This window comes from Luteibacter mycovicinus, assembly GCF_000745235.1.
In the GTDB taxonomy this organism is placed as follows: Bacteria; Pseudomonadota; Gammaproteobacteria; order Xanthomonadales; family Rhodanobacteraceae; genus Luteibacter; species Luteibacter mycovicinus.
In genome coordinates this window covers 3,942,723-3,998,865 of record NZ_JQNL01000001.1, presented here as the reverse complement: position 1 = coordinate 3,998,865, position 56,143 = coordinate 3,942,723, and the positions used below count along the sequence as shown (strand labels likewise).

General features: G+C 64.8%; 57 protein-coding genes and 1 riboswitch (1 of these 58 running past the window's edge). Of the genes, 25 read left to right on the top strand and 32 right to left on the bottom strand.

The window, feature by feature from the left end; all coding sequences use genetic code 11:
- The 7 genes from FA85_RS17835 to FA85_RS17805 form a co-directional block, all read left to right on the top strand.
- Window positions 1-102: the 3' portion of an SMP-30/gluconolactonase/LRE family protein gene (locus FA85_RS17835; protein ID WP_036114277.1), read on the top strand. The gene continues 777 nt to the left of window position 1, outside the view; the window shows 102 of its 879 coding nt (coding positions 778-879); its start codon lies off the left edge, out of view; the stop codon is at window positions 100-102.
- Window positions 103-176: 74 nt separating this feature from the next.
- Window positions 177-1,505 (top strand): MFS transporter, encoded by a 1,329-nt coding sequence (locus tag FA85_RS17830; RefSeq protein WP_036114280.1) that lies wholly within the window; start codon window positions 177-179, stop codon window positions 1,503-1,505.
- Window positions 1,506-1,526: 21 nt separating this feature from the next.
- Window positions 1,527-2,849: an MFS transporter gene (locus FA85_RS17825; RefSeq protein WP_051943755.1), complete on the top strand. Its 1,323-nt coding sequence runs from the start codon at window positions 1,527-1,529 to the stop codon at window positions 2,847-2,849.
- A complete protein-coding gene (locus FA85_RS17820) occupies window positions 2,846-3,547 on the top strand; it encodes a CoA transferase subunit A (protein ID WP_036114284.1) in 702 nt (233 codons plus the stop codon). Before FA85_RS17825 ends, FA85_RS17820 begins: the two co-directional genes overlap by 4 nt.
- Window positions 3,547-4,191 (top strand): CoA transferase subunit B, encoded by a 645-nt coding sequence (locus FA85_RS17815; protein ID WP_036114287.1) that lies wholly within the window; start codon window positions 3,547-3,549, stop codon window positions 4,189-4,191. Before FA85_RS17820 ends, FA85_RS17815 begins: the two co-directional genes overlap by 1 nt.
- The gene (locus FA85_RS17810; protein ID WP_036114290.1) at window positions 4,188-4,715 is read left to right on the top strand and encodes a gamma carbonic anhydrase family protein; all 528 of its coding nucleotides are present in this window, start codon (window positions 4,188-4,190) and stop codon (window positions 4,713-4,715) included. Before FA85_RS17815 ends, FA85_RS17810 begins: the two co-directional genes overlap by 4 nt.
- Entirely contained in the window at window positions 4,712-5,854 is a 1,143-nt protein-coding gene (locus tag FA85_RS17805) for a glycerate kinase (protein WP_036114293.1), read from the top strand. Before FA85_RS17810 ends, FA85_RS17805 begins: the two co-directional genes overlap by 4 nt.
- Here the strand turns inward: FA85_RS17805 and map are convergent.
- The 9 genes from map to FA85_RS17760 form a co-directional block, all read right to left on the bottom strand.
- Window positions 5,851-6,633, bottom strand: a complete 783-nt coding sequence (map, locus tag FA85_RS17800; protein ID WP_036114295.1) for a type I methionyl aminopeptidase — start codon at window positions 6,631-6,633, stop codon at window positions 5,851-5,853. The two genes, FA85_RS17805 and map, sit on opposite strands and share 4 nt — an antisense overlap.
- Window positions 6,630-6,842: a ParD-like family protein gene (locus FA85_RS17795; RefSeq protein ID WP_036114297.1), complete on the bottom strand. Its 213-nt coding sequence runs from the start codon at window positions 6,840-6,842 to the stop codon at window positions 6,630-6,632. Before FA85_RS17795 ends, map begins: the two co-directional genes overlap by 4 nt.
- A 327-nt stretch (window positions 6,843-7,169) precedes the next feature.
- Window positions 7,170-8,357, bottom strand: a complete 1,188-nt coding sequence (locus FA85_RS17790; protein ID WP_051943756.1) for an MFS transporter — start codon at window positions 8,355-8,357, stop codon at window positions 7,170-7,172.
- A 50-nt stretch (window positions 8,358-8,407) separates the two neighbouring features.
- Window positions 8,408-8,737: a hypothetical protein gene (locus tag FA85_RS17785; RefSeq protein ID WP_036114301.1), complete on the bottom strand. Its 330-nt coding sequence runs from the start codon at window positions 8,735-8,737 to the stop codon at window positions 8,408-8,410.
- A gap of 1 nt (window position 8,738) precedes the next feature.
- Window positions 8,739-9,302 carry an isochorismatase family protein gene (locus tag FA85_RS17780; protein ID WP_036114304.1) on the bottom strand — a complete coding sequence of 188 codons (564 nt, stop codon included), beginning with the start codon at window positions 9,300-9,302 and terminating at the stop codon, window positions 8,739-8,741.
- Complete coding sequence (locus FA85_RS17775) at window positions 9,302-9,754, bottom strand: MarR family winged helix-turn-helix transcriptional regulator (protein WP_036114307.1); 453 nt, start codon at window positions 9,752-9,754, stop codon at window positions 9,302-9,304. Before FA85_RS17775 ends, FA85_RS17780 begins: the two co-directional genes overlap by 1 nt.
- Window positions 9,755-9,942: 188 nt before the next feature.
- Entirely contained in the window at window positions 9,943-11,172 is a 1,230-nt protein-coding gene (locus tag FA85_RS17770) for a glycoside hydrolase family 64 protein (protein ID WP_051943757.1), read from the bottom strand.
- 163 nt (window positions 11,173-11,335) lie between these two features.
- The gene (locus tag FA85_RS21200) at window positions 11,336-12,139 is read right to left on the bottom strand and encodes an alpha/beta fold hydrolase (RefSeq protein ID WP_051943758.1); all 804 of its coding nucleotides are present in this window, start codon (window positions 12,137-12,139) and stop codon (window positions 11,336-11,338) included.
- A gap of 150 nt (window positions 12,140-12,289) precedes the next feature.
- Window positions 12,290-12,994 carry an SDR family NAD(P)-dependent oxidoreductase gene (locus tag FA85_RS17760; protein ID WP_036114310.1) on the bottom strand — a complete coding sequence of 235 codons (705 nt, stop codon included), beginning with the start codon at window positions 12,992-12,994 and terminating at the stop codon, window positions 12,290-12,292.
- Between the two features lie 142 nt (window positions 12,995-13,136).
- On the opposite strand from FA85_RS17760, the gene FA85_RS17755 reads away from it, so the two are divergent.
- Window positions 13,137-14,054, top strand: a complete 918-nt coding sequence (locus tag FA85_RS17755) for a LysR family transcriptional regulator (RefSeq protein ID WP_036114312.1) — start codon at window positions 13,137-13,139, stop codon at window positions 14,052-14,054.
- On the opposite strand, the gene mmsB is transcribed toward FA85_RS17755, so the two are convergent.
- Genes mmsB through FA85_RS17730 form a run of 5 tightly spaced genes read right to left on the bottom strand, consistent with a single transcriptional unit; the run spans window position 13,996 to window position 19,553 of the window.
- Entirely contained in the window at window positions 13,996-14,919 is a 924-nt protein-coding gene (gene mmsB / locus FA85_RS17750) for a 3-hydroxyisobutyrate dehydrogenase (RefSeq protein ID WP_051943760.1), read from the bottom strand. The genes FA85_RS17755 and mmsB overlap by 59 nt on opposite strands.
- On the bottom strand, window positions 14,916-16,061 hold the full coding sequence (locus tag FA85_RS17745; protein ID WP_036114315.1) for an enoyl-CoA hydratase/isomerase family protein: 1,146 nt from the start codon (window positions 16,059-16,061) through the stop codon (window positions 14,916-14,918). The genes mmsB and FA85_RS17745 overlap by 4 nt, the downstream gene beginning before the upstream one ends.
- Window positions 16,058-16,855, bottom strand: coding sequence for an enoyl-CoA hydratase (locus FA85_RS17740; protein WP_036114317.1), 798 nt, complete (start codon window positions 16,853-16,855; stop codon window positions 16,058-16,060). Before FA85_RS17740 ends, FA85_RS17745 begins: the two co-directional genes overlap by 4 nt.
- Window positions 16,852-18,027 (bottom strand): acyl-CoA dehydrogenase family protein, encoded by a 1,176-nt coding sequence (locus tag FA85_RS17735; protein ID WP_051944264.1) that lies wholly within the window; start codon window positions 18,025-18,027, stop codon window positions 16,852-16,854. The genes FA85_RS17740 and FA85_RS17735 overlap by 4 nt, the downstream gene beginning before the upstream one ends.
- 11 nt (window positions 18,028-18,038) lie before the next feature.
- On the bottom strand, window positions 18,039-19,553 hold the full coding sequence (locus FA85_RS17730; RefSeq protein ID WP_036117893.1) for a CoA-acylating methylmalonate-semialdehyde dehydrogenase: 1,515 nt from the start codon (window positions 19,551-19,553) through the stop codon (window positions 18,039-18,041).
- A 140-nt stretch (window positions 19,554-19,693) separates the two neighbouring features.
- Window positions 19,694-19,898: riboswitch (cobalamin riboswitch) on the bottom strand.
- A 111-nt stretch (window positions 19,899-20,009) separates the two neighbouring features.
- Between FA85_RS17730 and FA85_RS17725 the strand changes: the two genes are divergently transcribed.
- From FA85_RS17725 to FA85_RS17715, 3 genes are all read left to right on the top strand, one after another.
- Entirely contained in the window at window positions 20,010-20,393 is a 384-nt protein-coding gene (locus FA85_RS17725) for a VOC family protein (RefSeq protein ID WP_036114322.1), read from the top strand.
- Window positions 20,394-20,501: 108 nt separating this feature from the next.
- A complete protein-coding gene (locus FA85_RS17720) occupies window positions 20,502-20,954 on the top strand; it encodes an aldo/keto reductase (protein WP_081907521.1) in 453 nt (150 codons plus the stop codon).
- A 111-nt stretch (window positions 20,955-21,065) separates the two neighbouring features.
- The gene (locus FA85_RS17715) at window positions 21,066-21,254 is read left to right on the top strand and encodes a hypothetical protein (RefSeq protein WP_036114325.1); all 189 of its coding nucleotides are present in this window, start codon (window positions 21,066-21,068) and stop codon (window positions 21,252-21,254) included.
- A 45-nt stretch (window positions 21,255-21,299) separates the two neighbouring features.
- Here the strand turns inward: FA85_RS17715 and FA85_RS17710 are convergent, their stop codons facing one another.
- Window positions 21,300-21,809: an Lrp/AsnC family transcriptional regulator gene (locus FA85_RS17710; RefSeq protein WP_036114328.1), complete on the bottom strand. Its 510-nt coding sequence runs from the start codon at window positions 21,807-21,809 to the stop codon at window positions 21,300-21,302.
- A gap of 78 nt (window positions 21,810-21,887) precedes the next feature.
- Here FA85_RS17710 and FA85_RS17705 point away from each other — a divergent pair, with 78 nt between their 5' ends.
- Together FA85_RS17705 and FA85_RS17700 are read left to right on the top strand one after the other, a co-directional pair.
- Window positions 21,888-22,301: a DUF2000 family protein gene (locus FA85_RS17705; protein WP_036114331.1), complete on the top strand. Its 414-nt coding sequence runs from the start codon at window positions 21,888-21,890 to the stop codon at window positions 22,299-22,301.
- A gap of 40 nt (window positions 22,302-22,341) precedes the next feature.
- Complete coding sequence (locus FA85_RS17700; protein WP_036114333.1) at window positions 22,342-24,975, top strand: excinuclease ABC subunit UvrA; 2,634 nt, start codon at window positions 22,342-22,344, stop codon at window positions 24,973-24,975.
- Window positions 24,976-25,038: 63 nt separating this feature from the next.
- Here the strand turns inward: FA85_RS17700 and FA85_RS17695 are convergent, their stop codons facing one another.
- The 4 genes from FA85_RS17695 to FA85_RS17680 form a co-directional block, all read right to left on the bottom strand.
- Entirely contained in the window at window positions 25,039-25,464 is a 426-nt protein-coding gene (locus tag FA85_RS17695; RefSeq protein ID WP_036114334.1) for a hypothetical protein, read from the bottom strand.
- Between the two features lie 129 nt (window positions 25,465-25,593).
- Window positions 25,594-26,235, bottom strand: a complete 642-nt coding sequence (locus tag FA85_RS17690) for a DUF1345 domain-containing protein (RefSeq protein ID WP_239739830.1) — start codon at window positions 26,233-26,235, stop codon at window positions 25,594-25,596.
- Between the two features lie 85 nt (window positions 26,236-26,320).
- Window positions 26,321-28,549, bottom strand: coding sequence for a transferrin receptor-like dimerization domain-containing protein (locus FA85_RS17685; protein WP_036117898.1), 2,229 nt, complete (start codon window positions 28,547-28,549; stop codon window positions 26,321-26,323).
- Window positions 28,550-28,554: 5 nt separating this feature from the next.
- Window positions 28,555-30,963, bottom strand: a complete 2,409-nt coding sequence (locus FA85_RS17680; protein WP_036114337.1) for a TonB-dependent receptor plug domain-containing protein — start codon at window positions 30,961-30,963, stop codon at window positions 28,555-28,557.
- Between the two features lie 460 nt (window positions 30,964-31,423).
- On the opposite strand from FA85_RS17680, the gene FA85_RS17675 reads away from it, so the two are divergent.
- From FA85_RS17675 to FA85_RS17665, 3 genes are all read left to right on the top strand, one after another.
- Window positions 31,424-31,957, top strand: coding sequence for a DUF6630 family protein (locus tag FA85_RS17675; protein WP_036114338.1), 534 nt, complete (start codon window positions 31,424-31,426; stop codon window positions 31,955-31,957).
- 138 nt (window positions 31,958-32,095) lie between these two features.
- Entirely contained in the window at window positions 32,096-32,806 is a 711-nt protein-coding gene (locus FA85_RS21195; RefSeq protein WP_197056585.1) for an AraC family transcriptional regulator, read from the top strand.
- 62 nt (window positions 32,807-32,868) lie between these two features.
- On the top strand, window positions 32,869-34,698 hold the full coding sequence (locus FA85_RS17665) for a M3 family metallopeptidase (protein ID WP_036114341.1): 1,830 nt from the start codon (window positions 32,869-32,871) through the stop codon (window positions 34,696-34,698).
- Between the two features lie 5 nt (window positions 34,699-34,703).
- Here the strand turns inward: FA85_RS17665 and FA85_RS17660 are convergent, their stop codons facing one another.
- Window positions 34,704-35,618 carry a LysR family transcriptional regulator gene (locus FA85_RS17660; RefSeq protein ID WP_036114344.1) on the bottom strand — a complete coding sequence of 305 codons (915 nt, stop codon included), beginning with the start codon at window positions 35,616-35,618 and terminating at the stop codon, window positions 34,704-34,706.
- A gap of 115 nt (window positions 35,619-35,733) precedes the next feature.
- On the opposite strand from FA85_RS17660, the gene FA85_RS17655 reads away from it, so the two are divergent.
- Window positions 35,734-36,369 (top strand): NAD(P)-dependent oxidoreductase, encoded by a 636-nt coding sequence (locus FA85_RS17655; RefSeq protein WP_036114347.1) that lies wholly within the window; start codon window positions 35,734-35,736, stop codon window positions 36,367-36,369.
- Between the two features lie 89 nt (window positions 36,370-36,458).
- Here the strand turns inward: FA85_RS17655 and FA85_RS17650 are convergent, their stop codons facing one another.
- Complete coding sequence (locus tag FA85_RS17650) at window positions 36,459-37,262, bottom strand: IS3 family transposase (RefSeq protein WP_239739771.1); 804 nt, start codon at window positions 37,260-37,262, stop codon at window positions 36,459-36,461.
- An 8-nt stretch (window positions 37,263-37,270) separates the two neighbouring features.
- On the bottom strand, window positions 37,271-37,597 hold the full coding sequence (locus FA85_RS17645) for a transposase (RefSeq protein ID WP_036109331.1): 327 nt from the start codon (window positions 37,595-37,597) through the stop codon (window positions 37,271-37,273).
- A gap of 110 nt (window positions 37,598-37,707) precedes the next feature.
- Between FA85_RS17645 and FA85_RS17640 the strand changes: the two genes are divergently transcribed.
- The 4 genes from FA85_RS17640 to mfd all read left to right on the top strand — a co-directional run bounded on the left by FA85_RS17640 (window position 37,708) and on the right by mfd (window position 43,611).
- Window positions 37,708-38,610 carry a 23S rRNA (adenine(2030)-N(6))-methyltransferase RlmJ gene (locus FA85_RS17640; RefSeq protein ID WP_036114350.1) on the top strand — a complete coding sequence of 301 codons (903 nt, stop codon included), beginning with the start codon at window positions 37,708-37,710 and terminating at the stop codon, window positions 38,608-38,610.
- A 28-nt stretch (window positions 38,611-38,638) separates the two neighbouring features.
- A complete protein-coding gene (locus FA85_RS17635; protein ID WP_036114354.1) occupies window positions 38,639-39,145 on the top strand; it encodes a Slp family lipoprotein in 507 nt (168 codons plus the stop codon).
- Window positions 39,146-39,178: 33 nt separating this feature from the next.
- Window positions 39,179-40,087, top strand: coding sequence for a cation diffusion facilitator family transporter (locus tag FA85_RS17630; RefSeq protein ID WP_036114357.1), 909 nt, complete (start codon window positions 39,179-39,181; stop codon window positions 40,085-40,087).
- 74 nt (window positions 40,088-40,161) lie between these two features.
- Window positions 40,162-43,611, top strand: coding sequence for a transcription-repair coupling factor (gene mfd, locus FA85_RS17625; RefSeq protein WP_036114360.1), 3,450 nt, complete (start codon window positions 40,162-40,164; stop codon window positions 43,609-43,611).
- A 127-nt stretch (window positions 43,612-43,738) separates the two neighbouring features.
- On the opposite strand, the gene egtD is transcribed toward mfd, so the two are convergent.
- Window positions 43,739-44,725 (bottom strand): L-histidine N(alpha)-methyltransferase, encoded by a 987-nt coding sequence (gene egtD / locus FA85_RS17620; protein ID WP_036114363.1) that lies wholly within the window; start codon window positions 44,723-44,725, stop codon window positions 43,739-43,741.
- On the bottom strand, window positions 44,722-45,987 hold the full coding sequence (gene egtB / locus FA85_RS17615; RefSeq protein ID WP_036117903.1) for an ergothioneine biosynthesis protein EgtB: 1,266 nt from the start codon (window positions 45,985-45,987) through the stop codon (window positions 44,722-44,724). Before egtB ends, egtD begins: the two co-directional genes overlap by 4 nt.
- Window positions 45,988-46,172: 185 nt before the next feature.
- On the opposite strand from egtB, the gene FA85_RS17610 reads away from it, so the two are divergent.
- Window positions 46,173-46,613 carry a DUF6491 family protein gene (locus FA85_RS17610; RefSeq protein WP_036114366.1) on the top strand — a complete coding sequence of 147 codons (441 nt, stop codon included), beginning with the start codon at window positions 46,173-46,175 and terminating at the stop codon, window positions 46,611-46,613.
- 137 nt (window positions 46,614-46,750) lie between these two features.
- Here the strand turns inward: FA85_RS17610 and FA85_RS17605 are convergent, their stop codons facing one another.
- From FA85_RS17605 to FA85_RS17595, 3 genes are all read right to left on the bottom strand, one after another.
- Window positions 46,751-47,167, bottom strand: a complete 417-nt coding sequence (locus FA85_RS17605) for a hypothetical protein (RefSeq protein WP_036114369.1) — start codon at window positions 47,165-47,167, stop codon at window positions 46,751-46,753.
- Between the two features lie 77 nt (window positions 47,168-47,244).
- Window positions 47,245-49,389, bottom strand: coding sequence for a bifunctional 23S rRNA (guanine(2069)-N(7))-methyltransferase RlmK/23S rRNA (guanine(2445)-N(2))-methyltransferase RlmL (rlmKL, locus tag FA85_RS17600; RefSeq protein ID WP_036114372.1), 2,145 nt, complete (start codon window positions 49,387-49,389; stop codon window positions 47,245-47,247).
- Window positions 49,386-49,904, bottom strand: coding sequence for an alpha/beta hydrolase (locus FA85_RS17595; RefSeq protein ID WP_036114375.1), 519 nt, complete (start codon window positions 49,902-49,904; stop codon window positions 49,386-49,388). Before FA85_RS17595 ends, rlmKL begins: the two co-directional genes overlap by 4 nt.
- Window positions 49,905-49,949: 45 nt before the next feature.
- On the opposite strand from FA85_RS17595, the gene FA85_RS17590 reads away from it, so the two are divergent.
- From FA85_RS17590 to FA85_RS17580, 3 genes are read left to right on the top strand one after another with little or no spacing between them, the layout of a single operon-like run.
- A complete protein-coding gene (locus tag FA85_RS17590) occupies window positions 49,950-50,507 on the top strand; it encodes an N-acetylmuramoyl-L-alanine amidase (protein WP_036114378.1) in 558 nt (185 codons plus the stop codon).
- 51 nt (window positions 50,508-50,558) lie between these two features.
- Complete coding sequence (locus FA85_RS17585) at window positions 50,559-51,425, top strand: acyl-CoA thioesterase (protein WP_036114381.1); 867 nt, start codon at window positions 50,559-50,561, stop codon at window positions 51,423-51,425.
- Between the two features lie 4 nt (window positions 51,426-51,429).
- Window positions 51,430-52,320 (top strand): LysR family transcriptional regulator, encoded by an 891-nt coding sequence (locus tag FA85_RS17580; RefSeq protein ID WP_081907523.1) that lies wholly within the window; start codon window positions 51,430-51,432, stop codon window positions 52,318-52,320.
- Here the strand turns inward: FA85_RS17580 and FA85_RS17575 are convergent.
- The 5 genes from FA85_RS17575 to FA85_RS17555 all read right to left on the bottom strand — a co-directional run bounded on the left by FA85_RS17575 (window position 52,295) and on the right by FA85_RS17555 (window position 56,006).
- On the bottom strand, window positions 52,295-53,554 hold the full coding sequence (locus FA85_RS17575) for an MFS transporter (protein ID WP_081907524.1): 1,260 nt from the start codon (window positions 53,552-53,554) through the stop codon (window positions 52,295-52,297). The two genes, FA85_RS17580 and FA85_RS17575, sit on opposite strands and share 26 nt — an antisense overlap.
- Before the next feature lie 154 nt (window positions 53,555-53,708).
- Complete coding sequence (locus FA85_RS17570) at window positions 53,709-54,170, bottom strand: hypothetical protein (RefSeq protein WP_036114384.1); 462 nt, start codon at window positions 54,168-54,170, stop codon at window positions 53,709-53,711.
- A gap of 52 nt (window positions 54,171-54,222) precedes the next feature.
- The gene (locus FA85_RS17565) at window positions 54,223-55,200 is read right to left on the bottom strand and encodes a multidrug resistance efflux transporter family protein (RefSeq protein ID WP_036114386.1); all 978 of its coding nucleotides are present in this window, start codon (window positions 55,198-55,200) and stop codon (window positions 54,223-54,225) included.
- Window positions 55,201-55,252: 52 nt separating this feature from the next.
- Window positions 55,253-55,594 (bottom strand): hypothetical protein, encoded by a 342-nt coding sequence (locus FA85_RS17560; protein WP_051943766.1) that lies wholly within the window; start codon window positions 55,592-55,594, stop codon window positions 55,253-55,255.
- 64 nt (window positions 55,595-55,658) lie between these two features.
- Window positions 55,659-56,006 (bottom strand): hypothetical protein, encoded by a 348-nt coding sequence (locus FA85_RS17555; protein ID WP_043693146.1) that lies wholly within the window; start codon window positions 56,004-56,006, stop codon window positions 55,659-55,661.
- Window positions 56,007-56,143: the final 137 nt, after the last annotated feature.

Below are 56,143 nucleotides of genomic sequence, written 5' to 3'. Positions count from 1 at the left end.
CCCTTGCCGAGGTTCCCCGGCGACGGCCAGCAGCGCGGTTCGCTGTTCGCCATCACCGGTCTGGGTATACGAGGCGTGCCGGAGCGCCGCTTCGCCTCCTGAGCCTCGCGCACGGGATTTCCACAGGATCCGATCCATCTCACTAACGGTGCCGTGACGCGCCGGGGGGGAGTGTCATGTTCAAAAAAACCGAAGCACCGTTGAAGAATATCCATCGCTTCTCGTGGGTCTCCCTGCTGGTCTGTTGGTTGATCTGGGTCCTGAATGCCTATGACCGGGAAATCATCCTTCGACTCGGCCCTACCATCTCCAAGGAATTCAACCTCAGCCCCGATCAGTGGGGCACCGTGGTCACGGTGGTCATGCTGGCTCTGGCGCTGCTGGATATCCCCGGCTCGATCATGAGCGACCGCTATGGCGCCGGCTGGAAGCGTGCACGCTTTCAGGTGCCGCTGGTCCTCGGTTACACCTTCATCTCGTTCCTTTCGGGTTTCCAGGCACTGACCGGCAAGCTCTGGTCGTTCGTCGCGCTGCGCGTCGGTGTGAACCTCGGCGCGGGCTGGGGTGAACCGGTCGGCGTCAGCAACACCGCCGAATGGTGGCCGGTGCAGCGCCGTGGCTTCGCGCTGGGTGCGCATCACACGGGCTACCCCGTCGGGGCGATGCTCAGCGGCCTGATCGCCAGCTTCGTCATCAGCACCTTCGGCGAGGGTCACTGGCGCTATGTGTTCTTCCTCGCCCTGATCGTCGCCATTCCGCTGATGATCTTCTGGGCTCGCTATTCGACCGCCGCACGCGTCGACACGCTGTACGCCGATATCGCCGAGAAGGGTATGACGCCCCCGGATCTGGGTGATGGCGTGAAGGTCGCCAAGGGCGAAACCTGGAAGACCTTTGTCGCCACGCTGACCAACCGCAACATCGCGCTCACCGCGGGCAACACGATGCTCACGCAGGTGGTCTACATGGGCGTGAACGTGGTGCTGCCGGCGTACCTGTACAACATCTCCGGCCTGTCGCTGGCGGAGTCCGCGGGCATGAGCGTGGTCTTCACCATCACCGGCATTCTCGGTCAGCTGATCTGGCCCAGCCTGTCGGACATCATCGGCCGGAAAATCACGCTGGTGATCTGCGGCGCGTGGATGGCCGCGTCGGTAGCGGCGTTCTACTTCGCCCAGAACATGGCGATGCTGATCACGACGCAGTTGCTGTTCGGCCTTGTGGCCAACGCGGTATGGCCGATCTACTACGCGGTGGCTTCCGACTCCGCCGAGCCGCGTGCCACGTCGACGGCCAACGGCATCATCACCACGGCAATGTTCATCGGTGGCGGTATCGCACCGGTACTGATGGGCGGACTCATCTCCATGGGCGGCGGCTGGAAGAACCTCAGCGGGTACATCGTCTGCTTCTTCGTGATGGCCGGATGCGCGCTCGCCGGTGTGCTGCTGCAGCTGTTTACGCGATACGGCAGCCAGCACCACAACCCACAGGCGGCCGCCTGACCGGATCCCCGGAGAACAGCCATGAGCATCCTCAGCCCGTCACAAGACACCGAACGCCTGGTCATGCGCAAGTTGATGCCGGTACTGGTGGTGGCTTACATCATCAGTTTCCTGGATCGCAGCAACATCGCGCTGGCCAAGACGCATCTTCAGGTCGACCTTGGCCTGTCGACCGTGGCCTACGGAGTAGGTGCAGGTCTGTTCTTCCTCACCTACGCGCTGGCGGAGATACCCAGCAACCTGATCCTGCACCGCGTGGGCGCGCGTTTCTGGATCACGCGGATCATGGCGACGTGGGGACTGGTCTCCGCCGCCATGGCGCTCGTCCAGGGCGAGACCTCGTTCTACGTGCTGCGGCTGTTGCTCGGCGCCACGGAGGCCGGATTATTCCCGGGCGTGATGCTCTACCTGACCTACTGGTTCGGCGAAGCATCGCGCGCCCGGGCCACGGGTTACTTCCTGGTCGGCGTGAGTCTGGCCAATGTCATCGGCGGCCCGTTGGGCGGTGCCTTGCTGGGGCTGGAAGGCAAGCTCGGGCTTCATGGCTGGCAGTGGATGTTCGCGGTGGAGGGCCTCCTGGCGACGGCTTTCGCGGCCGTGGTCTTCATTACCCTGCCGGACCGCCCCGCCCGTGCAAGCTGGCTGACACCTGCGCAACGCGATGCGCTGGAACGGCGGGTCGCCGATGAAGCCGCTGCGGTCGAAGCCACGCGCGGCAAGGGCGCGGGTGGGCTGGCCCGGTGCTTCACCGACCCACAGATCCTGCTGGCGATCCTGGTCTACTTCTGCCATCAGATAGCCATCTACACCGTGATCTTCTTCCTGCCCGGCATCATCGCCGGCTACGGCAAACTGAGCGACCTGCAGGTAGGCTGCCTCAGCGCCCTGCCCTGGCTCGCCTCGGCGATCGGTACGATGACCATACCCCGGCTGGCGAACACGCCCGCACGCAGTGCGTGGCTGTTGCGCGGCGGACTCGTGCTGATGGCCGCCGGGCTTCTGATCGCCGCATGGACCGGTCCGCTCGTGGCGATGCTCGGCTTCTGTCTGGCGGCCTTCCTGTTCTTCGTCGTGCAGTCGCTGATCTTCACCTACGCCACGTCGCGACTGACCGGCCGCGGACTCGCGGGCGGTCTGGCGTTTATCAACACCTGCGGCTTGCTGGGTGGCTTCCTCGGCCCCTCCCTGATGGGCGCTGTGGAAGCGCATACAGGCAGCACGCATGACGGACTGATCGTCATCGCCGGACTGCTCCTGCTTTCCGCTATCGCCGCGACGCGACTGCGCCATGGCAGCGAGGAACGCGCGATTCCTTCCCCCGATCTTCTCAAGGTGAACCGATGAACAAGCTCTACCCCAGCGCCAAGGCGGCACTGGCCGATCTGCTCTCCGACGGACAGACCCTGGCCGTCGGTGGCTTCGGCCTGTGCGGCATTCCCGAAGCGTTGATCGACGCCGTGCGCGAGCATGGCGCAACCAACCTCACCGTCGTCTCCAACAATGCCGGTGTCGACGGCTTCGGCCTGGGTGTCCTGCTCGAGTCGCGGCAGGTGCGCAAGATGGTGTCCAGCTACGTGGGCGAGAACAAGGAGTTCGAGCGTCAGTACCTTGCCGGCGAACTCGAGCTCGAGTTCACGCCGCAGGGTACGCTTGCCGAGAAGCTTCGCGCGGGCGGTTGCGGCATCCCCGCCTTCTTTACCCGCACCGGCGTTGGCACCGAAGTGGCGAGAGGCAAGGATACCCGCGACTTCGCGGGCGAAACGTATCTGATGGAAGAGTCGATCCGCGCCGACGTCGCGCTGGTGAAAGCCGCCGTCGCCGATCGCTCGGGCAACCTGCGCTTCGCCAGCACCGCGCGCAACTTCAACCCGTTGTGCGCGATGGCCGGCAAGCGATGCGTAGCCGAGGTGGAGCGCATCGTGGAAAACGGCGAATTGCATCCCGACGATATCCATCTGCCGGGCATCTTCGTCCAGCGCCTGGTGCTGAACGCGACGCCTGAAAAGCGTATCGAGAAGCTCACCGTGACGGAGGCAAACTGATGGCTTGGGATCGCGACGATATGGCGCGCCGCGCCGCCGCCGAACTGGCCGACGGTTTCTACGTCAATCTGGGCATCGGCTTGCCGACGCTGGTGGCCAACTACATTCCCGAGGGCATGGACGTGTGGCTTCAGTCGGAGAACGGCCTGCTGGGCATCGGCCCGTTCCCCACGAGGAGCACCGTCGATCCCGATCTCATCAACGCAGGCAAGCAGACCGTAACCGCCCTGCCCGGCTCGAGCTTCTTCGACAGCGCACTCAGCTTCGGCATGATCCGCGGTGGCCACGTGAACCTCGCCATCCTCGGCGCGATGCAGGTGTCCGAACGGGGCGACCTCGCCAACTGGATGATCCCGGGGAAGATGGTCAAAGGGATGGGAGGCGCCATGGACCTCGTCGCGGGCGTCGAGCGTGTCGTGGTATTGATGGAACACACGGCGAAGGGGGCGCATAAAATTCTCCACGAGTGCAGCCTGCCCTTGACCGGCGTCGCGGTCGTCGACCGGATCATCACCGATCTGGGCGTACTCGATGTCACGGCCGATGGCCTGCGACTGGTCGAGCTCGCGCCCGATGTCACCCTCGATGAATTCCGTGAAGCCACCGGCTGTACCGTGCACGCCCCAGATGGAAATACACGATGAAATACCAGCTCGGCGACACTCGAGTAAACGCACATCCGGACAGCTGGATCGCACCTCAGGCTGTGGTTGTCGGCAACGTTCACCTGCACGCGGGCGCCAGCGTGTGGTTCAACGCGGTGGTACGCGGCGACAACGAGCCCATCGTCATCGGCGAAGGCAGCAACGTACAGGATGCCGCCGTCCTGCATAGCGATCCCGGATCACCGCTGACCATCGGCAAGGGCGTCACCATCGGTCATCACGCCATGCTCCACGGCTGCACCGTGGGCGATCACACGCTGATCGGGATCAACGCCGTGGTGCTCAACGGCGCCGTCATAGGCAAGCACTGCATCATCGGTGCGAATGCACTGGTGACCGAGGGCAAGCAGATTCCCGATGGCTCGCTGGTCGTGGGCTCCCCGGCAAAGGTTTTACGCGAACTCAGCGACGAGCAACGCCAGGGTCTCGAAGAGAATGCGGCCCACTACGTCGCCAATGCCGCGCGCTTCGCCGCCGAACTGACGCCACAGGACGATGCGTGAAGATCGTCATCGCCCCGGACTCCTTCAAGGAAAGCCTCGACGCCTTATCGGTCGCGCGGGCCATTCGTGATGGCCTCGCCGATGTGTGGCCCGGTGCCGACTACGTGCTGAAGCCGATGGCCGATGGTGGCGAAGGAACCGTCGACGCCGTGATCGCATCGACGGGTACGCAACGTCTTTCCCGGAAAGTGCGCGGGCCGCTGGGGGATCTCGTGGACGCTACATGGGCCTGGCACGCCGACACGAGGACGGCGACCCTTGAGATCGCCGAAGCCAGCGGCTTGATGCGTGTGCCGCCGGATCGCCGCGATGCCGCGCGGGCCGACAGCTACGGCACCGGCGAACTCATGCGTGCCGCACTCGATCACGGTGCACGGCGCATCGTCGTCGGACTGGGCGGTAGCGCGACCAACGACGGTGGCGCCGGTTTGCTTCGTGCGCTTGGCGTGCGCTTTCTCGATGACACGGGGAGTGCCCTGCCGCCCGGCGGCCTCGCGCTGGGCGCACTGCACCGGCTCATCCTCGATGACCTCGACCCACGTCTGTGTGACGTTGAGCTGATCATCGCGAGCGACGTCGACAACCCGCTGTGCGGCGCGTCGGGTGCGTCGGCGGTGTTCGGGCCGCAGAAAGGCGCCCATGCCGCATTGGTACCGCAGCTCAACGCCGCGTTGGCTCGACTGGCTTCCGTGCACGCAGTGCAAACCGGCAAGGACTGGAGCGGCACGCCCGGTGCAGGTGCCGCTGGCGGAGCCGGCTGGGCGATGCTCGCCGTGCTTCGGGCGACGCTGCGCACCGGCGTGGCGCTGATTGCGGAGATGAACGGCCTGGAAGACGCCATCGATGGCGCTGACCTCGTCATCACCGGCGAAGGCCGTATGGACGCCCAGACGGTGAGGGGCAAGGTGCCGTTCGGTGTCGCGCGTCTGGCGAAGGGCCGGAACGTGCCGGTGGTGGCCCTGGTCGGCAGTCTCGGCGAAGGCTATCGGGACCTCTACAAACACGGCCTCACTGCCGCGTTCTCGCTGGTCGCGCGGCCGATGTCGCTGGCGGAGGCCGTCACCGACACCTCCGCGTTGCTTACGAGTCTGGCCCGGGACGTGGCGCGGCTGATGGATGCCTCTCACCCTGCGCGTTAGGCCTCGTCCAACAGGCACAGAGGTACTTCACCCGGGCGAAGTGTCAGCACCCGCACGCCCTTTCGCGTGACCGCTACCGTATGTTCGAACTGGGCGGAAAGACTGCCATCGCGCGTATACACGGGCCATTCGCCGTCGCGCGAGAGAATGGCGGAGCGGCCCTGATTCAACATCGGCTCGATCGTGAACACCATGCCCTCGCGTAGCTCCAGGCCGGTACCGCGACGGCCGTAATGGAGGATCTGGGGATCCTCGTGCATCTCCCGGCCGATGCCATGCCCGCAGTATTCCTTCACCACGCTGTAACCATGGTCCCGCGCGTGGCGGGAGATGGCATGACCGATGTCCCCCAGATGCGCCCCCGGGCGGACTTCCGCGATGCCCTTCCACATGGCCTCATAGGTCGCCCGGACAAGGCGTCGTGCCGCGTAGGACGCTTCGCCCACGAGATAGGTGGTGCTGGAATCAGCGATGTAACCGTTCTTCTCGAGCGTGATATCGAGATTGACGATCTGTCCGTCGCGAAGCACATCGTCCGCGGCCGGCACGCCATGGCACACCACGTTGTCGATCGAAGCATTGAGTACGTAAGCGAAGCCGTACTGGCCCTTGCTGGCGGGACGGGATTGCAGGTCGTCGACGATCATCCGCTCGACGAGGTCGTTGATCTCGAGGGTACTTTTGCCTGCCAGCGGAAGCTGGTCCAGATGGTGGAACACGGACGCAAGCAGACGCCCCGCTTCCGCCATCACGGCGACTTCTTCGCTCGTCTTGATCACGCTCGCGCTGACCTCACCGGCAAGGCGTGGACCCCGGCCCCGCGTAGCTCGTTCGCCACCAGCTCCTGGAAGCTGAGGGACGGGTTGAGCTCACAGAGCGCACCGATCCGGATCCAGAAACTGGCCTGGGCATTGATCGACCGGCCGGAAACCGTGCAGGCGCGGCGAAGCTGATCGTGTGTGTCGTCGTCGATGTTGACGATTCCCATGGAGCCTCCTGAGGTTCTGCAGAGCATACGTAACGTATATGGATCATATACGAAGCATTTATGCCGTGCAAAAGCCACGCGGGGCCGACGATCAACCCCCGGAAAAGTGAAAGGCGCCAGCGCATCGTGCGCCGGCGCCTCTCGGTCCACACAGGGGGAAGTGGACGCCTCCAGCATGCTGCGACGGATGTGGGCCAACTGTGACGCAGCGCACCAACGTGGCCTGCTGCCGGAAATGCGTGGGTAGAAATGAGAAAAGGCGACCGGGATCACGCCGTATGGAGGACGTGTGACGCAGTAAGGCGCTGACCGATTGAGTTGAGATATTTAACCAGACCTGCGAAAGCTGGCTTCATGGTGCGCGTCAGACAGCATCGTATAAATCCCGACGCCAGCGGCCATCAGCCCCGAAGCCGCCCCCACGCCCAGCGCCCAGCGCGGCCCCATATGATTGGCCACCCATCCGACCATAGGTGCCCCGATCGGTGTCCCGCCCAGCGCGATACCCAGACGCAGCGCCATGACCCTGCCCCGCATCGCGGCGGCGGTAGTCAGTTGCATGAGGCTGTTGGTCGTATTGGTGAAAGTCAGGGCGGCCACACCGATGACGACAAGGGCCGCGGCGAAAAACCAGTAGCCCGGCGCCACTGCGGCCAGTGCGCAGCCCAGACCGAAGACCGCCGAACCGACCAGCAACGACGCAAAGCGCGGCTTGTCGCGCCCGGCCGCCAGCAAGGCGCCGGCCAGCGTGCCGACAGCCATGATCGACGACAGAAGCCCATAACCCCGCGCGTCGGTATGGAACACTCCGACGGCCATCGTCGAAATAAAGATCGGGAAGTTCATACCGAACGTTCCAATGAGGAACAGCATGACCAGAATCGCCTTGAGATCGGGTCTGCCCCACACGTAACGCAGCCCATCGGTAAGACTGCCCTTGGTGCGTACGGCACGCGTCCTCGCGTGCAAGCCATCCACGTGAAGGAAAAACAACGACCCCAGCACCGCGAAGAAGCTGATGCCATTGAGCAGGAACGCCCAGCCGCTACCGACCCATGCAATCACCAGACCCGCGACGGCGGGCCCGATCACGCGCGCCGCATTGAATGAGGTCGAGTTCAGCGCCACAGCATTCGGCAAGTCGTCATCACCCACGAGGTCGGCCACGAAGGTCTGGCGTACCGGGGCATCGAAAGCCGAGGCACAGCCGGAGGCGAAAGCGAACAAATACACGTGCCACAGTTGCACGACGCCGAGCACGGTCATCAGCCCGAGTGCCAGGGCGAGCAGACCCATCGTCGCCTGTGTCGCCATCAACAGGGTACGGCGGTCGTAGTGATCGGCGGCGAAACCCGTCCACGGCAACAGGAGCAACTGCGGTCCGAACTGCAGCGCCATGACGGTACCGACCGCTGCGGCGTCATGGTGAGTGAGTTGCGCGAGAACCAGCCAGTCCTGGGCGGTGCGCTGCATCCACGTTCCAATGTTCGACACCAGCGCACCGGCCGCCCACATGCGGTAGTTAGGGCTTTTCAGTGAACGAAAAACACGTGTTATCGCGGCACTCACGAGCGCTCAGGCACACGGCCACCGTGAAACTGCCCGAAGTGCCGGGCCGAGTGCAGGCTCATGACGAGCACGCCAAGACCGAGAACCACGACATCTACCGTCTTCTTCATGTCGATGTCGCCGGTACGGCAGACCAGCACGTAGCCGATCACCAGATTGGCAATACCCCACACCACGTTCACCGTCGAAGAAGACAGCCCCTTGCCCGGCGGCTTGGCGAACGGACTCTGGAACGACTCACCCATCACGCCGCCGACAAAATGCGGCACGGCATTGGACAGAAATGCACCCCCGAAAAACAACGAAACCAGATGCTGCCAGGGCATGTCAGACACTCCTCGTATCGAGTAGATCGATGATTTCCTTCGTCGCTCCCGTCTCGCCCAGCCGTGGGAAAACGTGATTGATGCTGTATTCGTGTGCTTCGGCCCGTGCATCCGTCATCGCGTCGATCGCCAGGGTGACGTTGAAGCCTTGCTCGTAGGCCTGCCGCGCCGTGGATTCGACCCCGGTCCCCGTCGCCACGCCGGCCACGACTATCTGGGTCACACCGCGCACTCGTAATGTGCTTTCGAGGTGAGTGCTGGCGAAAGCACCCCAGGTTCGCTTCGTCACGACGATATCGCCGGGTTGCTGATCCAGCTCCGGAATGAGATCGGTCCAGCCAGGCGGCCTCGTCGTCATGCGAGGTGGGCGTTCCGTACGCCCGGGCGCGGCACCTGCCACGTTCACCAGCACCACAGGCAAGGCTCGCTGGCGGAATGCCGCGAGCAGCGCGCGTGCGCGTTCAATGACATCCTCGATGGGATGGGCCAGCACGGAGCCGACAATGCCCTTTTGCAGGTCGACGACGATCAGCGCCGTCTGCGGATCAAGCTTCGTAAGCGCCATCAGAAGTCCGCCAGCCGCTGCAACAGTGTCACGGCGGCCGCCAATTCGCGACGTTCCTGTGGCGACAGCTGCGCCTCAAGCGCGCGAAACAGCCAGTCTTCCTTGGCGGCTCTGACCTCGGTGACTTTCTTGCGAAACCCCGCCGTCAGCTCGATAAGCGTTTGCCGCCCATCGGTCGGATCCGGCGTGCCCGTCACGGCTTTCATCGTTTCCAGCGTGCCCACGGTCACCCGCATGGACTGCGGGCGCACGCTTTCGGCCCGGGCCAGAGCGGACACCGTGGCCGGGCCGTCGCGCTCAAGGCGGAGCAGCACCGATTTCTGGGCGGCCGTCAGGTCGTGTGCCTGGGTTTGCTCACGTACCCGGCGGATGAGCTTGCCAAGCGTGATGCGCAGGTCACCGGCGAGGGCCACGGAGGGGGCGGTATCGGGAGTGGACGAGGGTTTGGCCATGCACCCACGGTAGCATGCGTACAGGTTATATGTACAGTCTAACTGTATATAAGCCAACAACTCAGGTAGTGGCTTGGCTCGGGTAGGAGCCAAACCTGTTGGCGATGGCAGGTCGCGGCAAGCACCCTGTCGCCAGCAGGGCTGGCTCCTACCCGAGCCAGGCCGCGATCAGCGTGTTAGCAAACTGCTTACCAGCCCACGCCCAACGTAATCTGCGTCGGCGCAGCGGTATTCACCGTCGAGCTCTGCTCCTGCGCGTCGTCATAAGCGAACCCGTACGCCAGCCGATCAATGGAATGGTCGTGCCAGAACCTGGCGTAATAGTTGGCCGGCGCCGCCTGATACCATGCAGTCGGGTCGCTCCACTTGCTTACGTCGGAAATGACGTGCCGATTGAACGCGGCGGAGATCTGCGTTTCCAGCGCTTTCTCGGCGTCGTTGCCCTGCGCAAGGCTACCCTTGGCCTCCAGGACATCCTGCGTCGTCGGCTTCTGGACCAGATACTGACCACCGACATACGCACCGTTGCCAAGGTCGACCTCGTTGAAAACCAGCGTGGTTCCCTGCACTTGCCCGCTGAAGCGACGCGCGCCGCCCCACAGATCGATCACGAGCGGCCGCGTGCTGTAGTCCGCCCACGCCTGGTCGATGTAGCTGTCGAAGTAATGCTCGTTGGGCTGCCCCGTGTCGAATGTCGACTTTCCGGGCGCCAGGATGCGCGTGCCGCTGTCCGCCTCGGAGACGAACTCCGGCGGGACTTCGGCCTTGAAAGCCGCGTAAATCGAAGCACGCGACTGCTCGATGCCGACGCGCTTCTGAAATCCACCTTCACCGGTGACGTTCAGCGTGAGCGGAAAACCGAACTGGTCGACCTGCGTGGTGTTGATCCAGAGACCGCTGTCGTTATAGGTGAACTCGTACCAGTCCAGTTTGACGTCGTTGTTCGCGTCGGTCGGGTTCTGTGGATTGGGACCGGCGAAACCCGTCAGGCCATCCGCCGCGACAAGAATCTTCAGATAGACCGGCTCACCGACCGACACGTAGATGCGGCCTGACGACATTTTTGGCAGCTTCAGGTTCTGCGCCTGAGCCAGGGTGAAGCCATGATTCGGATAGTTCTGTCCATTCTTGCTCAAATGGCCGTCCGCATCGTTGTCGCCCACCGAGGCCGCCACAAGCTGGCCGTCGGCGGATACCCAGGAAAGATTTCCCGTGACGGGATCCTTGCCCAGGATCGTCACGTAGACCTGATCATCGGCAAAGGCACCGGCCGTGTTGTTCTGCACGATTGTCGGCACGTCGGCGTAAGCCGGAAGCGCTGCACATACACCCGCCGCCAGCGTGGCCAGTGGAAGGACCAAAGCCAGCATACGGCGGCGGCCGGCGGAACGAGCGGTTTGAATATTCGTTGTCACCATGAAGCATCTCCTTGCGTTAACGAAACGAGAGCATGCGCATGGCAGGCAGGAATGTCTGCCTTATTTCGGATAAGCGGACCGCATGACCGGCGCAATGGCCCGTACTGTGACGGGACTTCACTCCCATTCGTGCGACCGCCGTTAACGTGGCGTCGGCGACATGTTAGTCGCGCAGAAACTCACGCAAAAAGGCATTGAAGCGCTCGGGATATTCGACAGGCGGAAAATGTCCGCACTTCGGAACGACATGCAGAACGGCATCGCATGCCTGATCGCACATGAGCTGACCCGCGGCAAACGGTGCACTCGCGTCGTCTTCTCCCACGATCACCATCAATGGGATAGCCGTCTCGGCGAATCGTGCCGCCAGCCGGTCTTTGAGGTCGAGCGTCGCAACGAGATCCCATAGCGAAGCGTGAAAGCTCGGGTCTTGTCTATGCAGCAGCTTCCGGAACCGGTCGGACACTTCGGGATGTTGTGCACGAAACGCTTCGGGGAACCATCGCGCCAGATGCGCCTCTGCCATGATCGCCATGCCGCCGTCACGCGTAGCGCGCGCACGATCACGCAGCATCTGCCTGACCGTCTCGGGGAACGTGCAGGATGTGGCAACGAGTGTCAGGCTCCGGACCATCGATGGCTGCTCGATCGCCAGGGCCTGAGCGACCATGCCACCGAACGAGATGCCGACGACATGGGCGGATGCGATATCCAGCGAGGCTAACGTCTCCGCCACCTGCGTCGCGATGGCCTCGAATGTCGGCGCGCTGTCGGGAGCGCCGGACAGACCGTGACCCGGAAGGTCGAGCGCTACGACATCTCGATCGCCCGCGAACTCCGCGAACTGCGCATCCCAGATACCGAGATCGAGCCCCAGTGCGTGAAGAAACACGATCGGCGACGCACCCGGTGGCCCTGAGCGCACGACGTGGATGGCATCTGGAGCGCGTGCGGACAAATCATTCACGAATGAATACCCTTCAGTCGATATCAGCTCCCGCCCCCGCAGGAGAACGCCGAGCATACGGATGCAAATGCTCGCGCGAAAGGAGGTTCGCAAGGGCATCTAACGCTAGAGCGGGATACCTTGACCGGAGCGTCGCGCTGCTTCGCCCGCTCACCAGGGCACGACACGCCCCAGATAGTCGAGGTAATGCAGCCCCTGGCGCCCCGCATACGTCGTCATGGTGTCGACCAGGTTCGGAATGCTCTCCTGAATGGTCAGACGCGCCTCAGGGCCGCCCATGTCGGTGCGAACCCAGCCCGGCGCCATGAGCAAGAGCGTGCGCGGGTCGTCCTTGTGACGTGCGGCGAAGCTGCGCATGAACATGTTGAGTGCGGCCTTGCTGCCTCGGTAAACCTCGTGATTGCCGTTGGTGTTGTTGGTGAGGCTGCCCTGCCCTGACGACATGACGCCGATCGTCCCGTCGACCGTCACAAGATCCTGCAGGGACTCGATCACGCGCATGGGACTGAGCGCATTGGTGACCATCACGCGGATGAACTCGTCGGTGGACACGTCGGCTATCGTCTCCGCGTCATCGTTGGTCACCCCCGCGTTGACGAAAAGCACGTCCACCGTCCGCGATGACAGTCGGGCCTTGAGGGCGGCGACATCCTCGACCACGGTCATATCGAGGACCTCGACTTCAAGTGCGCCGTCGGACGACGCTGCCAGTTCACGCAGCTTTCCGGTTGAGCTGGCCCGCCCCGTAGCGATGACGTGCCAGCCACGCCCAAGGTATTCCTCGACCATCGCGAATCCGAGGCCGCGCGACGCGCCAATCAGGAGAATGGTTTTCTGTGAGGACGGTGCTTGCATGAGCTACTCCGGTTACGAGGGGCCCGCACTCCGGGCCGGTCCTCCCAACGTAGCGACGACGCAACCGGGGCGGAAGACGCGCGACCGTCAGTCCATACCTGCACCAAACGCCTTATCTGATCCGATCGCGATACGATGGGTCATGGACGAACCCGACCTCAACCTCCTCGTTGCCCTTGACGCCCTGCTGGCCGAAGCGAGCGTCGCGGGCGCGTCACGGCGCCTGGGGCTCAGCGCGTCGGCCATGAGTCGCACGCTGACGCGCTTGCGCGCCGCCACACAGGACGAACTGCTGGTCCGGGCCGGGAGGCGTATGGTGCTGACGCCGCACGCCGAAGCTCTGCGCGAACGCGCCCACGGCCTGCTCCAGGACACGCGAAGCGTTCTCCGCCCGGCGGTCACCGAAGACGGGATCGCCTCCCTCCGGCGCACGTTTACGATCCGCGCCAACGATGGATTTGTCGAGGTGTTTGCGGCCGAACTCATCGGCGCGGCCAGCCGCGCAGCGCCTGGCGTCCGCTTGCGTTTCGCCCCGAAAGCGGAGAAGTCCGCGGTGCCGCTCCGCGAAGGACTGGCCGATCTCGAGATCGGCGTCCTCGGCGGCATGGGACCCGAAGTCCGCGTGCAGGCGTTGTTTCGCGACCGTTTCGTCGGTGTGATCCGGCGCGGCCATCCGCTGGCCGATGTCGATCCGATGACGCCCGAGTCGTACGTGGCGTACGGCCACGTTGTCGCCTCACGTGCAGGCCGCAGCGAGGGTCCGGTCGATGCCGCCCTGACCGCAAAGGGTCTTCAGCGCGACGTCGTTTCGGTCGTGCCGAGCTTTCAGGCGGCTCTGGCGGTGACGCTGGCATCCGACCTGATCGGGCTGGTTCCGGCCTCGTTTCTTGCCAGCCCGCCCGATACCGTGCGCGTCTTCGACCTGCCGGTCGAAACGCCGGCCATCACGGTGTCGCAGATGTGGCATCCAAGGCTGGAGAACGAGGCTGGACATCGCTGGCTCAGACAACTGGTGCGCGAGGCTTGCCAGGATCGTCTTGCGCAGCTGACATCAGCCTGATCACGCTGGAGAAATCCAGCTCCCCATTCCCCGCCTTACTATTCAACGCATAAAGATTGCGCGCCAGCTCCCCGAGTGGAATCGAGGCCCCCACACCGACCGCCGCCTCGGTGACCAGCCCGAGATCCTTCAACATCAGATCGTTGCCGAAGCCACCGGTGTAGCCACGCGATGCCGGCGCGTTCGGCAGCACACCCGGCCACGGATTGCACACCTCCGTAGCCCAGCTGCGCCCCGTGCTCACCGCCATCATCTGCGACAGCACGCCCGCGTCGAGACCGTGCGCGACGCCCAGGGCCAGCGCTTCGCCGGTGACGGCCATGATGACGCCGAGCGCCATGTTGTTGCACAGCTTGGCCACCTGTCCCGCACCGCTAGCGCCGACATGAAAAATATTCTTCCCCATCGCTTCCAATACGGGCCGTGCAATATCCAGCACCGCCGCGTCGCCTCCCACGATGAACGTCAACGTTCCCGCCGCTGCACCCGCGGTGCCGCCAGAAACAGGCGCGTCAAGCATCGCGAGGCCGCGACCAGTGGCGGCTTGTGCAACTTTTTTCGCCGATGCCGGTGCGATCGTGCTGCAATCGACGACGAGTGCACCATCGGGAATGGCGGCCAGCAGCCCCGCGTCACCCAGGTAAAGCGCTTCCACATGTCGGCTGGCGGGAAGCATCGAGATGACGATCTCAGCGTCGCTCACCGCATCGGCAGCGCTCGCCGACGCGGAGGCTCCTGCGGCAACCGCCGTATCGACCGCCGACTGAACGAGGTCGAAGACCCGCAGGGCATGCCCTGCCTTGAGCAGATTCGCGGCCATCGGGCCACCCATGTTGCCCAGCCCGATAAAAGCGATGCGACTCATGCGTACGACTCCGGTTGACTGCCCAGATCGGCAAGCGGATGCGCTTCCGCGCTGAACGGTGCATTGAAGAAAGATTCGGCCCAGCTCGATGTCGCCTCGGCCAGCGTTGCCGGGTTCCAGCGCGGTTGGCGGTCCTTGTCGATCAGCAGCGCACGGATGCCCTCCGCAAAATCGCCGTGTGCGGCGCAATGCAGCGACACGATGTATTCGAGGCGAAAGGTATCGGCGAGAGAAAGCGTCGACGCGCGGCGCTGCAGCTCGAAGCCGAGCCGCGCGGAGCCAGGCGCACCGCCAAGCGGCGCCGTCCTTGCGTTCTGCAGCCAGGTATCGTCATCCTGGATCGCATCGATGGCGCCAACGATATCGTCGAGCCGCTCGTTGCCGCAGACCTCGCGGATCAGACCCGCGTGCCCTTGCAGCGGACCGGGTGACACCGGCTGCTCGATGGAGCGTAGAAGCGCGGTCAGCGTGTCGTGGTTGGCGCTCGCCGAGCTCGACCAGTTCGCGTTGGACAGCGCGTTCATGACCTCCGGATGCGCATTCTCGGGAATGAAGTGGTCGGCGAGACCCGCATGGATGGCATCGCCCGCGCCGAGCGGCGCGCCGGTGAGGGCCAGGAACATGCCGCCGCGATCGGGCACACGCGACAACAGCCAGCTGCCTCCCACGTCCGGATAGAGTCCCACGGTAATTTCCGGGAAGGCGAGCTTCGACCGCTCGGTGACCACACGGTGGCTTGCTCCCGCCATCAGTCCGATGCCGCCACCCATGACGATGCCGTGCCCCCAGCAGAGGATCGGTTTGGCATAGGTGTGGATGCGATAGTCCAGCCGGTACTCGGTCGAAAAGAACTCACTGGCATACGCGTTGCGCGTGATCTCACCGCCGCCTGCTTCCCGGTAGTCGACCATGCTTCGATACAAGCCATGCAAGTCGCCGCCCGCGCAAAGGGCCTTCTCGCCGGCTCCCTGCAGGACGACCACCGCGATCGCGTCGTCGTCGGCCCATGCGCGAAGCTGGGCATCCAGCAGGCTCGCCATCGTCAGTGAGAGCCCGTTGAGGGTCTTCGGCGCATGGAGTGTCGCGATGCCGATACGTCGGCCATCCCGCCCGTCGCGCTCTTCGAACAGCACGTCGCTCATGCGTTCTTCCACTCGGCCGGGCGCTTCTCGAGAAAGGCGTGTACGCCCTCCGTCTGATCGGCGCTGTCGAACAGGTCGACGAAGGCTTCGCGCTCGGCGACGAGCGCGGCGGCGTGCGTCTGAGTGCGCGTCGCCTGCACCAGGCGCTTGCAGGCCGTCACGCTGGTGGGGCTCTGCTTCGCGGCACGCGCTGCCCATGCGAGCGCGGTATTCAACCCTTCGCCTCGGGGAACCACGTCTTCCACCAGCCCGATGCGCAAGGCCGTCGCGGCGTCGACTCGCTCGCCGAGCAGGATCATCCGCTTCGCCCAGCCCTCGCCGACCAGGCGCGGCAGGTTCTGCGTACCGCCGGCACACGGCAGCAGTCCCACACCCGCTTCCGGCAAGGCCATCTGCGCGTGTTCCTCGGCGATGCGAAGGTCGCATGCGAGTGCACATTCGAGGCCGCCACCCATCGCATAGCCGTTGATGGCCGCGATGCTCACGCCACGGAACGCCGACAACGCCTCGAAGGCCTCACCGAACCGACGGGCGGCTTCACGCGCCAGCGCGCGGTCGCCATCCGCGAACTGCTTGAGATCGGCGCCGGCCGAGAAGAATTTCTCCCCCTCGCCCGTCACCACCAGGGCGTAGACATCACGATCCGCATTCAGCGCCGCGACGAGATCGCGAAGCGCGGAAAGGCTACGTACCGTCCAGGTGTTGGCTGGCGGGTTGATCAGCGTCACGATGGCCGTGTGGCCTTCGAACGCCAGCCTGAGCCCCGTCCAGTCGGTGTCCTTGTAACCGGTCATCGCAACTCCTCTTCAGTGTTGAGCAAGTGGCGCGCCACGATCACGCGCATGATTTCGTTGGTGCCTTCCAGTATCTGATGCACACGGCTGTCGCGCAGCAACCGTTCGATCGGGTACTCGCGAATATAGCCATAGCCGCCATGGAGCTGCAGGGCGTCGTTGCAGATGTTGAATCCCGCATCGGTGGCGAAGCGCTTGGCCATGGCGCACCACACCGTGGCGTCGTGACTGCGTGCGTCGAGCTTGCGCGCCGCCGTGTGCACCATCTGTCGAGCGGCGACCAGCTGGGTCGCCATATCGGCCAGCTTGAACTGCAAGGCCTGGAACTCGCCCAGCTTGCGCCCGAACTGCCGCCGCTCACCGAGATAACGCCGCGCGGCGTCCAGGGCGCCCTGTGCGGCACCGAGTGAACAGGCGCTGATGTTGATCCGCCCACCGTCCAGACCCTTCATGGCAATCCGAAACCCTTCACCCTCTTCGCCCAGAAGGTTCGACGCCGGCACACGAACGCCGTCGAACGTGATGCCCCGCGTGGGCTGACTGTTCCAGCCGAGCTTGTCCTCCTTACGCCCATACGTAATGCCTTCGGCGTCGGCGGGTACGGCGAATGGACTGATACCACGCGCACCCTCGCCCCCCGTGCGGGCCATGACCACGAGCATGTCGGTGGCACCGGCTCCCGAGATGAAGGCCTTGCTGCCGTGGAGCACGTATGCGTCACCATCACGCACGGCGCGCGTCTGCAGAGACGCCGCATCGGAACCGGCGCCCGGCTCGGTCAGGCAGTACGACGCAAGCTTCGCCCCGCTGCACAGCGTCGGACCCCATTCGGCACGCAACGAAGAACGTGCATGCGTCGCCAGCATCCACGTCGCCATGTTGTGGATACTGATGAACGCCGCGGTGGATGGATCGGCGGCGGCGAGTTCTTCAAACACAATCGCCGCATCCAGCCGGGTCAGCCCGCTGCCGCCGGCCGCTTCGTCGACATACAGGCCGCAGAAACCCAGTTCGCCCGCCTTGCCGATGGCCTCACGCGGAAAGATGCTCTCGGCGTCCCAGTGCGCCGCACGCGGCGCCAGTTCGGATGCCGCGAAATCGCGCGCCGCCTCGCGAAATGCCATCTGCTCGTCGCTGAAGCCGAAACCTTGCCCCATCACAGGAATATCCATGACGGCCGCCATCACTTGAGGCTGATCGTCGTATTGACGCCGTGGCCACGCGTGTCATCGTCGAACCAGCGCGACGTGATCGTCTTGGTCTGCGTGTAGAACATGACCGCCTGCTTGCCGTAAGGGCCCAGGTCGCCGAGTTTGGACGCACGCGATCCCGTGAACGAGAACAGCGGCACCGGCACCGGGATCGGTACGTTGATACCGACCTGCCCCACATCGATGTCTTCCTGAAAGCGACGGGCAGCCGCACCGCTCTGCGTAAACACGGCCGTACCGTTTCCGTTGGGATTGGCGTTGACCAGGTCGATCGCTTCGTCCAGCGTGTCGACCGTGAGGACGACCAGCACGGGCCCGAAGATCTCTTCGTCGTAGATACGCATGCCAGGCTTCACGCCCGAGAAAATCGTCGGCCCGACGAAGTTGCCTTCGTCGTAACCCGGCACGCGAAAGCCGCGACCGTCGAGCTCCAGTGTCGCCCCCTGCGCTACCCCGGCGTCGATCAGGCTCTCCACGCGCTCACGCGCTGCGGATGAGATCAGTGGACCGACATCGGTGCCCGCTTCGATGCCTGCGTTCACCCTCAGCGCCTGCGCTCTGGCGACGATGTCGGGAATCCACTCCCGCGCGTTACCGACCAGCACCGCCGTCGATGCCGCCATGCAACGCTGCCCGGCCGCACCGAAGGCGGCACCGACCATGGCATTGAGCGTCTGCTCCTTGTTGGCGTCGGGCAGAACGACAGCGTGATTTTTCGCTCCCATCATGCACTGCACGCGCTTACCGGCTTGCGATGCACGGTGATAAACGTGCGTACCGACCTTCGTCGATCCGACGAAAGACACCGCCTTGATGTCGACGTGATCGCAGATGGCGTTGACCACCTCCTCGCCCCCGTGCACGACGTTGAGCACGCCTCTGGGAATGCCCGCCTCCTGCGCCAGCTCGACCAGCCGCATGGTGACCATCGGGTCCTGCTCCGACGGCTTCAGCACGAAGGTGTTTCCCGTGGCGATGGCCATCGGAAACATCCAAAGGGGGATCATCGCCGGAAAGTTAAACGGCGTGATGCCGGCGCAGACACCCAGCGGCTGCAGCAGTGTGTACGTGTCCACGCCACCGGCCACGTTGTTGGCCAGCTCGCCGAGTTGCAGATTGCCGATGGCCGCCGCGTGCTCCACCACCTCGAGGCCACGGAACACGTCGCCTTCCGCGTCCGGCAGTGTCTTGCCCTGTTCCGCCGTGAGGATCGCCGCCAGCTCCGCCATGTGTTCGCGGATCAGCTGCTGGTATCTGAGGAAGATGCGGGCCCGCGTCCCGATGGGCGTCTTGCGCCAGGTGGCGAACGCGCGCCGGGCGGCGGCGACGGCCGCATCCACCTCCCGGGACGTGGCGAAGGGCACACGTGCCAGCACGACCTGCGTCGCCGGGTTGATCACATCGCGCCATTGTGTGGTCGCGGACTCGACGAACTCGCCGTCGATCAGCAGTTTGACGGTCGCGACGTCGGTCGCGGCACGATTCATCTCGTTCATGATGCCTGTCTCCATATCGCTCACCCGCGAAACCGGGCGTGCGTGAGCGAGACAAGTCGGTTCGAGGCCGCGGACGCCGCATCGAGCCAGCTCGTCCGGTTGCCCACCGCAACACCCGAGGAAGACACCGCAAGCGGTGCCCACCACGGGCCGGTCTCCGGGCTTGCGAGCGATGCGATCCGCATCACCCCGACACCTTCCCGCGTTGCCGCAGTGGTTCTGAGTCGGGTTTTCTCGCCTACCGTTGCGGGGGCAGCGCCGGCATCGGACCGGCTTCCCGTTTCACCCTGCGCACCGGAATGGCGGCGGCAGGACACCTGTGGCCAGCGGAAGTGTAGGCGGCGACGCGGCGAGCGACACGCTGCGATGCAGTAAAGGCGCCTTGGATGCCGCCACGGATTCCGACTAAGCTGCGCGGACCAGCCGTTCCACGCCCAGGAGATCCCGATGATCGACCACACCGGCGCCACCGTCAGCGACTTCGAGCGCAGCAAGCAGTTCTACACCACCGTACTGGCGTCCATCGGCTACGAACTGATCGTGCACTTCCCCGCGTCGAAAACGGGGCGCACCGATGTGGCGGGGTTCGGCGAGAACGGCAAGCCGGATTTCTGGATCTACCAGGGCACACCCAATCAGCCGCCGGTACACGTCGCCTTTCGAGTGAGTTCGCAGCAGCTGGTGCGGCTATTTCATCAGACGGCGCTGGATGCGGGCGCGAGGGACAACGGTCCGCCGGGCCCGCGTTCGCACTATCACGAAGGCTATTACGGCGGTTTCGTGCTGGATCCGGATGGCCACAACATCGAGGCGGTGTTTCACGCCAGCTGATGGAAGATCATTGATGAACTGCCCGCATAGGCTCAAGCGGTTTATCCCACTTAATCACTGGACCCCCGGTCGGTAGCATGGCGTCATGGCTACCTTCTGGAGATCACCATGAAAAAGCGCGTTCTCGGTAAAAGCGGCCTGGAAGTCTCAGCCCTCGGCTTTGGCTGCATGGGCCTCAATTTCAGCTATAGCCACGCGCTGAGCAGCGACGAGTCAGTCAAGCTCATGCGCGAGGCGGTGGACCTGGGCGTCGATTTCTTCGACACGGCCGAGGTCTATGGCCCGTTCACCAACGAGGAAATCGTCGGTAAAGCCCCCGCGCCGATGCGCGACCGCGTCGTCATCGTGACGAAGTTCGGCTTCGCGTTCGATCCGGAAACGAACAAGCAGACGGGTCTGGACAGCCTCCCGGAAAACATCCGCAAGGCCGCCGAGGGATCGCTCAAGCGTCTGGGCATCGAGCAGATCGATCTGCTCTATCAGCACCGCGTAGACCCGAACCGGCGGCAGACCTCCCCCGCACTGACCCTGCTGGTGGATGCGCGACGTTATCGTGGCTGAATCGCCCACAATCCCTTGACGTTTCCGCGATTGACACCATCTCGTAGGTAGCCGAGGATCGAATCAGGCCGCGCCCGGGTCCCGGGGCCGCGCAGCAAGCAGGAGTCACCCATGAGCCAACGTCATCTCGTCCTCGCCGCCTTGTTCGCCCTGGCCGTCGTGTTCTTTCTCGCCGGTTCGGTCACAGGGACGTTGCTGCTCGTCGCCGCTGGCGTGGTGACGGAGACGGCCTTCTGGTTCAACATGATGCAGCAGCGCCGGATGCAGCGGATCAAGGTTCGCGCGCGACGCGATCGCTGAGCCTCCCGTAAGTCGGCGTCAGAAACCCCGCACCGCGGGGTTTTTTTATGTCGCCCCGGAAGCCTCCTCCGCACTCGGTCCCCGCTCCAGATACGTCGACAGAGCGATATAGCTCCGCGTCCCCTTGAATCCCTCCATCGCGTGAATCCGCTCCAGCAGGTGCTCGAGCCCCCGCGTATCGGCCGTCCGCACCTTCAGCAACATCGCGCTCTCTCCCGTCACGGTGTGGATTTCCTCCACCTCGGGAAAGGCCTGCAGCGCCAGCAGCTGGCGTGTCACCGCCCAGCTGGTCGTGTCCACGTGGACGAAGGTCAGCAACGGACGCCCGACCTTCACCCCATCGAGCACAGCTACGGTGGCCTTGATGACCCCATCCCTGCGCAGCCGCTTCACCCGCTCATGCAGCGCGGGTGCGGAGAGATGCAGCCGTTCGGCCAGCTCCGCGTAGCTCAGCGTGGCATCGGCGGAGAGCGCGCCTAATAATTTTCGGTCGATCGCGTCGAGCCGGACCGCGTCGGGGGTCTCGCCCGGAATGGCTTTCGTTTTTTTCGTCATGGCAGCCTGTCGCCCTTTCGCCGAATGACATTCGGCGTTTTACTGAATCAGCCTAACAGACTGCGAAGAACCTTCGACATGACCACCTTCGACACCCGCGTCGCCATCCTTGTCCGCAGCGATCTGCTGACATGGCAGAAGCTCAACGTCACCGCCTTCCTGGCCACCGGCATCGCCGGAGCGGCGGCGGATGCCATGGGCGAGCCATACATCGATGCGGCCGGACGTCACTACGCGCGCCTGCTCGGGCAGCCGATGCTCGTGTTCGGTGCCGATGCGACGCAGCTCGCCCATGCGCATCGCGTCGCCATCGAACGCGACGTGACCCGCGCGATCTATGTCGAGGCGATGTTCTCCACTGGACACGACGCGGCCAACCGCGAAGCCTTCCTCGCGGAAGATGCCGATGCACCCAACCTCGTCGGCATCGCGTTACGCGGGCCTCGCAAGGCGATCGAGAAAGCCACGAAGGGCGTGCCCCTGCACACGTGATTTCACGGGAACCGCAAGCCGGGGCTGCGATAATCCCTGGATGACCAAGCGTAGATCCCCGCCCTCTTCGACCGACCTCCATGGCTTCGTGCGTGTACGTGGCGCACGCGAGCATAACCTCAAGAACATCGACGTCGTGATCCCTCGCGACTCGCTCGTCGTGTTCTCCGGGGTGTCGGGATCGGGCAAGTCGTCACTCGCTTTCGGGACGCTGTACGCGGAAGCGCAGCGACGCTACTTCGAGTCGGTGGCGCCTTATGCGCGACGCCTGATCGACCAGGTCGGCGTGCCGGACGTCGACGAAATCGAGGGGCTGCCGCCCGCGGTGGCATTGCAGCAGCAGCGCGGCACGCCCGGAGCACGCTCATCGGTGGGTAGCGTCACCACGCTGTCGAGTCTCGTGCGCATGCTCTACTCGCGTGCGGGCTCGTACCCCGCCGGCCAGGCCATGTTGTTCGCCGAGGATTTCTCGCCCAACACGCCGCAAGGTGCCTGCCCGCACTGCCACGGCCTGGGCCGCGTGTACGAGGTGACGGAGGCATCGATGGTGCCGGATCCCACGCTGACTCTGCGCGAACGCGCCATCGCGTCATGGCCACCGGCATGGCACGGTCAGAATCTGCGCGACATTCTGGTCACTCTCGGCTACGACGTGGACGTGCCCTGGAAGGACCTGCCAAAGAAGCAGCGCGACTGGATTCTGTTCACCGAGGAAACCCCGACGGTCCCGGTCTATGCCGGCTTCACGCCGGCGGAAACCCGTGCGGCACTGAAGCGAAAGACCGAACCCAGCTACATGGGCACGTACATGGGTGCGCGGCGTTACGTGCTGCACACCTTCAGCACGACGCAAAGTCCGCTCATGAAGAAACGCGTGTCGCGCTACATGATCGGCAGCGTCTGTCCTGTCTGCGATGGCAAGCGCCTGAAGCGCGAGTCGTTGTCCGTGACTTTTGCAGGGCTGGACATCGGAAGCCTGTCCGCGTTGTCATTCGATGCACTGGTCGATACGTTGAAACCGGCAGCCGAGGGGCGGTTCGACGATTTGGCCGAGTCGACGACACGCAGCCGCGCCGCGGGCAAGCGCGCGAATGCGAAGCGCGTAGCCGCCGGCGGCGCCGCGCACGACGGGTCATCGGACGTGCGGCGCACCCCCAACCTGTCCGAGGAAAAACGTATCGCTGCTCAGCGCATCGCACAGGATCTTGTTGCCCGCGTGGGTACGCTCCAGGCACTCGGCCTTGGCTACCTGTCGATGGACCGATCGAGTCCCACACTGTCACCGGGCGAGTTGCAGCGGCTGCGCCTGGCCACGCAGATCCGATCGAACCTGTTCGGCGTCGTCTACGTGCTCGACGAACCGTCGGCCGGCCTTCACCCGGCGGATGGGGAAGCCTTGCTTACCGCACTGGAGCAACTGAAGCGATCGGGCAACACGATCTTCGTCGTCGAGCACGACATGGACGTCATGCGTCGCGCTGACTGGCTGGTCGACGTCGGCCCGGATGCAGGCGAGCGCGGCGGCGAGATTCTCTACAGCGGTCCTCCCGATGGTCTCGCCGACGTGGCGCTGTCGCGTACCGCGCGTTATCTGTTCGGTCACGAGCGGCCTCTTGAGCGGTCACCTCGCCCGGCATCGCGCTGGCTCGAGCTCCGCGGCATCACGCGCAACAACCTCCATGATCTGGATGCCGCCTTCCCCATCGGTCTGTTTACCGCGGTCACCGGCATTTCCGGCTCGGGCAAGTCCAGTCTGGTCAGCCAGGCGCTGGTGGAGCTGGTCAGTGAGCATTTGGGCCATGAGCTGCCCGCCCCGGAGGACGAAGGCGATGACACGGCACCCAGCGTCATCACGAAGACCGGCGGTCGTATCCACAAGGGCGCCGACGCCATCACGCGACTGGTCCAGGTCGACCAGAAGCCGATCGGGCGCACGCCGCGCTCCAACCTCGCGACGTATACCGGACTCTTCGACCACGTGCGCAAGTTGTTTGCCGCGACAAAGGCGGCCAGGGCGAAACGTTACGACGCCGGGCGCTTTTCGTTCAACGTGGCGAAGGGGCGCTGCGAAACCTGCGAGGGCGAGGGATTCGTCAGCGTCGAGCTGCTCTTCATGCCCAGCGTCTATGCCCCCTGCCCCACGTGCCACGGTGCGCGCTACAACGAGGCCACGCTGAAAGTGCAGTGGAACGGCAAGAACATCGCCGACGTGCTGCGACTGACGGTCGAGGAAGCCTGCGAGTTTTTCGTCGACGAGCCAGCGGTGATGAAGCCGCTGTCGCTTCTCTATGACATCGGGCTTGGCTACCTGCGCCTCGGACAACCCGCCACGGAACTATCCGGCGGCGAGGCGCAGCGGATCAAGCTGGCGACGGAACTGCAGCGGTCGCAGCGCGGGAGCAATCTTTACGTGCTGGACGAGCCGACCACCGGGCTGCATCCGTCGGATGTGGACAAGCTGGTGGCGCAGTTGCAGGGGCTGGTGGCGGCCGGCAATACGGTGGTCGTCGTCGAACACGAGATGCGCGTGGTCGCCGGAGCCGACTGGGTGATCGACGTCGGTCCCGGCGCGGGTGACGAGGGCGGCAAGATTGTCGCCTGCGGGCCGCCGCGGCTGGTCGCCAGCGAGACGACGAGCCGTACGGCGCCTTATCTGGCTCGGGTACTCGGGTAAACGGCGTCGCCGACAGGAACAGGCCCCATCGACGACCGGGCGCTGCCCTCGTGGGAGCTGCCCTCAGCTCCCCTCGGCAACCGCCGGCAGCTCGCTCACGTCACGCACGCTGTATACATCGATGGCATACGGATGCTGCGCGTCGCCAGTCGCCTTGAAGCGTCCGAACACCGTGGCATCGGCACGGGTGCCTTTATTGCTCACCGTGCGTCGGAATGAGGACACATCCCGCTTACCCGCGGACTTGTCGTCCATGGCGAGGTCCACCGCGCCCTTGCACTGCGCATCGGACAGCGTCGTCGTCTTGCCCTCGCTACTGGCCACGCCACGGACGGTCACCGTCGTGTTGAGGTAGCGGGCGGCGGTGCCGAGCACCGAGCAGATCGACTCGGGTGGTGTGTCGTCCTCGGAGCGAGCGACCGCCGCGTTACTGGCGATAACGAGGACCAGGGCGACCCCCGCCGCCCGTGCGAACGTCTGGATTGTCATTTGGCTTCCCCCCTTCTCTTCTCAAGCCCGTCAGGGCCCCTGCCGTATGGACGGCTAATCGAAGGACACCGCGTTTGCGGCGTCGCGTCAATAAGAAAAATGGGCAGTAGGGGGTGAAGTTAATGCCGATCAGGCCTTGCCGGCGGCGATGTTCACGCTGATGGCGATGATGAAGACGTTGAAGAAGAACGCGATCGCGCTGTGCATCAGCCCGATCCGGCGCAGGTACCGGGTGGTGATCTGGACATCGGAGACCTGGAAAGTCATGCCGATGGTGAAGGCGAAATAGGCGAAATCCCAGTAATCGGGTTCCTCATCACCGGGGAAATCGAGCCCCTGGTGTGGCTTGCCGAACTCCCCGTAATACCCGTGGGCGTAATGCAGGGAGAACAGGGTATTCATGAAGGTCCACGCCAGGATGATGGTGGTCGCGGCCACCGCGATGGCCAGTGCCCCGCCCTTGTCGCTGGAGTTCAGCTCCGTCGTGACCGCGCCGAGCACGACGGCGGAGAGGACCACACCACTGAGCAGCGTGGTCCACCGGCCGGTGTCCTGCTGCTTCGCCTGCCGTCGCATGGTGGCCGGACTCGCACCGACGAATATCCGCAAAAGCAGGACGAAGTACACGACGGCACCCAGATCGAATCCCAGCAGCAGCGGCAACGACCGTGGAATGCCGCTGAATTCCAGCGCCGCCGCGGCAACCACCGCCACGGCGGCGCCCACCAGCAGGCGTGGGCGGGCGTGGGCGTAGCGGATCGGACCCCACACTTTCCTGCGATGAGGCGCTGATTTTTGCGGCGTTTCGGTCATGAAAGAAGCTGTCCACCCGGCGAATGCGGCGGACTATAACCTCTTACGGCTGCGTCAGCGTCACCGTCGCCCGACGCAAAGCCTCGGCGGCCTTTCGGGTCGCGTTGGCGGTGAGGGTCACTTCCGCACTCGCCTGATCCCAGGCTTTCGCGTCGATGGCGTCACCGATACCCGGAAGCGGCGCGACGTCTTCGCCCTCCTTGCGACCCGGGGCCTGCAGCAGGTGCCGATACCAGGTGCGCTGGGGCAAGCCGGACGCCTGGAGGAACGCCGGAGCGACATCGCGCAACGCACGGTTGACCTTCGCGGCGCGGGACGACGACAGTGCGGGCGCACCCGTTGCTTCAGCGGTGGACGCGGCCGCGTCGAAGGCGCCAGCGGCGGCCAGGAGATCGCGCTGGGCGTCCCGCAGGGCATCGAGATTCACCGCCTGCCACGCATCGTCCACGCGCGTGGGCGGCTGCAGCTTCCGATAGGCCACATCGGCCAGGTGGTACGAACCGTCGTCCACCAGGGCGTTATGGCGCTGCGCTTCCTTGTGCGCCGTTTCCGAGCTCGCCTGCAAGCGGTCGATGTCCTTGCCGAGCGCCGTGGCAAAGCCGGTGTATCGCCACGGCAGCACGTCCGCATTGGCGACACGCAGGACGAGTCGCGCGTTGGTTTTCGCCAGCAAGCCGACATACGCAAGGCCGGGATCGCCGAAGCGCTGGTAATGCGTGTACGTGTCATAGAGCGAGTGGTACACCGGCACACTCTCGTCGTCCCCGTCGCGGTCATAGCCATAGCGAACGTGCAGCGACGGCACGGCGAGACGATGCGCAAACGACAGGTAATCGGAGCCCGTACCCACACGCGACGGGATGATCGGACCGGAAACATCCTTTCCCTTCTCCGCCGCATCCACCGCACGCTTGGCCAGGCGACGTGCCTGCACGGTGGCGCCGGTTTCCGGATCCTGCAGATCGGCGGCCACGCCGTCGATCAGAGTGGAAAGCGACGGGTCACCCTGCGCGGCGAGGAAGCCCCGCCCGGTGGTGTCGTTATTGAGGTAGAACACGGCCTTTTTCGACAGCTCGGCGGCGTGCTGCGCAGTCCAGGCCTTGGAGCCCAGGATGCCCAGCTCTTCGCCATCCCAGCTGGCGAACACCAGGGTGCGCTTCGGTCGCACGCCTGCCCTGGCCAGCTCGCCGATAGCCCTGGCCTCGGCCAGCAGGGCCGTCGTGCCCGCGAGAGGATCCCACGCGCCATAGACCCAGGCGTCGTGATGCACGCCGCGAATCACCCACTCGTCGGGATGCTCGCTGCCGCGCAACGTGGCAATCACGTTGTGCAGCGTGCGCCATTCCCACGGCGAACGGACTTCCAGATGAACACGTGCATTGCCCCCCACGTGATAGGTCAGCGGCAGACCGCCCTGCCAGCGGTCCGGCACGGCCTGCCCGCCGAGCGCCCGCAGGAAGTGTTCGGCGTCGCCATAGCCGATGGTAACCACAGGAATCGTCAGGTCCGCCGTGTGCTTCGCGTCCTGGATCGTCTTCGCACTTGCCGCATCCAGCACGCTGTCGATGCCGAGCGTGCCGCGCTGCACGGTACGCGGCGTGCGCCACGCGCCGTCCGGGTACACGTCGCCCTTCACGAAGCCGTCGGCTTCCGGATCGGAGTAGATCACCACGCCGACCGCGCCGTGCTCCTGCGCAAGACGTGGCTTCACCCAGCGCCCGGCGCCGCTCGACTTGACCAGGACCACCTTGCCTTTCACGGACTCGCCCGCGCGTTCGAGCTCGGCGTAGTCCTTGGCCAGGCCCTCATTGACGTAGATCAGCGGCGCATCGACCGCGCCGTCCGGGCTGTACGACTCCATGCCCGGCAGCACGCCATCCCGCTTCGCCGTGTCCGGATCGCCGGCGACCGCGGGCTCGGTGAAGTCCGCCGCATAGTGCTCGCCGCCCAGCAACGAAAGCTTCTGCACGGTGGGATAGGCGACAAGCACACGGGTCGCTTCAACCTTCACGTCCCAGCCCCACTGACGCAGGCTGTCCGCGATGAAGCGCGCGTTGTCGTCGTTATGCGGCGACCCGACCTGGTTGGGCGCCGACGTCAACCGCCGTAACCAGCCGTCGAGATCGGCGCTGCCGATGGACGCGTCGACACGCTGCTCCACGTCGCGCTCCGCCTGCGTCGAGGCGCCGCCGAAGCCGGCGATCGGTTCGGCGGGAGCGGCATGGGCGCCAGCGGCGACGGTGAGGGAAAGGGCGATAAAGAGCGTACGCATGCGCATCAGTCCCACCGGTACGTGGCGCTGGCGTAGTAGTAACGCCCGTTCCAGCTCAGCGGTGAGAACAGGCTGTACTTGAAGTTGCCGCTGGTGGAATTGGCATACTTCACCTGCTCGGGGCGCGCATTGAACGCGTTGTCCGCACCGGCGCTCAGGGTCCAGTGGTCGATGTTGTAATCGGCCGAGAGATCCAGCGTCCAGCGATGATCGAAATTCTGATCGAGCGCATTGCCACTGTTGCTGTAGACGGTATAGCTGCCGTAGCGCTGAACGTTGGCGTGGCCCGCCCAGCGGCCGTGCAGGTAATCGAAGCCGACGTCGAGCTTGGTGCGCGGATTGGTATCGCCCAGCAGGCCGAGACGCTCGCGACGCTCCACGCGCTGCACCGCCACGCCGAGCTCATCGAGGATGGCCGGATTCGGCTTGACCCGGGTCACCTCGTTTTCGTTGTACGCCCAGCCCACGGTGGTGTTGAGGCGATCGCCGTTGGCGAAATCGAAGCCGTACTGGCTCACGACATCGAGGCCGCGCGTGCGCGTGTCCACCGCATTGGTGAAGTAACGAATCGACTGATAGTTCGCGTCCACACCGTTGGCGGCGAGGTAGGCGTTGACGGCGGGTGTGCTGACCGGAATGTTCGACGACAGATTGATGCGATTGTTGATCTTGATGTAGTACGCATCGACGCTGACGTTCCAGCCGTTGAGCGGCTCGAGCACGAGGCCAAGCGTGGCGCTGCGCGACTTCTCGGGCTTCAGCTTCTCGGCACCCAGCAGACTGGCGGCCTCCGCATCCACCGGGAACGTACCGGATTGCACCAGCACCTGTCCCTGCCCCAGGTCCTGCAACTGCGAGGAGATATCCGCATAGTGCTGCTGCACCAGCGTCGGCGCACGGAATCCGGTGCCGACGCTGCCGCGGACGGCGACGCGCGGCGTGAAGTCGAAACGACCGGACAACGATCCGGACGTCGTGCCGCCGAAATCGCTGTAGTTCTCGTGGCGTCCCGCCAGCGACACGGCGAAACGGTCGGTCAGGTTCGTCTCGAGATCGATGTACTCGGACGTGTCATGCCGCTGCCAGTTGCCCTGCAGGTCGCCCGTGATACCTCCGTTCGCACCGTACTGCGAGACGGCATCGCCCGGCGTCACCTTGTACGCCTGACGCAGATACTCCGCGCCAAACGACACGCTGACGGGATTGGGCAGCCACGATGTCGTGATTTCCTTGCTGATATCGAGGTTGGCGACCTGCTGATTGGTCTTGTAATCGGCCCCCTGGATGAAGAACGGCGTCTCACCGAACGCCCTGTAATAGTCGGCGTTGATCGAATGACTGCGCTGGTCGTACTCGTTCGAACCATGGCTGACCGAGGCATCGTAATGCCAGCCGTCGCCCAGCTCACCGCGCAGGCCCGCGGTCAGCGTGGTGTCGTTGACGATCGGAATGCTCACCGGCAGGTAGCCGCTGGGATAGATCGAGGCGACATTGGTCGAATCGCCGCGGTGACGATAGAGGCTGGCGGTTTCGTCGCGGTCACGCCGGTAAAGCGCTTCGAAATAGACCTCGGCCGCCTTGCTGAACTCGTACTGCCCGACCACGGACACCTTGTTCGACTGCACGGCCGGATCGCCGAGCCAGTACACCTTCTTGCCGTACGTGGTACCGACCGACGCCGCGGTCTGATCGCGCCCTGCGCGATTGCTGCCATCGTTGTTCTGGGTATCGATCGCCACATGGATCGAGCCCTTGTCGCCCAGCTTGAAACCGGTATCCGCCGAGAGCTGTCGCTGCAGGCCATCGCCCGCGTCATAGCCGCCGAACTTGGCCGTCACCTGGCCACCCGTACCCGACTTTTTCAGGATCACGTTGATCACACCGCCGATGGCGTCGGAACCGTAACGTGCCGACTGGCCGTCTCGCAGCACCTCGATACGCTCGATCGCCGACACGGGAATGGCGTTCAGGTCGACGGGGTTCGAACCGCGGCCGATGGCGCCACCGAGGTTGAGAAAGGCGCCCGAATGCTGCCGCTTGCCGTCGATCAGCACCAGGACCTGATCCGGGCTGAGACCGCGCAGTGTCACCGGCCGGGCCACTTCTGCCCCGCTGATGGTGGTCGGCTGCGGGAAGTTGAGGGAGGGCACCAGACGCGCCAGCGCCGCCGCGAGCTGGGTGGCCCCACTCTGCTGCAGCTGCTGCGGGGTGATCACGTCAATCGGTTGCAGCGAGCTCGATACGGTGCGCTCGGTGCTGCGCGTACCGGTGACGATGACGGTGTCGAGGTTGCTGGGTTTGGCGGGCTCGGTCGTGTCGGCCGGCGCGGCCTGTTGCGCATGGACGGTCGAGGCGCTGAGCGCGACGGCGAGTGCAACAAACAACGGCTTGCGGCGATGAGCGAAAGACAACATGGGTACGGAATTCCCCTGGAAACGGAAAGTGCGCCGACGCCCCGGGGGCGACGGAAATGAGTGACGGCAGGTCGCGGCAACGCTCCGGGGCGTCACCCGTCGACGTGACGGAGAAAATGGCGAGATGTGCTCCGCGGGTTTAGCGGAACGCGCAGTACGCGCGGTGTGGGTCGCTCAGACCAGTCGACACGAACGACACGCGCATGCCGCCACCGAACATCGCGGCATGGCCGGCGACGTCATCGGGAGGGTGTGCGCGTGGAAGTCGTATGCGTTCACTGGGAGCGTGTTACACCTGAAGTAAGCCGCCGGAACGGCATGGTTGGCAGTGGCCCGGATGTCATTTGTTGCACCGCGTCGCAAGTTTGTCAACCTGTGCGATTGGACGTCCATTTCAAGACCTGCGGCGCTATGACGCGCATCGTGCGATGATTCCACCCGATCCCACAGGCCATTCCCCATGAGCTACGACGACGATTACCCCGAAGAACGCGAGTACGACGATGAAGAAGGCGAGGACACCGTCGAGTCCCAGGTCTGGCAGCTGTTGCTGCTGATCAATCCCGGCGACGAGGAGAATGCGCTGCGCCAGTTCACCGTGTATCGCGCGGAGATCGAGGACCAGGGCGACGACGACCCCATCCGCATCGTGGCGCAAGTCACCGACTGGCAGTCGAGTTTCGAGGTGGATGCCGACGACACCCGCACCCTCGTCGATGCCATCATGGAGCTGGTGTCGCGCTGGAGCGATGTCACCATCGACTGGGACGGCGACCCGAGCGAAGACGAGTTTCACGAGGACATCGACGGTCCGGAAATCTTCAGCCGCGCCTTCGACCAGCTCAATCAGTACGGCTATACCCTTTGGGCGCGCGAGGCCGAGGAAGACGACGTGTACGCCGGCTGGATCACCTCCTCCCGCGACGACGAGCACATGCGCCAGCTGGCGGCGACGCTGGGGATCAACCTCCGGCTGGGCAGTCAGGTGACCTGATTCGGAGAGCAACGCACGGAGGGGTCTTGCTCCGGCCCACTCCGTGCGCGCATATTCTTCGGCGAGATTCTGGCCAGGAGAGGCTTGGTGAGTGGGATCAACGACCTGCACGTGTCGTATTACGCCCCGCATGGATCGATGGACCTGCACGCCCATGATGAGGGCTGGTTCTGCCTTGTCATCGACGGCCGGTATGAAGAGCGCATCCTGGGTGAAACCAACGAGCACGATCCCGGCGACCTGCTCTTCTGCCCGGCCCACGCCGTGCACGCGCAGCGATTTGGTCGCGAAGGGGCTCGGAAGGTCATTTTCTCGCCCGACACGGCGACCACGGACGTGCTCACCGAACACGCGGCCAGGCTCGACGGCCGGCCGCTGTTGCGCCGATCTGCGGACCTGCTCCGCCTGGGCCAGCGGATTGCCGCCGAACTCAGTGTTGGCGATGCGTTCTCCACCCTGTCGGCCCAGGGACTGACGCTCGAGGCTCTGGCGCTCGCCGGGCGAGGGCTGGACCTGCGCCTACGCCACGAGCCCGTATGGCTTCGGCGGGTACGCGACTTCCTCCATGAAGATCCGTCGCGCGAGAGCACGCTCGAGCAACTGGCAGCGATCGCGGAACGCCATCCGGTGCACCTCGCGCGCACCTTTCGCATCGTCCATCAATGCACGATGGGCGACTATCTGCGCCGCCTTCGTGTCGATCGCGCTGCCGCGCTTCTACGCAGCACGCGCCGGCCGCTACTGGATATCGCCCTGGAGTGCGGTTTTGCCGGGGCAGCCCAGTTTTCGCGCTCGTTTCGTGCGGTATACGCGACCACGCCCACCGCCTGGCGACAGGCCGTCCGCTAACCCAGGGAAACGACGCTAATCAGAGTAAAGCATTGGCCGGCAGCGCTTGCTACGGTGCGGCCATGCGCTCATACCACCTGATCACCGCCCTCCTCCTCTCGGTGCCCGGCCTCGCCGTCGCCGAGACGTATCGGATCGATCCGACGCTCTATTTTGCGTCGCCCACGACCGAGACGGCCGCACGCAGCGCGCTCGAAACGGAGATTGCCGAGTTGCCCGTACTCGCCTCACCGTCGCCTGGCGATCTGCTCGCGTACCTCAGGCGCACGGAGAACCTGCTGGCCGATAACCAGCGGCACATGGCCTACCTTCATCTTCGTGCTTCGCTCGATATCGACGATCATGACGCCGCCGATGCCTACCGCTCATCGCAGAACGACGGGAACACGCTCATGGCCAAGGTCAAGAGCTCACTGCGAAGCGTTGGCAAAGCGGGATTCGATAACGCAGCGAAGTCGGAGCCAGCGCTCACGCACTATGCCTACGTTCTGGACCGCGCCGTCCGCGGGCTGCCCCACGAGTTGCCACCCGCGGAGCAAACGATCGTGGACGACCTCGCCGACGAGGGAAGCACCGCGCTGTGGAACACCTACCAGAAGACGCGGCGTGCCACCGTCTACGGCAGCGTGCACACGGCCGACGGCGACCTTGATGCAGGCAAGGACGCGGATCGGCTCGGCGCGAATGCCAGTCGCGAGATCCGGCAACAAGCCTGGCGGCAGCGGCAGGCAGCGATCGCAGCCAACGCGGAGACGTATGCGGCCTTGCTTATCGGCGTGGTGCGAATCAATGACCGCACCGCGCACCTGGAGCACTTCGCCGATGCACCGGACGCCGCCTATTTTTCGCGCCAGTTCGATCGTGCGGACGTCGATGCGACAGCGCTCGCCGTGCAGCGAAACGCGTCGGTCCTTATGGATTATCAGCGCCTGCGTGCCGCCCAGATCGGTCGCAGCGCAGCGATCGCCGATGTGCATAGCTGGGACATGAGCTTGCCGCCCCAGGGCTTCACGATTCCGACCTTCGATTACGAACGAATCCGTCTCACCGTCCCGGCCGCGCTCGCGCCCCTGGGGCGTGACTACGTGGCGCGCTTTACCGCCTTACTCGACCCGGCCGCGCATCGTACCGATCTTGCCGCCGCGAGCGGAAACCGCGTAAACGATGCGTTTTCGATCGCGGCCTCTGGCGTCCCGCCGGGCCTGTTTCTGGGGCAATGGGACTCGAGCCTCAAGGGCGCGAGTGTGGTCGCGCACGAAGGCGGGCATGCACTGCATAGCGAGCTGATGAGCGCGCACGGCGTGTCCGCCTTCTACAACCACGGCCCCAGCTGGATGCACGAAGCCCTGGCCATTCTCAACGAGATGCTGTTCTACGAGTATCTCTACAGACATGCACCCGATACATCGACCGGGGCGTACTTCCTGCAAGCTCAGCTCGACGAGATGACCTTTGAGATTTTCACGTCCGCTGAGGAAGCGCAGCTGGAAGAGTCGATCTATGACGGCGTGACGAGCGGAAAGGTCCGTGGCGCAGCCGATCTCGATGCCCTGACGCTCGCCGTTACCAGCCGCTTCGAGATCTGGCCCGGCATCGACCCGGAACTGAAACATGCATGGATCGGAAAACGCCTGATGTTTCAGGACCCGCTTTACCTCGCCAACTACCTCTACGCCGGCCTCGTCGCGACGAAGATGTTCGCCATGGCGACAAAGGACCCGCACGACTTTCAGAAACGCTATGCGGCGATGATGGCAGTGGGTTTCGATGCGCCGCCCAGGGAAATCCTGCGACGGTTCTTCGGTCACGATCTCACCCCATCGGACCTGGTCGATGCGGACATGCAGGTCATTCGCGCAAAAACCGTCGAACTGGGCAAGCTTTACCGCTGAATCCGCTATCCGGCACCGGGCCGATCCGATGCCAGGCGCTCCTTCAGCAGGTCGATGAACGCACGCACTTTCACCGGCGGCTGGCGACCTGGATAGACCGCATGCACGCCGCCTTCGGGAAGCGTGAAGCCAGGAAGCAACGCGACCAGTCGCCCCGATGCGATATCGGCACTGACGACGTAGTCGGGCAGCACCGATATGCCCATACCCTCAAGCACGAAACGATAGGCGACGGTCGCGCTGTTGGCACTGGCGATGACACGGGTCTGTACCGAGTGCTCATCGCCGTGGCCATCGGTGAAGGTCCATCGCGTCGGCGAAGCCAGCACCGTGACGGCGATCCAGCGATGCGTGGCGAGGTCGCCGGGGACCGATGGCGTACCGTGTTTTTCCAGATAGGCCGGCGAGGCGACGAGGCATTCGCGGAAGGCGGCCAGCCGGGCGGCACGCAGGCTCGAGTCGCGCAGCCAGCCGATACGGATGGCCAGATCGAACCGCTCGGCGATCAGATCGGACACGGTGTCGGTGACGACCAGTTCCACCCTCACCTGCGGATAGCGCTCGGCGAACTCGGCGAGCGCCGGGGCGACGACGGTGGTGCCATGGTCGCTGGCAGCCGTGACGCGAAGCACGCCCATCGGCGTGTCACGGCACTCGCCCAGCCGGGTGATCGCATCTTCGGCATCGGCGAGAATGCGGGCGCAGTCTTCGTGAAAGCGCTCACCGGCATCGGTCAGCGCCATCCGCCGTGTACTGCGCACCATCAACGCGACGCCGAGTTCGTCTTCCAGCTTTGCCAGGTGCTGGCTGACCATAGCCTTGGTCGTCCCCAGCTGCCCGGCTGCGGCAGTGAAGGACCCCGCCCTGACGAGGGCGACGAAGACGGCCAGGCGGTTCAGATTGACGTCTGCGGCGGCCAAGAGTCGGTCCCTGTCGTAAAGCGATACTTTACGATGAATTGCGCCATGAGGCGTTTTTCGGAAACGATCGCCGGCGCATCCTAGCTGCCTGACTTCCGACACCAAGGCCATTCCCATGAAGATCGTTCTGTTCGGCGCCACCGGCAACATCGGCAACGTGATCCTCGACGAGGCTCTGGCCCGCGGGCATGAGGTCACCGCCGTCGTTCGCGATCCTGCGAAACTGGCCACGAAGAACCCGAAGCTCGAGGTCGTCAAAGGTGACGTGGCCGACGCCACCTCGTTTGCCCCCGCCCTTGCCGGGGCCGATGCCGCCATCGCCAGCCTGAACGACCATGCCACGCCGGCCAATGTGCCGAAGCAGGCGACCGCGTTGCTCGACGCACTCGCGGCGGCCGGTGTGAAGCGCTTCGCCTGGGTCGGTGGCGCGGGCAGCCTGGAGACCGCACCGGGCGTGCGCGTGATCGACGACCCGAACTTTCCGGAAGCCTGGAAGGCCTCGGCGAACTCGCAGATCGAGGCGCTGAAGGCGTTCAGCGGCAGCGATGCCCGTGTGGACTGGACCTACATCAGCCCGGCGGCGGAGATCGCGCCCGGTGAACGTAAGGGGAGCTTCCGGGTGGGTGGCGATCAGTTGCTTATGGATGGTGACGGGCACAGCCGGATTTCGACCGCTGACTTTGCCATCGGCGTGCTGGACCGGATTGAGAAGGGCGATGCGGTGAAGAAGCGGGTGACCTTCGCGTATTGAGGGGCATCGCGCGCATGAGGAATCGCGCGCACGAGGAGTCGCGCGCAGGGCTGTAGTGGCCGGGTATTTGAGGACCACGCATAGGAGCGTTAAGCCGCCATCCTCTCAAACTCGGCTGGCGGGCGGTAGTCGAGCGCGGAGTGCAGGCGCTCGTGGTTGTAATAGCGAACCAGATAGTCGATCGCGTCTTGTGATGCCAGAGCTCGGGTCGGGAAGGTTTCCTCGCCGAACCACTCCTGTTTAAGGCTTCGGAAGACGCGTTCGACGACGGCGTTGTCCCAGCAGTTCCCCTTTCGGCTCATGCTTTGAACGATGCCGTGCCGGGCCAGATGTTGGGTGTAGCGATCGGAGGTGTACGAGGCGCCCTGATCGGTGTGCATGACTAACCCGGGAGCCGGCTGGCGCAAGCCGATGGCCAGTTCGTTGGCCTTGATGGCCAGTCGTGAATCGGGCGTGTGGCTTGTGGCCCAGCCGACGATTCGCCGGGAGTACAGATCGACCACGATGGCCAGATAGAGGAAGCCCTGGCCCGTTCGGATGAAGGTGATGTCGCCGGCCCAGGTCTGGTTGGGACGCGCCGGATCGAACTGTCGGTTGACGATATTTTCGGCCGGTGCAGGTTTCGTGTTGCGTCTGGCGTAATGAAACCGCTTCTTCCTCAGTCGAATGTCCAGCCGGCGCATCAGTGTCGCCGCCCGTTCGCGACCCACACGAAAGCCGTGCCGGCACAGGCTGCGCGCAAGGCGGCGTGCGCCATAGCTGCGGCGACTATCCCGATGAATGGCCAGAGCGGTCTGGGCAAGCCCTTCGTCGATGGCGGGAGCCGCCTTGACGGGGGCGTAGTGCCGGCTCCGGGGCCAGCCAAGAATCGCGTAGACCTGTCGTATCGACAAATCCCCTCTCACCTTTTGGACGATCTCGGCTTTCGCAAGATGGCGGCCAGGTGAGAGGGCAACTGTTTTTTTAGGACGTCACGCTCCTGTGCCAACACCGCACGAGCGTCTTCAGAGGCTTTCAGCTGTCCCTGAAGCTGCGCGATGAGGCGCCGCTGCTCCACCGGATCGTCCGGTATCGCCGCTTGCCGTTCACGCCATTCCTCCACCCATCGCCTCAGGGCCGTCGGCCCCAGACCCATCATCTGAGCGGCTTGAGGCGGGGTATATCCCACCTCGACCACCAGTCGTATTGCCTCGGCTTTGACCGCTGCCGGAATTTTTCTATGAGCCATGATTCACCTCGCAGGAGATTTTGCTCCTACTTGGTGGTCCTGAAAAACCCGGCCATTACAGGCGCGCTCCTACATGGGGATTGGCGGCTTTTGGCCGCTATAATCTCCCAATGAATTATCGCCACGCCTACCATGCCGGCAACTTTGCCGATGTCCTCAAGCACATGGTGCTCGTGGCCCTGATCGACTCGCTGAAGCAGAAGGCCTCGCCCTTCTGCTACATCGACACTCACGCCGGCAGCGGTCGATACGACCTGCAAGGCAACGAGGCGCGCAAGACCGCCGAGGCCGACGAAGGCTTCGGCGTCCTCAAGACCGCCTCCGGCCTGCCGCCCCTGCTGTGGAAGTACCTCGAGATCGTCCGCGCGTTGAACGAAGGCAGCGACTCGCTGCGCTTCTATCCCGGCTCGCCGTGGATCGCCGTCCATCTGATGCGCGAGACCGACTCGGCGCAGATGGTCGACGTACGCAATGACGAGTCAGGCGCACTCCGCCAGCTGTTCCACCACGACAAGCGCATCCATGTGCACGAGCGTGATGGCTACGAGGCGATGAAAGCCTTCGTTCCGCCAAAAGAAAAGCGCGGCCTGGTCCTGATCGATCCGCCGTTCGAGGCTCAGGAAGCCGAGTTCCGCATCATCGAGAAGACGCTCAAGGCCGCGCTGGAAAAGTGGCCGACCGGCGTCTACGCGGTCTGGTACCCGATCAAGCTGCGCAGCCACGTGCAGCCGTTCCATCGCTGGCTGACCAAGTGTGGCGCTAAACGCGTCCTGGTCGCCGAACTGCTGCTGCGTCCCGACGACTCCCCGCTACGTCTCAACGGCACGGGCATCGCGATCGTGAATGCGCCGTGGAAACTCGATGAAACGATCCGCGATTCGCTCAAGCTGCTGCCGAAGCTTTTGGGAAAGCCGGGCGAATCCGAATACCGGCTGACCTGGCTCGTGGAAGAAGGCAAGGATGAAGAGCCTGCCCACAGTCCGCACGCGCCCCGTTCAGTCCGTCGGCGCTAAATTGGCGATACATGCCAGGAGCCGACCCATGCGCCCGACCATCGTTCGTTTAGCCGTTCCTGCCGCCCTGCTCACCCTCGCGCTGTCCGCCTGCGCGCCGGCGCCGATTTACAAGGCCACCGCAAACAACGCCGCCGTGCCGCCCTCCCAGGTGGCGCGCGAGCCGGAACGCTACGGCAACTCGGACGTGATCTGGGGTGGCCGCATCGTCAGGGTCAGCAACTTTGCCGACCACAGCGAGATCGAGATCCTCGCCTATCCGCTCGATGGTTCGCAGCGGCCGCAGGCGAACGACACCGGCAACGGCCGGTTTATCGCCGCCATGCCTGGCTACGTCGAAAGCCTCGACTACCCGGCCGGCGGCCTGGTGACAGTCGCGGGCCGCCTGAATGGCACGCGCGCGTCCAATGTCGGGCAGGCGTCGTACACCTTCCCGCTGGTTTCGGTGAACCAGTCGCACGTGTGGACGGCCAAGGAAATGTCGGGTGGCCACCCGAACATCAGTTTCGGCGTGGGTGTCGGCGTCATACGGTAAGATCTTTCGATCACTTACCGGGACAGGGATCACATGTCGGGACATTCCGATTCGAAGCGCGCGATTTTTCTCGCGCTTGGCGCCAACTTCGCCATTTTCGTCGCCAAGCTCGTCGCGGCCCTCTTTACCGGATCCGGTGCGATGCTCGCGGAAGCGGTGCATTCGCTCGCCGACTGCGGCAACCAGGGCCTGTTGCTGCTCGGCATGAAGCAGGCCAAGCGGCCGCCGTCGTCCGAGTACCCACTGGGCTGGGGGCGTGCGCTGTATTTCTGGTCTTTTCTCGTCGCCATCCTGCTTTTCAGCGTGGGCGGCATGTTCTCGGTTTACGAGGGCGTCCATAAGCTCACCCATCCCGAGCCGCTCAAATGGGCATGGCTGGCCGTCGGCGTGCTGGTGTTTTCCATCATCACCGAAGGCGTTTCCATGCATGGCTGCATGCAGGAAGTGAACAAGGCGCGCGGCGACCAGCCTCTGTGGCAGTGGTTTCGCGAGACGCGGGCGAGCGAGCTGCTGGTGATCTTCGGTGAAGACCTGGCCGCTCTGCTCGGCCTCTGCCTGGCACTGATCGCCGTGTTGCTGACCATGCTGACCGGCAACCTGATATTCGACGCTATCGGCACGATCGCCATTGGCGTGCTGCTTATCGTGGTAGCCGTCGCGGTCGCCCGCGAGGTCAAGGCGCTGCTGATCGGCCAGGGCGTGGAGCCGAGGCGCCGTGTGCAGATGATGGCTTTCCTCCAGGGCCGCCCTGAAATCGACACGGTCTACAACCTGCTGACCGTGCAGATGGGCAACGAGGTGATGGTGGCGATCAAGGCGAAGATGGCCGCGGCGCCGACCGCGCGCGCCATGGTCGAAGCGATCAACATCGTGGAGGCGGACTTCAAGTCGGAGTTCAAGGACGTGCGGTGGAGCTTCTTCGAGCCGGATATCGCGGACTGAGGCTGGCCTAGCCAGCCGCTTCACCCCGGGGTAGTACAATCGTCGGCTTGTCCGCAAGCGACCAAGCCGACTTCATGCCTCTAGCTCTGACCCGCCCGCCGCTGCCCACCACCGCCAAGACACGCCGCTACTGGGCCACGCCCCATGGCTCGGCCTGGGCGCTCGAAGTCGCCGAGGCGGCGCGCGCGCACGAAGGCCTGCTGGTCGTGGTCACCCGCGACACCCGCAGCGCCGATAACCTCGAAAGCGAGCTGGCGGTGTTCGCGGGCGAACTGCCCGTGCTGCACTTCCCGGACTGGGAAACGCTGCCGTACGACGTCTTCAGCCCGCACCCGGAAGTCGTTTCCCAGCGCATCGCGACCCTCTACCGGCTACCCAGCACCCGGCGCGGTGTGCTGGTCGTGCCGGTGGCGACCCTGATGCAGCGCATCGCCCCGCGTACGCACATCACCGGTTCCGGGCTGGTGCTGCGCAAGGGTCAGAAGCTGGACCTGGGCGCCGAGCAGCGTCGCCTCGAAGCCGCCGGCTACCGCAACGTGCCGCAGGTCGCCGAGCCGGGCGACTTCGCCGTGCGTGGCGCGCTGATCGACATCTATGCCATGGGCGCGAGCGAGCCGTATCGCGTCGAACTGTTCGACGACGAGATCGAGTCGATCCGCAGCTTCGACACCGAAACCCAGCGCTCCACGCACCAGGTCGACAGCGTGGACCTGCTCCCCGCCCGCGAATTCCCGTTGACCGAAGACGCCGCCAAAAACTTTCGTGCCAACCTGCGCGAACGTTTTCCGATCGACATCCGTCGCTGCCCGCTCTACCAGGATATGAAGGAAGGCGTCACGCCGGGCGGCATCGAGTACTACCTGCCGCTTTTCTTCCCCGCCACCGAAACCCTGTTCGACTACATCGCTGGCGATGCGATGTTCGTCCTGGGCGAAGGTGCGCTGGCGTCGGCGGAGCAGTTCTGGACCCATACCGCCGAGCGCTATGACCAGCGCGCGCACGACATCGAGCGTCCGGTGCTTCCGCCGGCCGAGATCTACCTGCCGCCCGAGCAACTGCGCGAGCGCCTGAACAAGCAGGTGCGCGTGGATGTCGTGGCCAGCGATCACGAGCACGCCGTGGACCTGGGCACGCAGCCCGCACCCGAGGTGCCGCTCAACCGCAAGGGCGAAGAGCCGGGCACCGCGCTACGGCACTTCCTCGCCAGCTACAAGGGCAGCGTGCTGATCGCCGCGGATTCCGCCGGCCGCCGCGAAGCCCTGATCGAACAGCTCGCGGGCGCGGGGCTGAAGCCGGCCATCCTCGACGGCTGGAAAGACTTCCTCGCCCGCGACGAGAAGCTGGCGATCACCGTCGCCTCGCTCGAGCAAGGCTTCGCGATCACCAGGCCCGCGTTCACCGTGCTCACCGAGCGCGAGCTGTTCGGCGAGCGTGTGCGCACCGATCGCAAGCGCCGTGCCGGTGCCGCCCGCGATCCCGAAAGCATCATCAAGGATCTGACGGAGCTGTCCATCGGCTCGCCCATCGTCCATATCGACCACGGTGTGGGCCGCTATCAGGGCCTGCTTTCGCTCGATGTCGGCGATATGCCGGGCGAATTCCTGACCATCGAGTACGCCAAGGGCGACAAGCTCTACGTGCCCGTGGCCCAGCTGGGCCTGGTCAGCCGCTACACCGGCACCGCGCCCGAACTGGCGCCGCTGCACTCCCTGGGCGGCGATGCCTGGGAACGTGCGCGCAAGAAGGCCGCCGAAAAGGTCCGCGACGTGGCGGCCGAGCTGCTTGGCATCTACGCGCAGCGCGAAGCCCGTCAGGGCCAGTCACTGTCCGTCGACCGGCAGATGATCGAGGAATTCGCGGCGACCTTCCCCTTCGAGGAAACGCCCGATCAGCAGGCCGCCATCGATTCCGTGATCGTCGACCTCGCCGCACCCCGTGCAATGGATCGCGTCGTCTGCGGCGATGTCGGCTTCGGCAAGACCGAGGTGGCACTCCGCGCCGCTTTCGCCGCCGCGACGGCCGGCAAACAGGTGGCCGTCCTGGTGCCTACCACCCTGCTCGCCCAGCAGCATTACCGCAACTTCGCCGATCGCTTCGCCGACTGGCCGGTCCGGGTGGACGTCATCTCGCGCTTCAAGTCGAAGAAGGAAGTGGACGGCGCGCTGGAGCGCCTCGCCGAAGGGCAGATCGATGTCATCGTCGGCACCCACAAGCTGCTTGGCCCCGAGATCCGGTTCAAGGATCTGGGCCTGGTCATCGTCGACGAGGAGCAGCGTTTCGGCGTCCGCCAGAAAGAGCAGCTGAAAAAACTGCGTGCGGAGGTCGACCTGCTGACCCTGACCGCCACGCCGATCCCGCGCACGCTCAACATGGCGATGAGCGGGCTGCGCGACCTGTCGATCATCGCGACGCCGCCGGCCCACCGGACCGCCGTGCGCACACTGATCTCCACGTACCAGCCCGCCCTGATCCGCGAAGCGATCCAGCGCGAGCTGGCCCGTGGCGGACAGGTCTACTTCCTGCACAACGAAGTCGAATCCATCGAGCGCATCGCACGCGAGCTGGGCGAACTGGTACCTGAAGCGCGCATTCGCGTCGCCCATGGGCAGATGCCGGAGCGCGACCTCGAACAGGTCATGGCGGACTTCCACCGCCAGCGATTCAACGTGCTGGTGTCGACGACCATCATCGAATCCGGCATCGATATCCCGACCGCCAACACCATCGTGGTCAACCGCGCCGATCGCTTCGGTCTCGCGCAGCTGCACCAGCTGCGCGGACGCGTCGGTCGTTCGCATCACCGCGCTTACGCGTACCTGATCGTGCCCGACCGCAAGGCGATGACCGCCGATGCGGAAAAGCGTCTCGAAGCGCTGGCCTCGCTGGAAGAACTCGGCGCCGGCTTCACGCTCGCCACGCACGATCTCGAAATTCGCGGCGCGGGCGAGATGCTCGGCGAAGAACAATCGGGCCAGATCCAGGAAATCGGTTTCGGTCTGTACACGGAACTGCTCGACCGCGCCGTACGTGCACTGAAGTCGGGCAAAGTGCCGGACTTCGATCTCACCTCGGAGCACGAGACCGAGGTCGAACTGCATCTTCCCGCGCTGATTCCGGAGGACTACCTGCCGGATGTCCATGCACGACTAACCCTATACAAACGCATCGCCAGCGCGCGCGACGAACATGGGCTGCGCGAGTTGCAGGTGGAAATGATCGATCGCTTCGGCCTTCTGCCGGATCAGATCAAGTGCCTGTTCGCGGTCGCCCAGCTGAAACTGATGGCGACGCCGCTGGGTATCCGCAAGGTGGACTTCGGCGCCAATGGCGGACGTATCACGTTCCGCGATAAACCGGATATCGACCCGATGGCGCTGATCAAGCTGATCCAGCAGCAGCCCCGGGTTTTCAAGATGGACGGGCAGGACAAGCTGCGCGTCATTCTGGAGCTGCCGGGTTCGGCCGAGCGAATTCGCACGGCGCAGGACTTGCTGGTATCCCTGGGGGCGAGGCGCCCCGGCTAACCCACCAACCTAGCGTCACCACTGTAGGAGCGCGCCTCGCGCGCGACATCCGGCGTGCGCCACCATCACACGGCGACGCCGACCGTTTTCGCGCGCGGGGCGCGCTCCTACAATGCTACGGCTGGCTTCAGGCCACCACCGGTGTCGACCGGACCAGATACTGCACACTGAAACGGCGGTCCTCGTCCATCCAGACCTGCGCCACGGACAGCCCGGCTTTGTTCGCCATCTGCGCGAAATCGTCCAGCGAATACTTGCAGCTGTATTCCACATGCATCGCTTCGTCCGCGCGGAAGCTGAAGGCCTCGTCGCGCACGTGCACCACTTGCTGCTTCGTGCTCACCAGCGACGTCTCGATCCGACCTGCCAGCACGTTGTAGCGCGCGCGATGACGGAAAGCGTCGACATCGAAGTCGGTCCCGATTTCCCGATTGAGACGAACCAGCATGTTGAGGGTGAAGTCGCGCGTGATGCCTGCCTCGTCGTTGTAGGCCGCTTCGATCTCCGCGACGTCCTTCTTCAGGTCGACACCGATCAGCACGCCGCCGCCGTCGCTCATCTCGGTACGCATCTGGCGAAGAATCTTCACCGCGTCCTTTGCCTCAAAATTGCCGATGGTCGACCCCGGAAAATAGATCACTGTGCGACGTGGCGAGCGCGACGCGACCGGCAGGCGAAGCGGCTGCGTAAAGTCGGCACACACCGGCTGCATCGGCACGTTCGGGAAGCGGGTCGCAAGTTCGGCGACGCTTTCCATCAGCGCGGTGCGAGAGATCTCCACCGGGACGTAAGCCACCGGCGTCTCGAGGTGTTCGAGCAGCATGCGCGTCTTGATGCCGCTGCCGCTGCCGTACTCGACCAGACGCACGTCCGGCCCGATGACATCGGCGATATCGCCCGCATGATCGCGCATGATCGCGATTTCCGTGCGGGTGAGGTAGTACTCGGGCTGTTCGCAGATCGCCTCGAACAGAGCCGAACCACGTTCGTCGTAAAAGAGGCGCGACGGCAGCTTCTTGATCTTCGCCCCGAGGCCACGGCGTACGGTCTCGAGGGTGTCCTCGACATCCGGGTGGCGGTCGTCGACACGGATGTCTTTCGGTTGAGCGCTCATCGATCGTTTCCCAGTCGTATCCCCGTGAACTGCCAGCGGGCATGGGGAGGAAAAAAGTTGCGGTAAGAGGCGCGAACATGATCGGCGGGCGTAGCGCAGGAGCCCCCGCGAAGGATCCACTGCCCGTTCATGAACTTTCCGTTGTATTCGCCCAGCGCTCCGTCCAGCGGACGGAAGCCCGGGTAACTGACATAAGGGCTCATGGTCCATTCCCAAACGTCGCCGTACATCTGTCCAAGATCGGTCTCGAACGACGAGGCACGTGGCTGGAACACCCCGCTGTCCTGAAGGTTTCCGCGCACGGGTACGTCGGCAGCCATCGTCTCCCACTCGACTTCCGTCGGCAGGCGAGCGCTGGCCCAGCGTGCGAAGGCATCGGCCTCGAAATAGCTGATGTGACACACAGGCGCGTGCGGGTCGATCGCGCGTCGGCCCTGCAGGGTGAATTCGGTCTCGCAGGCCTCGTCCCAGTACAACGGATGCTGCCAGCCTTCCGCATTGACCGTCGCCCAACCATCGGACAGCCACAGCATGGCGTCGCGATAACCGCCGTCCTGAATGAAAGCGAGGTACTCGGCGTTGGTGACAGGACGATTCGCCAGCGAACCGGCCTGCCGGTACGCGCGATGGCGCGGGCCCTCATTGTCGAAATGGAAGCCCTCGCCCTCGTAGCCGATCTTGACGACGCCTTCGTCGAAGGGAATGTAGCGCAGGGCGGGAGCCGCGACGGAAAGCGCGCGCGGCGCATCCGGAGCGAAGGCTGGCTCCAGGGGGTTCTGCGAGAACGCATGTTTGATATCGGTGAGCAGCAGTTCCTGATGCTGCTGCTCGTGCTGGCAGCCGAGCTCGACCAGCATCGACAGGGCTTCGTCGTCACCGCGCTGGATGCGTCCGGCAATGGCCTCGTCTACGCGGGATCGATAATCCAGCACCTCGTCCAGACCCGGCCGGGTGATCATGCCGCGGCGCGGACGCGCGTGCATCGGACCGACCGACTGGTAGTACGAATTGAACAGATAGTGCCATTCCGGATGGGGCGAAACATACGCCGGGTCACGAGCCAGGATGAACTGCTCGAAGAACCAGGTCGTATGGGCGAGATGCCACTTCGTGGGGCTCGCATCCGGCATGGACTGGATCACGGTATCTTCGGGTCGCAGCCGGGCCGCCAGTGCCATAGTGCGATGGCGGACGCCAAGGTAGCGCTGTGCGAGATCCGCGGGGGCCGATGAGGGGGTTTCGAGGCCAAGCGGGCGGACCATCATGCGCTGGCCTCCTGTGCGGCCGAAAGAGCGTCAGTCATGACGGAAAGGATGGCCGAGCAAACGTTCAACGAATGTGAGCACACCTCTTCACGACCTTAACGAAAGGTGCACCCGGCCCTGTCCCCTCTCGCTTCCAGGCCGTTTCGGGCTTAACGTGAGACATTCCCCCGGAGGACCACGCCGTGAATGTCCGCACCCTGATCGCCGCTTCCGTGCTGCTTGCCTGTGCCTCGTCCGCGCATGCCCAGAACGCCCCGCCAGTGCCGCGCAACGAGCTTCCATTCAACGACTGCATGCGTACCGACCGTATCAACGAATGGGCCGTCGCCGACGCCCGTACGGTGGCCGTGCGCAATGGGCCCAATCACTTCCTCGTCAAGACCAGCACGGACTGCCCGCGCATGGATCTTGGGGGAGGCATCCACTTCAAATCGTCCAACAGCGACAAGGCCATGGGCGAGATGCGCATCTGCGGCGGGATCGACGAGAAGATCGTGCGACGAGACGATCCACCGTGCCAGATCCAGTCGGTGGAGACCATCGACAAGGCGCAGTTCGAGACACTGAAGAAGAAGGCGAAGCGGCGTGGGTCGGGCGCGGAGCCGAATGGGGCCGTGCGCTGACGTGACCCGGTCCGCTCACTGGCCCTCAGCTGTCTCCAGCGCGACCGTCTTCCAGAGCGGACCAAAAAAAGAGGCCCGGCAATGCCGGGCCTCTCTCTTAACGTTTCAGCGACTGCTGATTCAGCGACTGCCGACGATCAATACCCGTCGTCGCGGATGTAGCGCGTGCCACCGTAACCATCGTCCACATAGGTGGTCGTGGTGGTCACGCGGCGGGTCACCACCGGCGGCGCGTCCTCGTAAACCACCGTGCGGCGCGGCGCGTAATACGTCGGGCCGTTGTCGTACACGACGGTGCGCGGTGCCGTCGCGTTCGCGACCAGACCCACCACCGCACCGGCGACGATCGCGCCAGCGATCCAGCGGCCGGCGTGGTCGTAGTGACCGCGACCGTAATAACCGCCACGACCGCCATAGTAACCACCGCCGTGGTAGCCGTAACCGCCACCATGGTAGCCGCCGTAATACCCACCACGCGCGAACGCGCCGGGAGCGAACGCCATCAGACCCGCAGCGGCGAGGACGAGGGCGGACTTTACGAACTTACCTTTCATGACAGTTACCTCCGGGTGTTGAGCGCAGATTCGCGCTCTGCCACTGAATCCAATCTGAAGTTTTCTACACTCTCAATTCACGTTTTCCACGGATTCACGTACGGCTTCCGAAGCAGCCAGCAGCCATGGATGTTGTGGCGGCGGGCGAAGTCGAACGGGATGCTTGGAGCACTCCAGTCTTCAATGGAGAAATGGGGTTCGAGGGCGGCTTTGTCAAGCTGGAACCGGCGGAAATTGTTCGAAAAAACAATGACCCCGTCCGGCAACAGGCGGTCCAGGCAGAGCATCAGCAGCTTGACGTGATCGCGCTGGACGTCGAAGTCGTCGGCCCGCTTGGAATTGGAGAACGTCGGCGGGTCGACGTAGATCAGCCCGTACTGCATCGAGCGCTTCTCGAGGAAGGTGAGGGAATCTTCCTGCACCAGCCGGTGACGTGCGCCCTCAAAGCCGTTCAGCGCGAGATTACGCGATGCCCAGTCGAGGTAGGTGCCCGACAGGTCGACCGTCGTCGTGTCGCGCGCGTCGCCGGCCGCCGCGTAGACGCTGGCCGTACCCGTATACGCAAACAGGTTGAGAAAATGCTTACCGGGGGCAAGCTCACGGATCTTGGCCCGGACCAGGCGGTGATCGAGGAACAGGCCCGTGTCGAGGTAGTCGGTCGGGTTGATCAGGAAGCGCAGGCCGCCCTCACCCACTTCGACAAATTCGCCCTTGTGGTCGAACTGACCGTATTTGGAGCCGCCCTTGCCGCGCTCGCGCGTCTTCACGGCGATCCGCTCGCGGGGAATCCCGAAGACTTCGCTGGCCACGCGACCGATCTCGCGCATGCGGATGCGTGCCACATCGACCGGCACGTCCTGTGGCGCCTTGTATTCCTGAATGTGCAGCCAGTCCTCGTAGACGTCAATCGCCGCCGCGTACTCCGGCAGGTCCTGGTCGTATGCGCGCCAGCAGGTGATGCCCTCGCGGGTCAGCCGCTTGCGCAAATGGCGGACGTTCTTCTCGAGACGGTTCTTCAGCATCTCCGCGCCGGCCGACAGCGGCCTGGCCTCGCGGGGCGCCGCATCGCGCGGACGCAGCGCGAAGGTCAGCAGCGGCGTCTCGAGCGCGCCGTTGAACAGCACGTAGCGCTTGTCCGGGCTGAGGCGGAGGGCGCGGCCCAGCTCCTCGTCACCGGCCAGAATGGCGGCACGCCAGCCCTGAAAACGATCCTTCAGCGCCTGGCCGAGGTCGCGGTAGAGCACCGGCAACTCGGCGCGGTCGCCCAGACGCTCGCCGTAAGGCGGGTTAGTGATGACCAGACCCAGCGCGGTCTCCGGCGGCGGCGCGACATGCACGGCGTCGCGCTTGTCCAGATGAACGAAACCGGCGACGCCCGCGCTCTGCGCATTGCGCTTCGCGGTCTGGACCATGTGCGCATCCGAATCGCTGCCGAAGAACACCGGACGCAGGGCGCGCAGGCCTTCCTCGGCGCGAGCCCTGGCCTCGTCGTAAATCGTGCGCCACAGCGAATAGTCGTGCTTTGCCCAGCCCAGGAAACCGAAGTAGTCGCGACGCAAGCCCGGCGCCACGTCGGCAGCCATCAGGGCGCCCTCGATCAGGAGAGTGCCCGAGCCGCACATCGGGTCGACCAGCGCGCCGCCTTCGGCGTAGATCCGCGGCCACTGGGCACGGACGAGCATGGCGGCGGCGAGATTCTCCTTCAGCGGAGCCTCGCCCTGCTGCTCGCGCCAGTTACGGCGATGCAGCGGCAGACCCGAAAGGTCGATGGACAGGGTGGCGCGGTCGCGGCGCAGGCGCACGTTGACGCGCAGATCGGGTTCTTCCGGGTCCACATCGGGGCGCGCACCGCTGGCGGCGCGGAACTGGTCGACGATGGCGTCCTTGGTCTTCAACGCGATGAACTGGCTGTGGTTGAGCTTGCTCTGCGCCGTGTTGGCGTCCACGGCCATGGTGCCGTGCGGCGCCAGGTGCTCGGACCAGTCGATGTCCTGCACGCCCGCGTACAGAGCGTCCTGGTCGGCGGCGTCGAACTCGGCCAGCGGCAGGAGCACGCGGCTGGCCATACGCGACCACAGGCAGGCCCGGTAGGCCGTCTCGATGCTGCCGGTGAACGACACGCCAGCCAGCGCCTCGCGCACGTCGCCAGCGCCGAGGGCGATCAGTTCGTCCTTGAGCAGGTATTCCAGGCCCTTGGGACAGGTTGCGAAGAAGTGGCTCATGCCAGGCCTCCGAGGAAACGGCGGAACTCGGCCTCGATATCGGGCAGCGAATCGCTCAGGCGATGGTCGTCCTGCACCAGCAGCAGCGGCGACGCGTGGGCACGGGCGTAGCCGATGGCCTCATCGACGGGGCAGACGTCGTCCGCATAGCCATGGATGAGGAACGACGGCACGCCGGTGGCGGTGGCGAACGCGCGACCGTAGCCGGGGATGCGTGCCGGCAGGGCCAGCAGGAACAGACCGGCGACCGGGGCGTCCAGCGAGGCCAGGCCGGAGACGAACGCACCCATGCTGGACCCGACGAGGACCGGCGGCGCGGGCGACGCGGCGACCGCCTCGGCCAGGCGTGCCAGACGCGGATCGACGCAACCGGCATGGCCGAGGGCGTCGTCGTCGCGGTAATCGGGGCGGACCGTGGTCCAGCCGAGCGATTCGGCCACGGCGGCCAGCGCGCTCACCTTGGTGGCGTCGGGACCGGAATCGGACCCGTGGGAAAGAATGATGTTGCCGCGCATGGCGGACTCCGTACGCGGAATGACCGCCTATGTTATCAAAGCGCCATGATCGACATACTTTACGCCCCCCTGCCCTATGAACGCCTGCTCCCCGAGCGGGCGCCCGACACCGTCGACCTGGTGGTCATCCACTGCACCGAGCTGCCCGACCTGGCCATGGCAAGGGAATACGGCGAGCGCGTGCTGTACGAAGATCGCGGCACCGGCGCCAGCGGGCATTACTACATCGACCGCGACGGCTCGATCCTCTGCTACGTCGACCCGAACCGCGTGGCCAATCACACCCGCGGCTACAACCCGCGATCGATCGGCATCGAGCTCGTCAACCTCGGCCGGTACCCGGACTGGTTCCACTCCGCGAAGCAGGAAATGACCGAGCCCTACCCGCCCGAGCAGATCGCCGCCCTGCGCGACCTGCTGGACGAACTGGTCGTCCGCTTTCCGTCGCTGCGCCACATCGCCGGCCACGAAGACCTCGATACCGCGCTGGTGCCGGCCAGCGACGATGAGGAAAACAGCGTGCCGCGCAAGCGCGATCCGGGCCCGCAATTCCCGTGGTCGCGCGCGTACGACGCCGGCCGCCTCGGACGGCTCGAAGGCTGAGGCCCGTTATACTTTCCGACCATGTCGCCACCCCGCACACCAGGTAACCCCATGACGGACAACCACGTCGGCGAACTCGTCGAGCTGCTCGAGCTCGAACGTCTCGAAGACAACCTCTTCCGCGGCCAGAGCCGGGACATCGGCACCAAATTCGTCTTCGGCGGCCAGGTGCTGGGCCAGGCGCTGTCCGCCGCTCAGCGCACCGTGGACCCGAGCCGTGAGGCCCACTCGCTGCACGCCTACTTCCTGCGTGCCGGCGACATCAACGCGCCGATCGTCTACAGCGTCGAGCGCACACGCGACGGTGGTTCGTTCTCGGCCCGCCGCGTCGTCGCCATCCAGCACGGCCAGCCCATCCTCAACGGCTCCATCTCGTTTCAGGTGCCGGAGACCGGCTACGAACACCAGATGTCGATGCCCGAGGTTCCCGCGCCGGAAGACGTCGAGCCCATGCCGGCGATGACCGCCGAACAGCTCAGCCGTCTGCCGGAGAAAACTCAGCGCTGGCTCGGCATCGACGGACCTTTCGAGTTCCGCCACGTCTGGCCGCGCGACGAACTGCGTCCGGCCAAGCGCCCGCCTTATCAGCACATCTGGTTTCGCCTGACCGCGCCGATCGGGGACGCGCTCGGCCTGCACCAGGCCTTGCTCGCCTATGCGTCGGACTTCCATCTGATCGGCACCGCCACCCTGCCCCACGGGATCTCTTACCTGACGCGCAACATGCAGATGGCGAGCCTGGATCACGCGCTGTGGTTCCACCGCCCGTTCCGCATCGACGACTGGCTGCTCTATTCCTTCGACAGCCCGACGTCGCAGGGAGCACGCGGCCTGGCACGCGGCATGATCTACACGCGCGACGGCGTGCTCGTGGCTTCCACCGCGCAGGAAGGCCTGATCCGCGTCCGTCCGGACTGACCCCATGAGCATCGAGCTGCGGCATCTGCGCTACTTCATCGCCGTCGCCGACGAGCTCCATTTCAGCCGCGCCGCCGAGCGGCTGGGCATGTCCCAGCCGCCGCTCAGTCAGCAGATCCGCGATCTGGAGACCATGCTGGGCCTGCGACTGCTGCGCCGTACCAACCGCCGCGTCGAGCTGACCGACGCAGGCCGGGTTTACCTGGATGCCGCCCGCGACATCGTCACGCGCGTCGTCGACGCCGCCGACATGGCACGTCGTGCCGAGCGCGGCGAGATCGGCGAACTGCATGTCGCCTTCACCCGGTCCACGCCGCTCATCGAAAAATTTCCTCAGGCCATCCGCGCGTTTCGCGATGCGTATCCCGCCGTGCGGCTGGTGCTTGTCGAGCGGAATACGCTGCAGCAGGTCGAGTGCCTGCTCGACGATCGCCAGCAGATCGGTTTGCTTCGCGGCGGCAAGCTGCCCGCCCCGCTGGTTTCGCACAAGCTCGTCGACGACCCGCTGGTAGCCGTGCTTCGTGCGGACCATCCCCTGGCGAAGCGCAAACGTCGCAAGCTGCGCATGGAAGAACTCGCCGACGAACGCTTCGTCGTGTTCAGCCGTGCCGCCGGTACCGGCGTACACGATCAGTTGCTGACGATGTGTCGCAATGCGGGCTTCGCGCCGCGCATCGCACAGGAGGCCGGTGAATCATCGACGATGATCGGCCTCGTCGCCGCGGGCATGGGCGTCGCCGTATTGCCTGACTCCCTGCGCCACGTCCGCGTCGACGGCGTCGCCTATGTCGCCATCGATTCGCCTGACGCGGCGAGCGCGATCCACGTCACGCATCGCCGCGACGACACCTCGCCGCTGGTCAGAGCCTTTACGAAGCTGATGCTGAAGGCGTAAGCGTGCGCAGCTTCAAGGCGATGGCGAGGCCACCGAGCACGAGCAGAGCCGCGTAACCCGCTACGCCATTCCAGCCTCCATGCGTCCAGGCGAGACCACCGACCGATCCGGCGATGCTCGAACCCATGTAGTACGAAAACAGGTAAAAGGACGAGGCGTGCGCCTTGGCATACACCGCGCGCCTGCCCACCCAGCTGCTGGCGATCGAGTGCCCACCGAAGAAACCGAAGGTCAGCATCGCGATACCGGCGACGATGGCCCGCAGCGATGAGCTCGCGGTCAGCGCCACGCCTGCCAGCATGATCACGAAGGTCGTCCAAAGCACACGGCGACGTCCCAGCTTGCCAGCCAGTGAGCCCATCCACGCCGAGCTGCCCACACCGATCAGGTACACCATGAAGATCGCACCCACGTGCGACTGCGACAGTGAGAACGGCGGCGCAAGCAGGCGATACGACACGTAGTTGTAGATCGTGACGAAGGCGCCCATCAGCAGGAAGCCCTCAGCGAACAGCCACGGCAGACCCTTGTCGCGCCACAGCGAACCGAACGACGCGAGCAACGCACGCGGATGGGCGCGACGCTTCTCGAAATGCACGGAGGCGGGCAGGCCGCGGAATACGAGATACGACGCAAGGAGACCAAGCACGCCGATCACCGCCACGGCGACACGCCACGACGAATGATCCGCGGCGAAACCGGAGATCAGTCGCCCACCCATGCCGCCAATGGCGTTACCGCCGATGTAGAGACCCATCGCGAAGCCCAGCGAATCGCCGTGAATCTCCTCGCTCACATACGTCATGGCGACCGCGGGTAGCCCTGCCAGCGTGATGCCGAGCAACGCTCGGATTACCAGGAACGAGCCCCAGGTCGGCGCCATGGCGGAAAGCAACACGAGAATCGACGAACCCAGCAACGACGCCAGCATGATCGGCTTTCGACCGAACGCATCCGAGATCGCCCCCGCGAACAGCATGGCCACCGCCAGTACGCCGGTCGTCAGCGACAACGACAGACTGCTGCTCGCCGCGTCCACCCCGAACCCGTGAGAGAACGCGGGCATGAGCGGCTGGACGCAGTAGAGCAGGCCGAAGGTGGCGAAACCCGATGAGAACAAGGCCAGATTGGTGCGCCGGAATGCCGGCGTGCCATGACGGATGCGTCGATCGACGATGACCGCCGACGCGGCGGGGGACGAGCCGTCCACGGGAACCTCCAGGGAATGAGCCATGGGAATAAGGCTAGACCCTGAATTAAGTCGAATCGATACCCGAACGCGTCCGCTTCGATATGTCCTGCGTATCAATAAGAGACCCGTTGCGAGACGTGCAACGTGACTGGCAGTTCGGTGACCGCGTATCCGGCGACGTGCCAGCGCGTAGGCGCTAGCGCACTGCGGTGCCCGAAGCGGCACCGTCCCACTGCACCGCATCCGCGAGCTCCTGCTCGGTCAGCGCCAGAGAGCCGGATTCGGCCTCGGTTTTGACCGAGAGCACGTGCCCGTCGTTACGCGACAACTCGCGTGCCCCGGACGTCGCCATCGCATGCGCCCGCTCGTCATCGGACGACAGCAGCACCAGCAACGTCTTCGAACCCGCGACGAAACGCACGCCGCTGGTCGCACCCGACTTCGCGAGTGCCGCGGAATCCAGTGGCACCGCCGTTACCTTGCCCGTCCAGCGTGGCGGAGCGACGAAGGTGTAACCCGCGGCTTCGTCACGCCAGGCAAAACGCTTCATAGGCTCAGCTGCCGGCGCGCGCTCGCCGTGGGTACCGGGAGGCGTCTGGGCGGCGGACGCGGCGACGCTGAAACCGAGCAGCAGGAAAGCGATAGCGACAGGTTTCATGGCATACCTCCGGACGATGGGAGCAGCGTACGCTTCCCGTGTCGCGATGGCGTCAAGCGCCCCGGTCGGCGGCGACCTCGTCCGGGGCGACGTGCCCTTCCCTGCCGCTGACCCAGGCAAACAAGGCGATGCCCACGATGATGGCGACCGCGCCGATGGCGGCCATCGGGCCCGGCACGGCTTCGTGCAGGAAGATCACGCCGATGACCGTCGCGAACAGCAGCTCGGCGGCCTGCATGGCTTCCACGCCGGCCAGCGCGGTCGGCTGGCGACCGACCATCTCGGTCGCGTGGAAAAACAGCACCGTCGCAATGACACCGGACGACAACGCCACGCCACCGGCCAGCCAGATCTCCCGCCAGGACGGCGGCCCGATGCTGAACCACGTGGCGACCGCAAGGACGATCCAGAGGGGCCAGCTCGCCAGCGTCATCCCGAACACCCGCTGCACGGCACCGAGGCGCGTGCCGGTGCGCTCGAGATGCAACAGGATTTTCCGGTTGCCCAGCGGATAGGCGAAGGCAGCCAGGACGACCGCGCCGACGGCCAGCCACGCCGACGCGTCGAGCGATCCGCGGGCATTGCCGAGCTGCAGCAACATCACGCCGATGACGATCAGGGCGCCAATCGACAAGGCGCCGACGTGCCAGCGAGCACGCTCATCGCGATAGATGAAGGGGGCAAGCAAGGGTCCGGCGAGAACGGTCGTCTGGAAGCTTCCCGCCACGAGCCACGACGGACCGCTGCTGGCCGCCCAGGTGAGCGGCAGGCCGAACAGCACGAAGCCGATGCTGCTCCAGATGAGCCACGTGCGCGTATGCGAGCGAAGTTCGCGAGGAAGCGAACCCAGCCCGCCCCGAAACGGCAGAACCGCCGCGAGCAGCGGCAGCGTGATCAGGTAACGAAGGATCACCGCCCACTGCCAGTGCCCACCCCCACTGACGACGGCGCGGTTGAGGACATAGGTCAGCGTGAAGAACAGCGCGGAGAGCAGCGCGATCGCGACGGCCTGGAGTGCACGGGAACGCATGGTGGACCTTGATTCGAACGAGGTCCGAGTGTGCCAGTGATGGAAAGGCGCGTCAGCCCGCTTCGTTAAGCTCCAGAAACAACTCCTGCAACTCCCCGCCGATCGGCTTCCCGTCCACACAAAGCGTCACGTCCCCCTCGATCCCGGAAACCGGGCAACACCCGTCGACGATACCCAGCAGGTTAGCCGTCGTATCGATCATCGTGTGGCAGATCACCTGAAGGAAGACCTCCTTGTTGTCCTCGTCCAGCCCGTTGAACAGTTCGAGCGCGCGCACCCAGTGCGGGTCCACCGCCATCTCCACGGGGGTGCTGCGGAACAGCTCGGAGTAGACCGCGAGGTTGTCGCGGACCACGGTGTTCTGGAGAGCGAGTACGAAACGCTCGGGGGACATGGGTGCCACCTGCTCGAAAGACGGGTTGGGGATGCACCCTATGTGTGGGGGATGGGGCCCTGGCTCAATAGTGCTCCCGCCCCTCCCGCCTCGGCCGGCGTGAAGCCGGCACGTAGCCGGGCCAGATGGCGTCGTAGAAATACCGTTCCGCCTCGCTGGGCGGCCCGTAGGCCCGGACCGGCGGCGGGATCAGTTTCCGCAGCCGGGCCTCGTTATGTTCGGCCCAGCGCATCACCATGCGCTGCATGAGGGAGACGCCCCGTAGCGTCGCGCCCTGCCCGCCGCGAGGCCCGTAGCGCCAGCGGACCACCCAGCGGCCATCCTTCGGGCTGACCCGTGCGAAGGCCCGCGAGGTCCCTTCCAGGATCGCGTACTGCCGTTCGCCCATCTGTACCCAGTTCACCTTGGCCATGGGGCCGAGATTAGGTGGGGGCCGTCGCATAGATGTGGACGGGACGGCAGGTTTGCCTGAGGTTGTTCAGGCAAGTGGTTGAGTGCGCGAGGTCCCGGGTCAGTCTGCCGGAACATGGCGACGTGCTCTTCCGGTCG

Coding starts and splice junctions, on each gene's coding strand:
- FA85_RS17830 (WP_036114280.1), top strand. CDS start 177: ATGTTCAAAAAAACCGAAGCACCGTTGAAGAATATCCATCGCTTCTCG.
- FA85_RS17825 (WP_051943755.1), top strand. CDS start 1,527: ATGAGCATCCTCAGCCCGTCACAAGACACCGAACGCCTGGTCATGCGC.
- FA85_RS17820 (WP_036114284.1), top strand. CDS start 2,846: ATGAACAAGCTCTACCCCAGCGCCAAGGCGGCACTGGCCGATCTGCTC.
- FA85_RS17815 (WP_036114287.1), top strand. CDS start 3,547: ATGGCTTGGGATCGCGACGATATGGCGCGCCGCGCCGCCGCCGAACTG.
- FA85_RS17810 (WP_036114290.1), top strand. CDS start 4,188: ATGAAATACCAGCTCGGCGACACTCGAGTAAACGCACATCCGGACAGC.
- FA85_RS17795 (WP_036114297.1), bottom strand. CDS start 6,842: ATGGGAATCGTCAACATCGACGACGACACACACGATCAGCTTCGCCGC.
- FA85_RS17790 (WP_051943756.1), bottom strand. CDS start 8,357: ATGTGGGCGGCCGGTGCGCTGGTGTCGAACATTGGAACGTGGATGCAG.
- FA85_RS17785 (WP_036114301.1), bottom strand. CDS start 8,737: ATGCCCTGGCAGCATCTGGTTTCGTTGTTTTTCGGGGGTGCATTTCTG.
- FA85_RS17780 (WP_036114304.1), bottom strand. CDS start 9,302: ATGGCGCTTACGAAGCTTGATCCGCAGACGGCGCTGATCGTCGTCGAC.
- FA85_RS17775 (WP_036114307.1), bottom strand. CDS start 9,754: ATGGCCAAACCCTCGTCCACTCCCGATACCGCCCCCTCCGTGGCCCTC.
- FA85_RS17770 (WP_051943757.1), bottom strand. CDS start 11,172: ATGGTGACAACGAATATTCAAACCGCTCGTTCCGCCGGCCGCCGCCGT.
- FA85_RS17760 (WP_036114310.1), bottom strand. CDS start 12,994: ATGCAAGCACCGTCCTCACAGAAAACCATTCTCCTGATTGGCGCGTCG.
- FA85_RS17755 (WP_036114312.1), top strand. CDS start 13,137: ATGGACGAACCCGACCTCAACCTCCTCGTTGCCCTTGACGCCCTGCTG.
- mmsB (WP_051943760.1), bottom strand. CDS start 14,919: ATGAGTCGCATCGCTTTTATCGGGCTGGGCAACATGGGTGGCCCGATG.
- FA85_RS17745 (WP_036114315.1), bottom strand. CDS start 16,061: ATGAGCGACGTGCTGTTCGAAGAGCGCGACGGGCGGGATGGCCGACGT.
- FA85_RS17740 (WP_036114317.1), bottom strand. CDS start 16,855: ATGACCGGTTACAAGGACACCGACTGGACGGGGCTCAGGCTGGCGTTC.
- FA85_RS17735 (WP_051944264.1), bottom strand. CDS start 18,027: ATGGATATTCCTGTGATGGGGCAAGGTTTCGGCTTCAGCGACGAGCAG.
- FA85_RS17730 (WP_036117893.1), bottom strand. CDS start 19,553: ATGAATCGTGCCGCGACCGACGTCGCGACCGTCAAACTGCTGATCGAC.
- FA85_RS17725 (WP_036114322.1), top strand. CDS start 20,010: ATGATCGACCACACCGGCGCCACCGTCAGCGACTTCGAGCGCAGCAAG.
- FA85_RS17720 (WP_081907521.1), top strand. CDS start 20,502: ATGAAAAAGCGCGTTCTCGGTAAAAGCGGCCTGGAAGTCTCAGCCCTC.
- FA85_RS17715 (WP_036114325.1), top strand. CDS start 21,066: ATGAGCCAACGTCATCTCGTCCTCGCCGCCTTGTTCGCCCTGGCCGTC.
- FA85_RS17710 (WP_036114328.1), bottom strand. CDS start 21,809: ATGACGAAAAAAACGAAAGCCATTCCGGGCGAGACCCCCGACGCGGTC.
- FA85_RS17705 (WP_036114331.1), top strand. CDS start 21,888: ATGACCACCTTCGACACCCGCGTCGCCATCCTTGTCCGCAGCGATCTG.
- FA85_RS17700 (WP_036114333.1), top strand. CDS start 22,342: ATGACCAAGCGTAGATCCCCGCCCTCTTCGACCGACCTCCATGGCTTC.
- FA85_RS17695 (WP_036114334.1), bottom strand. CDS start 25,464: ATGACAATCCAGACGTTCGCACGGGCGGCGGGGGTCGCCCTGGTCCTC.
- FA85_RS17685 (WP_036117898.1), bottom strand. CDS start 28,549: ATGCGTACGCTCTTTATCGCCCTTTCCCTCACCGTCGCCGCTGGCGCC.
- FA85_RS17680 (WP_036114337.1), bottom strand. CDS start 30,963: ATGTTGTCTTTCGCTCATCGCCGCAAGCCGTTGTTTGTTGCACTCGCC.
- FA85_RS17675 (WP_036114338.1), top strand. CDS start 31,424: ATGAGCTACGACGACGATTACCCCGAAGAACGCGAGTACGACGATGAA.
- FA85_RS21195 (WP_197056585.1), top strand. CDS start 32,096: ATGGACCTGCACGCCCATGATGAGGGCTGGTTCTGCCTTGTCATCGAC.
- FA85_RS17665 (WP_036114341.1), top strand. CDS start 32,869: ATGCGCTCATACCACCTGATCACCGCCCTCCTCCTCTCGGTGCCCGGC.
- FA85_RS17655 (WP_036114347.1), top strand. CDS start 35,734: ATGAAGATCGTTCTGTTCGGCGCCACCGGCAACATCGGCAACGTGATC.
- FA85_RS17645 (WP_036109331.1), bottom strand. CDS start 37,597: ATGGCTCATAGAAAAATTCCGGCAGCGGTCAAAGCCGAGGCAATACGA.
- FA85_RS17640 (WP_036114350.1), top strand. CDS start 37,708: ATGAATTATCGCCACGCCTACCATGCCGGCAACTTTGCCGATGTCCTC.
- FA85_RS17635 (WP_036114354.1), top strand. CDS start 38,639: ATGCGCCCGACCATCGTTCGTTTAGCCGTTCCTGCCGCCCTGCTCACC.
- FA85_RS17630 (WP_036114357.1), top strand. CDS start 39,179: ATGTCGGGACATTCCGATTCGAAGCGCGCGATTTTTCTCGCGCTTGGC.
- mfd (WP_036114360.1), top strand. CDS start 40,162: ATGCCTCTAGCTCTGACCCGCCCGCCGCTGCCCACCACCGCCAAGACA.
- egtD (WP_036114363.1), bottom strand. CDS start 44,725: ATGAGCGCTCAACCGAAAGACATCCGTGTCGACGACCGCCACCCGGAT.
- egtB (WP_036117903.1), bottom strand. CDS start 45,987: ATGGTCCGCCCGCTTGGCCTCGAAACCCCCTCATCGGCCCCCGCGGAT.
- FA85_RS17605 (WP_036114369.1), bottom strand. CDS start 47,167: ATGAAAGGTAAGTTCGTAAAGTCCGCCCTCGTCCTCGCCGCTGCGGGT.
- rlmKL (WP_036114372.1), bottom strand. CDS start 49,389: ATGAGCCACTTCTTCGCAACCTGTCCCAAGGGCCTGGAATACCTGCTC.
- FA85_RS17595 (WP_036114375.1), bottom strand. CDS start 49,904: ATGCGCGGCAACATCATTCTTTCCCACGGGTCCGATTCCGGTCCCGAC.
- FA85_RS17590 (WP_036114378.1), top strand. CDS start 49,950: ATGATCGACATACTTTACGCCCCCCTGCCCTATGAACGCCTGCTCCCC.
- FA85_RS17585 (WP_036114381.1), top strand. CDS start 50,559: ATGACGGACAACCACGTCGGCGAACTCGTCGAGCTGCTCGAGCTCGAA.
- FA85_RS17580 (WP_081907523.1), top strand. CDS start 51,430: ATGAGCATCGAGCTGCGGCATCTGCGCTACTTCATCGCCGTCGCCGAC.
- FA85_RS17575 (WP_081907524.1), bottom strand. CDS start 53,554: ATGGCTCATTCCCTGGAGGTTCCCGTGGACGGCTCGTCCCCCGCCGCG.
- FA85_RS17570 (WP_036114384.1), bottom strand. CDS start 54,170: ATGAAACCTGTCGCTATCGCTTTCCTGCTGCTCGGTTTCAGCGTCGCC.
- FA85_RS17565 (WP_036114386.1), bottom strand. CDS start 55,200: ATGCGTTCCCGTGCACTCCAGGCCGTCGCGATCGCGCTGCTCTCCGCG.
- FA85_RS17560 (WP_051943766.1), bottom strand. CDS start 55,594: ATGTCCCCCGAGCGTTTCGTACTCGCTCTCCAGAACACCGTGGTCCGC.
- FA85_RS17555 (WP_043693146.1), bottom strand. CDS start 56,006: ATGGCCAAGGTGAACTGGGTACAGATGGGCGAACGGCAGTACGCGATC.